Annotated in this window: 59 protein-coding genes (2 of these 59 cut by a window edge); 18 read left to right on the forward strand and 41 right to left on the reverse strand. The window is 65.1% G+C overall.

Annotated elements, in window-relative coordinates; translation table 11 throughout:
* From LZ016_RS12810 to gluQRS, 9 genes are all read right to left on the reverse strand, one after another.
* A protein-coding gene (locus tag LZ016_RS12810; protein WP_241447852.1) for a MarC family protein crosses the window boundary here: on the reverse strand, positions 1–245 show its beginning. 388 nt of this gene lie to the left of the window's left edge; only the first 245 of its 633 coding nucleotides appear in the window; its start codon is at positions 243–245; its stop codon lies off the left edge, out of view.
* Complete coding sequence (locus LZ016_RS12815; RefSeq protein WP_241447853.1) at positions 242–877, reverse strand: hypothetical protein; 636 nt, start codon at positions 875–877, stop codon at positions 242–244. The genes LZ016_RS12810 and LZ016_RS12815 overlap by 4 nt, the downstream gene beginning before the upstream one ends.
* Complete coding sequence (gene folD / locus LZ016_RS12820) at positions 878–1765, reverse strand: bifunctional methylenetetrahydrofolate dehydrogenase/methenyltetrahydrofolate cyclohydrolase FolD (RefSeq protein WP_241447854.1); 888 nt, start codon at positions 1763–1765, stop codon at positions 878–880.
* Entirely contained in the window at positions 1762–2079 is a 318-nt protein-coding gene (locus LZ016_RS12825; protein ID WP_241447855.1) for a YggT family protein, read from the reverse strand. Before LZ016_RS12825 ends, folD begins: the two co-directional genes overlap by 4 nt.
* Positions 2080–2114: 35 nt before the next feature.
* A complete protein-coding gene (gene egtD / locus LZ016_RS12830) occupies positions 2115–3074 on the reverse strand; it encodes an L-histidine N(alpha)-methyltransferase (protein ID WP_241447856.1) in 960 nt (319 codons plus the stop codon).
* Positions 3058–4305, reverse strand: a complete 1248-nt coding sequence (gene egtB / locus LZ016_RS12835; protein WP_241447857.1) for an ergothioneine biosynthesis protein EgtB — start codon at positions 4303–4305, stop codon at positions 3058–3060. The genes egtD and egtB overlap by 17 nt, the downstream gene beginning before the upstream one ends.
* 118 nt (positions 4306–4423) lie before the next feature.
* A complete protein-coding gene (locus LZ016_RS12840) occupies positions 4424–4984 on the reverse strand; it encodes a cob(I)yrinic acid a,c-diamide adenosyltransferase (RefSeq protein ID WP_241447858.1) in 561 nt (186 codons plus the stop codon).
* A 13-nt stretch (positions 4985–4997) separates the two neighbouring features.
* Positions 4998–5204 (reverse strand): HIG1 domain-containing protein, encoded by a 207-nt coding sequence (locus LZ016_RS12845; RefSeq protein WP_241447859.1) that lies wholly within the window; start codon positions 5202–5204, stop codon positions 4998–5000.
* A 9-nt stretch (positions 5205–5213) separates the two neighbouring features.
* Positions 5214–6062: a tRNA glutamyl-Q(34) synthetase GluQRS gene (gene gluQRS, locus LZ016_RS12850; protein WP_241447860.1), complete on the reverse strand. Its 849-nt coding sequence runs from the start codon at positions 6060–6062 to the stop codon at positions 5214–5216.
* Between the two features lie 186 nt (positions 6063–6248).
* Here gluQRS and LZ016_RS12855 point away from each other — a divergent pair, with 186 nt between their 5' ends.
* Together LZ016_RS12855 and LZ016_RS12860 are read left to right on the forward strand one after the other, a co-directional pair.
* Entirely contained in the window at positions 6249–6815 is a 567-nt protein-coding gene (locus LZ016_RS12855) for an HNH endonuclease (protein WP_241447861.1), read from the forward strand.
* A gap of 43 nt (positions 6816–6858) precedes the next feature.
* Entirely contained in the window at positions 6859–7425 is a 567-nt protein-coding gene (locus tag LZ016_RS12860) for a response regulator (RefSeq protein ID WP_241447862.1), read from the forward strand.
* On the opposite strand, the gene LZ016_RS12865 is transcribed toward LZ016_RS12860, so the two are convergent.
* Positions 7422–8285, reverse strand: coding sequence for a UTP--glucose-1-phosphate uridylyltransferase (locus LZ016_RS12865; protein WP_241447863.1), 864 nt, complete (start codon positions 8283–8285; stop codon positions 7422–7424). The two genes, LZ016_RS12860 and LZ016_RS12865, sit on opposite strands and share 4 nt — an antisense overlap.
* Entirely contained in the window at positions 8282–8593 is a 312-nt protein-coding gene (locus tag LZ016_RS12870) for a hypothetical protein (RefSeq protein ID WP_241447864.1), read from the reverse strand. Before LZ016_RS12870 ends, LZ016_RS12865 begins: the two co-directional genes overlap by 4 nt.
* 92 nt (positions 8594–8685) lie before the next feature.
* Here LZ016_RS12870 and LZ016_RS12875 point away from each other — a divergent pair, with 92 nt between their 5' ends.
* Positions 8686–9258, forward strand: coding sequence for a TlpA family protein disulfide reductase (locus LZ016_RS12875; protein WP_241447865.1), 573 nt, complete (start codon positions 8686–8688; stop codon positions 9256–9258).
* Here LZ016_RS12875 and LZ016_RS12880 read toward each other — a convergent pair.
* The 3 genes from LZ016_RS12880 to LZ016_RS12890 form a co-directional block, all read right to left on the reverse strand.
* Complete coding sequence (locus tag LZ016_RS12880; RefSeq protein ID WP_241447866.1) at positions 9218–10225, reverse strand: DMT family transporter; 1008 nt, start codon at positions 10223–10225, stop codon at positions 9218–9220. The genes LZ016_RS12875 and LZ016_RS12880 overlap by 41 nt on opposite strands.
* 70 nt (positions 10226–10295) lie before the next feature.
* Entirely contained in the window at positions 10296–11120 is an 825-nt protein-coding gene (gene dapD / locus LZ016_RS12885; protein ID WP_241447867.1) for a 2,3,4,5-tetrahydropyridine-2,6-dicarboxylate N-succinyltransferase, read from the reverse strand.
* Positions 11117–11800 carry a pyrimidine 5'-nucleotidase gene (locus tag LZ016_RS12890; RefSeq protein WP_241447868.1) on the reverse strand — a complete coding sequence of 228 codons (684 nt, stop codon included), beginning with the start codon at positions 11798–11800 and terminating at the stop codon, positions 11117–11119. Before LZ016_RS12890 ends, dapD begins: the two co-directional genes overlap by 4 nt.
* A gap of 110 nt (positions 11801–11910) precedes the next feature.
* Between LZ016_RS12890 and LZ016_RS12895 the strand changes: the two genes are divergently transcribed.
* Positions 11911–14223 (forward strand): S8 family peptidase, encoded by a 2313-nt coding sequence (locus tag LZ016_RS12895; protein WP_241447869.1) that lies wholly within the window; start codon positions 11911–11913, stop codon positions 14221–14223.
* On the opposite strand, the gene LZ016_RS12900 is transcribed toward LZ016_RS12895, so the two are convergent.
* The 10 genes from LZ016_RS12900 to LZ016_RS12945 all read right to left on the reverse strand — a co-directional run bounded on the left by LZ016_RS12900 (position 14224) and on the right by LZ016_RS12945 (position 20668).
* On the reverse strand, positions 14224–14520 hold the full coding sequence (locus LZ016_RS12900; protein WP_241447870.1) for a hypothetical protein: 297 nt from the start codon (positions 14518–14520) through the stop codon (positions 14224–14226).
* A 67-nt stretch (positions 14521–14587) separates the two neighbouring features.
* Positions 14588–14947, reverse strand: a complete 360-nt coding sequence (locus tag LZ016_RS12905; RefSeq protein WP_241447871.1) for a HesB/IscA family protein — start codon at positions 14945–14947, stop codon at positions 14588–14590.
* Entirely contained in the window at positions 14944–15399 is a 456-nt protein-coding gene (locus LZ016_RS12910; RefSeq protein ID WP_241447872.1) for an SUF system Fe-S cluster assembly protein, read from the reverse strand. Before LZ016_RS12910 ends, LZ016_RS12905 begins: the two co-directional genes overlap by 4 nt.
* Positions 15396–16592 (reverse strand): aminotransferase class V-fold PLP-dependent enzyme, encoded by a 1197-nt coding sequence (locus LZ016_RS12915; protein WP_241447873.1) that lies wholly within the window; start codon positions 16590–16592, stop codon positions 15396–15398. Before LZ016_RS12915 ends, LZ016_RS12910 begins: the two co-directional genes overlap by 4 nt.
* Positions 16589–17338, reverse strand: coding sequence for a SufD family Fe-S cluster assembly protein (locus LZ016_RS12920; RefSeq protein ID WP_241447874.1), 750 nt, complete (start codon positions 17336–17338; stop codon positions 16589–16591). Before LZ016_RS12920 ends, LZ016_RS12915 begins: the two co-directional genes overlap by 4 nt.
* Complete coding sequence (locus tag LZ016_RS12925; protein WP_241447875.1) at positions 17335–17631, reverse strand: hypothetical protein; 297 nt, start codon at positions 17629–17631, stop codon at positions 17335–17337. Before LZ016_RS12925 ends, LZ016_RS12920 begins: the two co-directional genes overlap by 4 nt.
* A complete protein-coding gene (gene sufC, locus LZ016_RS12930) occupies positions 17628–18371 on the reverse strand; it encodes a Fe-S cluster assembly ATPase SufC (protein WP_241447876.1) in 744 nt (247 codons plus the stop codon). Before sufC ends, LZ016_RS12925 begins: the two co-directional genes overlap by 4 nt.
* A 1-nt stretch (position 18372) precedes the next feature.
* Positions 18373–18762 carry a hypothetical protein gene (locus LZ016_RS12935; protein ID WP_241447877.1) on the reverse strand — a complete coding sequence of 130 codons (390 nt, stop codon included), beginning with the start codon at positions 18760–18762 and terminating at the stop codon, positions 18373–18375.
* Positions 18759–20240, reverse strand: a complete 1482-nt coding sequence (gene sufB, locus LZ016_RS12940; RefSeq protein ID WP_241447878.1) for a Fe-S cluster assembly protein SufB — start codon at positions 20238–20240, stop codon at positions 18759–18761. The genes LZ016_RS12935 and sufB overlap by 4 nt, the downstream gene beginning before the upstream one ends.
* Positions 20237–20668: an SUF system Fe-S cluster assembly regulator gene (locus LZ016_RS12945; RefSeq protein WP_241448375.1), complete on the reverse strand. Its 432-nt coding sequence runs from the start codon at positions 20666–20668 to the stop codon at positions 20237–20239. Before LZ016_RS12945 ends, sufB begins: the two co-directional genes overlap by 4 nt.
* 110 nt (positions 20669–20778) lie before the next feature.
* Between LZ016_RS12945 and LZ016_RS12950 the strand changes: the two genes are divergently transcribed.
* Positions 20779–21810, forward strand: a complete 1032-nt coding sequence (locus LZ016_RS12950; protein WP_241447879.1) for a quinone-dependent dihydroorotate dehydrogenase — start codon at positions 20779–20781, stop codon at positions 21808–21810.
* Here the strand turns inward: LZ016_RS12950 and ggt are convergent.
* The gene (ggt, locus tag LZ016_RS12955) at positions 21807–23528 is read right to left on the reverse strand and encodes a gamma-glutamyltransferase (RefSeq protein WP_241447880.1); all 1722 of its coding nucleotides are present in this window, start codon (positions 23526–23528) and stop codon (positions 21807–21809) included. The genes LZ016_RS12950 and ggt overlap by 4 nt on opposite strands.
* Positions 23529–23626: 98 nt before the next feature.
* Here ggt and LZ016_RS12960 point away from each other — a divergent pair, with 98 nt between their 5' ends.
* Positions 23627–25372, forward strand: a complete 1746-nt coding sequence (locus LZ016_RS12960) for an AMP-dependent synthetase/ligase (protein WP_241447881.1) — start codon at positions 23627–23629, stop codon at positions 25370–25372.
* Here the strand turns inward: LZ016_RS12960 and LZ016_RS12965 are convergent, their stop codons facing one another.
* Genes LZ016_RS12965 through LZ016_RS12980 form a run of 4 tightly spaced genes read right to left on the reverse strand, consistent with a single transcriptional unit; the run spans position 25373 to position 28014 of the window.
* Entirely contained in the window at positions 25373–25771 is a 399-nt protein-coding gene (locus LZ016_RS12965) for a DUF6491 family protein (protein WP_241447882.1), read from the reverse strand. It lies immediately after the preceding gene.
* A gap of 49 nt (positions 25772–25820) precedes the next feature.
* Entirely contained in the window at positions 25821–26543 is a 723-nt protein-coding gene (gloB, locus tag LZ016_RS12970; protein ID WP_241447883.1) for a hydroxyacylglutathione hydrolase, read from the reverse strand.
* Positions 26543–27631: an NAD(P)H-dependent flavin oxidoreductase gene (locus LZ016_RS12975; protein ID WP_241447884.1), complete on the reverse strand. Its 1089-nt coding sequence runs from the start codon at positions 27629–27631 to the stop codon at positions 26543–26545. Before LZ016_RS12975 ends, gloB begins: the two co-directional genes overlap by 1 nt.
* Positions 27598–28014 (reverse strand): VOC family protein, encoded by a 417-nt coding sequence (locus LZ016_RS12980; RefSeq protein ID WP_241447885.1) that lies wholly within the window; start codon positions 28012–28014, stop codon positions 27598–27600. The genes LZ016_RS12975 and LZ016_RS12980 overlap by 34 nt, the downstream gene beginning before the upstream one ends.
* 107 nt (positions 28015–28121) lie before the next feature.
* On the opposite strand from LZ016_RS12980, the gene LZ016_RS12985 reads away from it, so the two are divergent.
* Positions 28122–28850 (forward strand): SIMPL domain-containing protein, encoded by a 729-nt coding sequence (locus tag LZ016_RS12985; protein ID WP_241447886.1) that lies wholly within the window; start codon positions 28122–28124, stop codon positions 28848–28850.
* Here the strand turns inward: LZ016_RS12985 and LZ016_RS12990 are convergent.
* Genes LZ016_RS12990 through LZ016_RS13000 form a run of 3 tightly spaced genes read right to left on the reverse strand, consistent with a single transcriptional unit; the run spans position 28847 to position 31015 of the window.
* Complete coding sequence (locus LZ016_RS12990) at positions 28847–29545, reverse strand: tetratricopeptide repeat protein (RefSeq protein ID WP_241447887.1); 699 nt, start codon at positions 29543–29545, stop codon at positions 28847–28849. The two genes, LZ016_RS12985 and LZ016_RS12990, sit on opposite strands and share 4 nt — an antisense overlap.
* Positions 29542–30300, reverse strand: a complete 759-nt coding sequence (locus LZ016_RS12995) for an alpha/beta fold hydrolase (RefSeq protein ID WP_436286367.1) — start codon at positions 30298–30300, stop codon at positions 29542–29544. Before LZ016_RS12995 ends, LZ016_RS12990 begins: the two co-directional genes overlap by 4 nt.
* Positions 30301–30355: 55 nt before the next feature.
* Positions 30356–31015 carry a class I SAM-dependent methyltransferase gene (locus tag LZ016_RS13000; RefSeq protein ID WP_241447889.1) on the reverse strand — a complete coding sequence of 220 codons (660 nt, stop codon included), beginning with the start codon at positions 31013–31015 and terminating at the stop codon, positions 30356–30358.
* 201 nt (positions 31016–31216) lie between these two features.
* Here LZ016_RS13000 and LZ016_RS13005 point away from each other — a divergent pair, with 201 nt between their 5' ends.
* A complete protein-coding gene (locus LZ016_RS13005) occupies positions 31217–31702 on the forward strand; it encodes a hypothetical protein (protein ID WP_241447890.1) in 486 nt (161 codons plus the stop codon).
* Between the two features lie 10 nt (positions 31703–31712).
* On the opposite strand, the gene LZ016_RS13010 is transcribed toward LZ016_RS13005, so the two are convergent.
* Positions 31713–32426, reverse strand: a complete 714-nt coding sequence (locus LZ016_RS13010; RefSeq protein ID WP_241447891.1) for a Crp/Fnr family transcriptional regulator — start codon at positions 32424–32426, stop codon at positions 31713–31715.
* A gap of 193 nt (positions 32427–32619) precedes the next feature.
* On the opposite strand from LZ016_RS13010, the gene LZ016_RS13015 reads away from it, so the two are divergent.
* Positions 32620–33591, forward strand: coding sequence for an aldo/keto reductase family protein (locus LZ016_RS13015; RefSeq protein ID WP_241447892.1), 972 nt, complete (start codon positions 32620–32622; stop codon positions 33589–33591).
* On the opposite strand, the gene LZ016_RS13020 is transcribed toward LZ016_RS13015, so the two are convergent.
* The 3 genes from LZ016_RS13020 to LZ016_RS13030 form a co-directional block, all read right to left on the reverse strand.
* A complete protein-coding gene (locus LZ016_RS13020; protein ID WP_241447893.1) occupies positions 33588–33803 on the reverse strand; it encodes a helix-turn-helix transcriptional regulator in 216 nt (71 codons plus the stop codon). The two genes, LZ016_RS13015 and LZ016_RS13020, sit on opposite strands and share 4 nt — an antisense overlap.
* The gene (locus LZ016_RS13025) at positions 33800–34198 is read right to left on the reverse strand and encodes a hypothetical protein (RefSeq protein WP_241447894.1); all 399 of its coding nucleotides are present in this window, start codon (positions 34196–34198) and stop codon (positions 33800–33802) included. The genes LZ016_RS13020 and LZ016_RS13025 overlap by 4 nt, the downstream gene beginning before the upstream one ends.
* Before the next feature lie 104 nt (positions 34199–34302).
* Positions 34303–35391 carry a hypothetical protein gene (locus LZ016_RS13030; protein WP_241447895.1) on the reverse strand — a complete coding sequence of 363 codons (1089 nt, stop codon included), beginning with the start codon at positions 35389–35391 and terminating at the stop codon, positions 34303–34305.
* A 120-nt stretch (positions 35392–35511) separates the two neighbouring features.
* Between LZ016_RS13030 and thrS the strand changes: the two genes are divergently transcribed.
* The 4 genes from thrS to LZ016_RS13050 all read left to right on the forward strand — a co-directional run bounded on the left by thrS (position 35512) and on the right by LZ016_RS13050 (position 41778).
* Entirely contained in the window at positions 35512–37542 is a 2031-nt protein-coding gene (gene thrS / locus LZ016_RS13035; RefSeq protein ID WP_241447896.1) for a threonine--tRNA ligase, read from the forward strand.
* Positions 37543–37669: 127 nt separating this feature from the next.
* Entirely contained in the window at positions 37670–38215 is a 546-nt protein-coding gene (infC, locus tag LZ016_RS13040; RefSeq protein WP_241448376.1) for a translation initiation factor IF-3, read from the forward strand.
* Positions 38216–38259: 44 nt separating this feature from the next.
* Complete coding sequence (locus tag LZ016_RS13045) at positions 38260–38433, forward strand: hypothetical protein (RefSeq protein WP_241447897.1); 174 nt, start codon at positions 38260–38262, stop codon at positions 38431–38433.
* A gap of 189 nt (positions 38434–38622) precedes the next feature.
* Entirely contained in the window at positions 38623–41778 is a 3156-nt protein-coding gene (locus LZ016_RS13050) for a TonB-dependent receptor (RefSeq protein WP_241447898.1), read from the forward strand.
* 49 nt (positions 41779–41827) lie between these two features.
* Here LZ016_RS13050 and LZ016_RS13055 read toward each other — a convergent pair whose 3' ends face one another.
* Positions 41828–44569 carry a [protein-PII] uridylyltransferase gene (locus tag LZ016_RS13055; protein WP_241447899.1) on the reverse strand — a complete coding sequence of 914 codons (2742 nt, stop codon included), beginning with the start codon at positions 44567–44569 and terminating at the stop codon, positions 41828–41830.
* Between the two features lie 80 nt (positions 44570–44649).
* On the opposite strand from LZ016_RS13055, the gene LZ016_RS13060 reads away from it, so the two are divergent.
* On the forward strand, positions 44650–44931 hold the full coding sequence (locus LZ016_RS13060) for a hypothetical protein (protein WP_241447900.1): 282 nt from the start codon (positions 44650–44652) through the stop codon (positions 44929–44931).
* Here LZ016_RS13060 and mutS read toward each other — a convergent pair.
* Positions 44915–47512, reverse strand: coding sequence for a DNA mismatch repair protein MutS (gene mutS / locus LZ016_RS13065; RefSeq protein ID WP_241447901.1), 2598 nt, complete (start codon positions 47510–47512; stop codon positions 44915–44917). The two genes, LZ016_RS13060 and mutS, sit on opposite strands and share 17 nt — an antisense overlap.
* 67 nt (positions 47513–47579) lie before the next feature.
* Here mutS and LZ016_RS13070 point away from each other — a divergent pair, with 67 nt between their 5' ends.
* A complete protein-coding gene (locus LZ016_RS13070) occupies positions 47580–49865 on the forward strand; it encodes an NADP-dependent malic enzyme (RefSeq protein ID WP_241447902.1) in 2286 nt (761 codons plus the stop codon).
* Here the strand turns inward: LZ016_RS13070 and LZ016_RS13075 are convergent.
* Positions 49843–51933, reverse strand: coding sequence for a RelA/SpoT family protein (locus LZ016_RS13075; RefSeq protein ID WP_241447903.1), 2091 nt, complete (start codon positions 51931–51933; stop codon positions 49843–49845). The genes LZ016_RS13070 and LZ016_RS13075 overlap by 23 nt on opposite strands.
* Before the next feature lie 131 nt (positions 51934–52064).
* Between LZ016_RS13075 and LZ016_RS13080 the strand changes: the two genes are divergently transcribed.
* A complete protein-coding gene (locus LZ016_RS13080; RefSeq protein ID WP_241447904.1) occupies positions 52065–52553 on the forward strand; it encodes a winged helix-turn-helix transcriptional regulator in 489 nt (162 codons plus the stop codon).
* A gap of 57 nt (positions 52554–52610) precedes the next feature.
* Here LZ016_RS13080 and rpoZ read toward each other — a convergent pair whose 3' ends face one another.
* Positions 52611–52952 carry a DNA-directed RNA polymerase subunit omega gene (rpoZ, locus tag LZ016_RS13085; RefSeq protein ID WP_241447905.1) on the reverse strand — a complete coding sequence of 114 codons (342 nt, stop codon included), beginning with the start codon at positions 52950–52952 and terminating at the stop codon, positions 52611–52613.
* A gap of 138 nt (positions 52953–53090) precedes the next feature.
* Here rpoZ and LZ016_RS13090 point away from each other — a divergent pair, with 138 nt between their 5' ends.
* Positions 53091–54266: a phospholipase D-like domain-containing protein gene (locus LZ016_RS13090; RefSeq protein ID WP_241447906.1), complete on the forward strand. Its 1176-nt coding sequence runs from the start codon at positions 53091–53093 to the stop codon at positions 54264–54266.
* Positions 54267–54269: 3 nt separating this feature from the next.
* Here the strand turns inward: LZ016_RS13090 and LZ016_RS13095 are convergent, their stop codons facing one another.
* Complete coding sequence (locus LZ016_RS13095; protein WP_241447907.1) at positions 54270–54911, reverse strand: class I SAM-dependent methyltransferase; 642 nt, start codon at positions 54909–54911, stop codon at positions 54270–54272.
* Positions 54912–55043: 132 nt separating this feature from the next.
* On the opposite strand from LZ016_RS13095, the gene LZ016_RS13100 reads away from it, so the two are divergent.
* Positions 55044–55140, forward strand: partial view of a DUF1489 family protein gene (locus LZ016_RS13100; RefSeq protein ID WP_241447908.1) — the beginning only. 332 nt of this gene lie beyond the right edge of the window; 97 of the gene's 429 nt are visible here — the first part of the coding sequence; it begins with the start codon at positions 55044–55046; its stop codon lies off the right edge, out of view.

Here is a 55140-nt window from a genome sequence, read left to right on the forward strand (position 1 = left end):
AACAGCATGACGCCGCCCGCGATGCGGAAGCTCGCCAGGCTGATGCCGAGCGCATGAAGCATCGGCCGTCCGAGGAGGCCGAAGAACATCAGAATGGCCCAGGCGATCAGCGCGGCGCGGAAGGCCATCACGCGGCGGTGGTCCGGCGATGCCTCGCGGGTCAGTCCCGCGAAGATCGGGGCACATCCCGGCGGGTCGATGATGACGAGGAATGTGACCAGCGCTGAGCTGAAAAGCTCGATCATTCCTTCGGCGCGGCGATATGCTGATCGAGGATGGTGCGATAGTCGCGTCCGTTCCAGAGCTTGGCCTCGAACCGGCGCTCGCCCGATGCGGCGACCCTCCACTCGTAGATGAGCGTTCCGTCGGCGGACCGGCCCTGCCCGGCATCGGCGGGGGGCTTCCCGGCGATCTTGGCCGTGGGCTTCACTTCCTCGCGATACTCCTTCGGGATCTTGTCGAAACCCGAGCAGATGGCGCGCTGCACGCGGGGCTTTTTCTGAGCGGCCATCGGCGCCGCCAAAGCGTCGCCGCCGTCGTAGCTCCACTTCCAAGACTTGCCCTCGCGCATCCAGACGGTCGTGAAATAACCGTGTGACTTGCCGGAGGCCGAGGTCCACCAGCCGCGGTTGATCGCGGTTCGGCCATCGCACGAGACCCAGCTGTCCGACGGGCCCCAGCTGATCGCCTTGGGCGGATCCTTTTTCGCAGCGAGGAACTCCTGCGCCCAGACGGCTTGCGGCGTGAACATGACCGCCGTTTCGTCGGCATACTTGCGGAACGCGGTCCATTGGCCGAGCCGCTTGGCATCGGCGGCGAAGGCGCGCTCGGCATCGACGGCGGTCATCGATGCGGCGGCGATGAGCAGAGCAAGCATCTACAGTCCCTCCGGATCGGGCAGGCCCTCGCGGCGATGCGCGGCGACCGCGGTGTTCCTGAGCAGGCAGGCGATCGTCATCGGACCGACGCCGCCGGGAACCGGCGTGATCGAACCTGCAACTTCGGCGGCCTCGGCGTACGCGACGTCGCCCAGAAGCTTGCGAGTACCGTCGGGCTGCTCGACACGTTCCTGTCCGACGTCGATGACCGATGCTCCGGCCTTGATCCAGCTTCCGCGGACGAGCTCGGGACGGCCGACCGCCGCGACGACGATATCCGCGCGGCGCACGACCTCCGGCAGGTCGCGGGTGCGCGAGTGAGCGATGGTAACCGTGCAATTGGCTTCAAGCAGCAGTTGCGCCATCGGCTTTCCGACGATGTTGGACCTGCCGATAACAACGGCTTCCAGTCCGCTAAGGTCCCCGACGTATTTCTGGAGGAGCTTGAGGCAGCCGAGCGGCGTGCACGGCACCAGCGCTTCGAGCCCGATCGACAGCCGCCCCACGTTGACCGGGTGGAAGCCGTCGACGTCCTTGTCAGGGTCGACGCGGGTGAGCACCGCTTGCTCATCGACATGCTTCGGCAGCGGCAGCTGGACGAGGATTCCATCCACGGCCGGATCGGCGTTCAGGCGATCGACGAGTGCGAGGAGCTCTTCCGTCGTCGTCTCCGCCGGAATCTTGTGCTCGAAGCTTTGGAGGCCTGCTTCGAGCGTCGCCTTCACTTTGGAGCGGACGTAAGCGGCGCTCGGCGGATGCTCGCCGACGAGAACCACGGCTAGCCCAGGCGCACGGCCGGTCTTCTGCCGGAACTCTGCGCCGACGTCGGCGACCTTCTGGCGAAGCTCGGCGGCCGTCGCCTTTCCGTCGATGATCTCGGCGGTCATGCGACCGGGTAGGCGCTGGTGTAAATCTGCGCCGCGACGCCCGTCAGAAGTCGGTCGATCACCCAGATGGCAAGCAGGACGACCAGAGGCGAAAAGTCGATCCCGCCGAAGTCCGGCATGATCCGCCGAACCGGCCGGTAGAGCGGCTCCGTCAGCCGTTCGAGTGCCGTCCACACCGCGCGCACGAAGTTGCTGCTCGTGTTCACGACGTTGAAGGCGACCAGCCAGCTGAAGATCGCCTGCACGATGATGATCAGGCTGGCGACCCACAGGAGCATCTGAATGATGGCGATGAGGGCGAGTACGATTTGCATGAGGGCGGCTTAGCCGTGCGCCCTTTCGGTAGCAATCAGGGCGCGAAACGGTTGGGGAGCGCCTCCGAGAGAATGACGGCGAAGTCGCCCGCCGAGTCGTTCCACTCGGCGATCGGCGTCCACCCGCCCGCGAGAAGCAGGACTCGCGACCCTCGTGGTCCGTACTTGTGGCTGTTCTCGGTGTGGATCGACGATCCTGAGGCAAAGGAGAACCGCCGATCCGCGATGGTGAAGCTTACGTCGCGGGTGGCGACGAGATGCATTTCAATCCGCGAGAGGATATCGTTCCACCGCGCCTCGTGACGGAAGGCATCGAGCGGGATGTCTCCGTCAAGCTCGCGGTTGATCCGTTCTAGGAGGTTGAGGTTGAAGGCGGCCGTCACGCCCTCCGGCTCGTCATAGGCCGCGAGCAGGCGGTTGATCGGCTTCACCCGGTCCATGCCGATCAGTAGTTGCGACCCCACGCCGAGGAGGTCGCGGAAGCTGCGGAGCAGGTCGGTCGCCGTCCGCGGCACGAAATTGCCGATGGTGGAGCCTGGGAAGAAGCCCAGCTTGGGGAAAGCGGAGATGCTCTCCGGAAGCTCGAAAGGACGGGCGAAGTCGGCAACGACCGGCTCGACGCGGATCGAAGGGAAGAGACCGGCGATCTCGGCTGCGCTTTCGCGTAGATAATCGCCGGAAATGTCGACAGGCACATAGACTGCCGGGCGAACGGCTTCGAGCAGCAGCGGCGTCTTCGTCGCGGACCCCGCGCCGAACTCGACGACCGCGGTTCCCGACGGGACGCGAGACGCGACACCGGGCAGGATCTGCTTCAGCAGTGCCGTTTCGGTCTGCGTCGGATAGTAGGACGGCAGCCGAGTGATCTCGTCGAACAGCTCCGACCCACGACGGTCGTAGAGCCAGCGCGCCGGGACGGCGGGGATCGGTGCGGAAAGGCCCGCGAGAACGTCCTCACGGAATGCGGGGTCGACCCGCTCAGCTGTCTCGAGCAAGACGAAGTCCTGTGAATTGCCAGCGTGCGGCCGGCGGGAAGAAGTTGCGGTACGACGCCCGGCTGTGACCGCGGGGCGTCGCGCAGCTCGCGCCCTTCAGCACGTGCTGGCCGCTCATGAACTTGCCGTTGTACTCGCCGACCGCCCCTTCGGCGGGAGCGAAGCCGGGGTAAGCAAGATAGGCGCTCCCGGTCCATTCCCACGTGTCGCCGAAGATGCCACCGCCCGGCTTCGGCAAGACCGCCGTCGCCTGGTCGAGCTGGTTGCCGATGGAGGGGTCGGCACTCTCGGCAAAGCTCTCCCATTCGGCCTCGGTCGGCAGGCGGGCCCCGGCCCAGCGCGCGAACGCGTCGGCCTCGTAATAGCTGACGTGTGCGACCGGTGCGGCGTGGTCGATCTCGCGCCGGCCGGCGAGCGTAAATTCGGTGCCCTCGGCGCGCCAGTAAAGCGGTGCGGAGATGCTTTCGCGCTGGACCCAGTCCCACCCTTCGCTGAGCCAGAGTGCGGAGTTCGTGTAACCGCCGTCCGCAATGAACTCGGCCCATTCGCCGTTCGTCACGCGGCGGCTGCCGATCGCGTGGGGGTGCAGGAAGACGCGGTGCCGCGGCCGCTCGCAGTCGAATGCGAAGCCGTCGTCGCGGGCCCCGATCTCGACGATGCCCGTTCGGCCCGGGTGGAAGGTCAGCGGCTCTGTGGCGAAGCAGGCGGGGGTCGGCAGCTCAAAGTAGGCGGGCTCCAGCGGGTTCTCGGCCAAGGTCGCGAGGATGTCGGTGAGGAACAGCTCCTGGTGCTGCTGCTCATGGTTGATGCCGAGCTCGATCAACTCGACCGCCTCAGGCGAAAGCGCAGGAAAGGCCCGGTCCAGCGCTTCGTCGACGTGAGCCCGCCACGCCCGAACCTCGTCGAGCGAGGGCCTGCTGAGCATGCCGCGCTTGGGGCGGGCATGGCGCTCGCCCTCGGCCTCGTAATAGCTGTTGAAGAGAAAGGCGAAGCGGTCGTCGAAAGCGCTGTAGCCGGGCAGATGATCGCGAAGGACGAAGGTTTCGAAGAACCAGGTGGTGTGCGCGAGGTGCCACTTGGCCGGCGAGGCGTCGGGAAAGGGCTGGATCGTCGCGTCGGCATCCGACAACGGCGCGGCCAGATCGAGCGTCACCTTGCGGGTCTTGAACAGCCGGTCCGCGAGATCGGCCGGCGAGTGCGTTTCGCTGCGGAAGGCGGGTAGGCCGTTCATGTCCCCCATCCTCGAATTCGCCGCTCGAAGCAGCAACACTGGCTATGTTGCGCTTGCGGAACGTCCTTTCAACGCCGCGAAACAACAATTGTGCCGAATGGCCTTTATGGACTTTGGGTCAGGTCCGGGTCGCACCGGGCTGCCAAAGGACGTCTCCGCCTTCCTCCGAGGCGACCTTGCGGGCCGCGACGAAGAGGTGATCGGAGAGCCGATTGAGGTAGGCGAGCAGCTGTGGATTGAGCGGCTCGGCTTCGTGCAGCGCGACGGCAGCGCGCTCGGCACGCCGGGTGACGGCGCGCGCGAGGTGGAGCGCCGAGACTGCCGGCGATCCGCTCGGCAGGATGAAGCTGGTGAGCGGCGCGAGATCGGCGTTCATCGCGTCGATCTCCTGCTCCAGCCGCTCCACCTGCGAAGCAAGGATGCGCAGCGCGCCTTCAACCTCGCCCGGCGTCGCGACGTCCGCGCCGAGGTCGAACATATCGTTCTGGATGCGCAGGAGATGCGACCGGACTTCGCCGTCGCTGAGCTCGGCAAGCGCGACACCGATCGCGGCGTTTGCCTCGTCGACCTCGCCGATCGCGGTCATCCGCAGGCTCGACTTGCTGACCCGCGACCCGTCGACCAGACCGGCCGTGCCGCCGTCTCCGGTCCGCGTGTAGATCTTGTTGAGGCGAACCATCCTCAGCCGGCCATTAGTGGCGGGACGCTCCGGCCAGGACCAGGATCAGGATCACGATGATGATGGCGACCGCCTGGAACAGCACGCGCTTGCGCATGTAGCCCTGCTGCTGTTCGCCGCTGATGTCCTTGCCGGACGCCATCGCCATCACGCCGCGGACAAGAACGTAGGCCGTCGCGCCCATGGCGACGAGGAGGAGGATCATCAGTATGATGTTCATGTCGCGGCTCTACTCGTCGGCAAATGCGAAACCAAGCGGAAGCTTGCCCGCGAGCAGGTCAGCGGCAAGTTCGCGACCATCGACGCCGGCCTCGCGCATCGCGGCAAGGGTTGGGGCGAGATCGCGCTTGGCGAGGCGGCGGCCGTCCTCGTGAGTGATCAGCGGGTGGTGGAGGTAGATCGGCTCCGGCAATTCGAGGAGGCGCTGCAGGAGCCGCTGGATCGGAGTCGACGGGCGCAGGTCGGCCCCGCGCACGACCATCGTCACGCCGCTCTCGAAATCGTCGACCACGCATGCGAGGTGATAGGCGGCCGGCGCATCCTTCCGCGCAAGGATCGCATCGCCGATTTGCGATGGCTCGGCATCGAAGCACCTGCCGTCCACCTCGGTCCACGAGGGTAAGCCCGCAAGCTCGAGCGCCTTCGCGGAATCCAGCCGCCAGCTGTGCGGTGTGGTTGCTCGGCGTTCGGGATCGTCCCGCAAGGCGCGGCACGTGCCGGGGTAAGAGGTCGCGGAGTCGCCGTGAGGGGCTGTGAGCGACTGCGCGATGTCGGCGCGCGTGCAGAAGCAGGCGTAGACCTGCCCTTTCTCACGGAGGTGGTCAAGGGCCTCCGCATAGGCCTGCGTCCGCTCAGACTGCACCAGCACCGGCTCTGCCCACTCGATACCGAGCCAGCGCGAGTCCTCGAAAACGCCTTCGACGAACTCCGGTCGGCTGCGGCCCTGGTCGAGGTCTTCGATGCGAAGCAGAAACTTTCCGCCGCTTTCTCGTGCCCGGCTGTGGCCGAGGACGGCGCTGAAAGCGTGGCCCAAATGCAACCTTCCGGTCGGGGAAGGCGCGAAACGCGTCACAATCATGTGGATTCCGGCCGAAACGACTCTTGACGGGGAATCCGCAATCTTCGATTCTTGCTCCTGTCACATCGGGTTGGCATCCGATGCAACAAGGGAAGACGGGCCCGACGCGACCCTTCTCCTCCTTGAGTGCGACAGGGCCGGAGACTTGTTCGTTGCGGGCGGACAGGAAAGGCCATTGCCCGCGTCATGTATCACCCCGACCTCATTCGCCATCCTGAAAGCTGTCCGGCGCTCGTCCTGAACGCCGATTACACCCCGCTGAGCTATTATCCCTTGAGCCTCTGGCCCTGGCAGACGGCGATCAAGGCCATGTTCCTCGAGCGCGTCGACGTCGTCGCGCACTACGATCGCGAGGTGCACAGCCCGAGTACGGCGCTGAAGCTGCCGTCGGTCATTGCGCTTCGGCAGTTCGTGAGGCCCAGCGAGTATCCGGCCTTCACCCGATTCAACCTGTTCCTCCGCGACCGCTTCAGCTGCGTCTATTGCGGATCGCGCAAGGAACTGACGTTCGACCATGTCGTCCCGCGCGCCCAGGGCGGGCGTACGACCTGGGAGAATGTCGCGACGGCCTGCGCGCCGTGCAACCTGCGCAAGGGCGGCCGTACTCCGCGGCAGGCGGGCATGCACATCGAGCGCGAGCCGATCCGGCCGACCAGCTGGCAGCTGCAGGACCATGGGCGGAGCTTCCCGCCGAACTACCTGCACCAGAGCTGGCGCGACTATCTCTACTGGGACGTCGAACTCGTGGCCTGACCTCTTAGTGGCGCGTTAACCATAAGCGCATAGCAACGGTCCCATGGATGGGGGAATTTCGGAGGCCGGCAACGGCGTCTCAGCGCAAGACGTGCCGCGCGTGCTGATCGTTCAGCCGAACCGGACGTACCTGGGCGTGATCGCGCGCCGCATCGTCGAAGGCGGGTACAAGGTCGCCACTGCGGAAACGGTGCAGGGGGCGATAGCAGAGCTTCACCGGGTCAGCATTCAACTTGTCCTGTCGGAGCTCAGGATCCCCCAGGTGGGCGGCGTGGAGCTGTCCCGGATGCTTCGTGACGACCCGGTTCACCGCGAGGTGCCGATCTTCCTGATCACGGGCAAATCGGACGCCGAGGGCGCAATCGAGGGCTACAAGGCCGGCGCGGATGCGGTGATCGCCAAGCCTTTTCACTTCGAAGTCCTGATCGCGCGCATCGGACGCGAGATCGAGCGCTCGCAGTCGCTCGAAAAATTGCGGACCGACAATGCCGTGTTAGACGCACGGGTCGTCGGCCGGGCGATCGAGCTCGGGGAGATGCGCGAACGTTGGCTCGCCAGCGAGGCCGAGCGACGCCGTCTCGAACAGATGGTTGGGTCAATCGCCCTCTAGAGGCGATCCACGAACTCGCGGATCTTGGGTGCGATGTCCTCGCGTTCCAGCGCGAGCGCCAGATTCGCGATCACGTAGCCCGCCTTGTCGCCGCAGTCGTGGCGGACGGCATCGACCTTCACCGCGTGAAACGGCTGCTTGCCGATGAGCTGGGCCATCGCGTCGGTCAGCTGGATTTCGCCACCCGCACCGGTCTCGCCCTTGTCGAGGATACGCATCACGTCCGGCTGCAGGATGTAGCGGCCGATGACCGCAAGGTTCGACGGCGCGTTTTCGGGTTTCGGCTTTTCGACGAGGCCGAGCACTTCGGTGACCGCTCCGTCCTGCTTGCCCGGGGTAATCACGCCGTAGCTTGCGGTGCGGTCGTGCGGCACCTCCTCCGTGCACAGCATGTTGCCCCCGCCGACACGCTCCCACGCGTCGACCATCTGCTTCAGGGCGCCCGGCCGGCCCGACATGAGATCGTCGGGAAGGAGGACTGCGAAGGGCTCGTCGCCGACGACGTGGCGGGCGCACCAGACGGCATGGCCAAGGCCCAGCGGCTGCTGCTGCCGGACCGAAACCAGCTCGCCGAACCTCGCGCGCGACGGTTGCAGCGGCTCCAGGCTCTTGCCCTTCTCGCGCATGGTGGTTTCGAGCTCGAAGGCCGCGTCGAAATAATCGACCAGCGCGGATTTGCCGCGGCCGGTCACGAAGATCAGCTGCTCGATGCCGGCCTCGCGGGCCTCGTCGACGGCATACTGGATCAGTGGCCGGTCGACGACCGTCAGCAGCTCCTTCGGAATCGACTTGGTCGCGGGCAGCAGGCGGGTGCCGAGGCCCGCCACAGGGAAGACGGCCTTGCGAAGCTTCTGGGTCATTCGGGGTTCGAAGGTCCTGTTGTATTGGTTTCGTCACCGACGCGCACCGTCGAGGGCGCGGGGCCGCCATCGGCGGGCGGGAGGTCGAAGCGGTCGGAGGGCCGGGGCTGGTTCTTCTTGATCAGCTCGTCGACCCGGTCGGGATTGGCGTAGGTTGGCGGCGTTAGCAGATCGTTCGCCGTCGGCGTCGTGCGCGCCATCAACGGCTTGACCGGTAAATGCTGGCCCTCCGCGGGCCGCAGATCGGCCGAGCGGCCGCAGCCGCAGAGCAGCGTAATGCCGATCAGGACCGAAAGACGCCGAACCATGGATATCGCGTAGCCCCTCACGTGCCATCGCGCCAGCCGGGTCCCGGCTTGCCGTCGTGGCAGCGCTTACCTAACGCGCAGGAATGCGAAAGATGCACCGATCGTTCCTCGTCGCCTTCGCGCTGCTCGTGTCCGCTTGCGGGCAGGAGATGGACCAGCCCGCGGCGAACAATGAAGCGCAAGCCGAAGCCGAAGGGCCAGTGAAGGGCGTCGACCGCAGCCACAAGGGCGAGGCCGCACCCGACGCCAAGTTCACCAATCCGGACGGCGAAGAGACCAGCCTTGCCGAGTTCCGCGGCGTTCCCGTCGCGGTGAACCTGTGGGCGACCTGGTGCGCACCGTGCGTGAAGGAGCTGCCGACGCTCAATGCCTTGGCCCGCACGCATGATAAGGACGGTGCTCTCGGTGTCATCGCAGTCAGCCAGGATTCGGGTCCGCAAGGTTCGGTCGAGGCCTTCCTAAGCAAGCTCAAGGTGGACGACCTCGGCGCCTACCACGATCCGAAGATGGCGCTTTCCGGGGCATTGAACGCGCAGGTGCTGCCGACGACGATCCTCTACGACGCGCAAGGTCGCGAGGTGTGGCGCTACGTCGGCGATCTCGACTGGACGAGCGCCGAAGCGGCTAAGCTGCTGGCCGAGGCTGGGGCGCCGCAAAAAGGTTGAGCAGCCGCCCGTCGATCGCCGCCAGACCGAGCGCGATCAGGCCGAGCCCGAAGAAGTCCTGAACCGCCAGCTGCTCTGACAGGAAAAGCGCGCCAAGCAGGATCGCCACCGGCGGAACGAGCAGGGTCACCAGCAGGGCATTGGTCGCGCCGGCCCGATCGATCAGGCGGAAATAGAGGACATAGCCGAACGCCGTGCACAGCAGCGCGAGCGCGGTGATCGCCCCTATGGCGCTCAACGGCGGGAACGTCTGCATCCACGGCTTGTCGAAGATGAAGGCGACCGGAAGCATCATCAGCGCGCCCGCGCTCAGCTGACCCGTCGTGACCGACATCGGCGACAGGCCCATGCGGCGGAAGCGACGCGCCCAGACGGCGGCCAGCGCATAGCTTAGCGAGGCGGTGATGCAGGCGAGCTGCGCCAGAGCGTCCGTCCCGACGTTCGCAAGCAGCGTCGGTCCAATCATGGTCGCGACACCGCCGAAGCCGAGAAGCACACCGGCGATCTTGCGCGGAGTCATGCGCTCGTCGTGAGTGAAGATGTGCGCGACCACGACGCCCCAGATCGGGGTCGTGGCGTTGAGGATGGAGGCAAGGCCGCTCGCGATGTGCGTCTGGCCCCAGCCGAAAAGGGTGAAGGGCAGCGCATTGTTGAGCAGCGCGAGCAGGAGCATCGACCCCCAGACTTCGCGCGTCAATCCCAGCGGCTGCCGCTTGAACCTGAGGAAGACGAGCATTGCCACCGCCGCAATGCTCAGCCGCAGCCAGACATAGGTCAGCGGATGCACGTGCCGCACCGCGACGCCGATGAAGATAAAGGCGCCGCCCCAGATGGCTGCGAGCACCAGCAGGATAGCCCAGTCGGAGCGGTTCATGACGCTGCGGATCATGGGCGCGGTGTAAGCCTCCGCCGATTCAGCCGCTTCCCGCAGCTTGCTCTCAAAGCAATCCTGGCTGAGCTTGGTCATTGACGGGTTTTGACGGACAGGGCGGCGCGCCGCCAACAAAAGGGCGGTCCGAGGCTATAAGCCGACCTTATCAGTCGCGAAGGAGCTCGTTGATGCTGGTCTTCGACCGCGTGCGCTCATCCACCCGCTTCACGATGACCGCGCAGGCAAGCGAGGGGCCGCCGTCCTTGCCCGGCAGCGCGCCCGGAACGACGACTGAATAGGCCGGGACGCGGCCGTAGTGCACTTCGCCGGTCACGCGGTTGACGATCTTGGTCGAGGCGCCCAGGAACACGCCCATCGACAGGACTGCGCCCTGCTCGACGATGACGCCCTCCGCCACTTCCGAGCGGGCGCCGATGAAGCAATCGTCCTCGATGATGACGGGCCCGGCCTGGAGCGGTTCGAGGACGCCGCCGATGCCGGCACCGCCGGAGATGTGAACGTTGCGCCCGATCTGCGCGCAGCTGCCGACGGTCGCCCAAGTGTCGACCATCGTGCCTTCGCCGACGCGGGCCCCGATGTTGACGAAGCTCGGCATCAGCACCGCACCCGGCGCCACGAACGCCCCGCGGCGGACGATCGCTCCGGGAACCGCGCGGAAGGCGGCCGCCTGGAAGTCCTTGTCGCTCCAACCTGCGAACTTGGACGGAACCTTGTCCCACCAGTGCGCACCGCCGGGCCCGCCGGCGATCAGCTCCATCGGGTTGAGGCGGAAGGAGAGGAGCACGGCCTTCTTGAGCCACTGGTGCACGACCCACTCGTCGCCGCTCTTCTCGGCGATGCGCGCCTCGCCGCTATCGAGCGCGGCAATCGCTTTGTCGACCGCGAGCCGGACGTCTCCGCGCGTGTCCGCACCGATCGAGTCGCGCTCCTCCCACGCGGCGTCGATGGTCGCTTCAAGGCTGCCGGTCATGATTGCTCCTCAAAAATGGAATCGAGCCATTCGCCCACGTCGGTGATGCGATGGTCGATGAAGCTGTCGTCGGCCGCGTGATTGCCGCGCTCCGAACCGTTGTCCACCCACACGGTGGTCATTCCGAGCGCCTTCGCCGGCTTCAGGTTCTGGGCCATGTCATCGACCAGTAGTGCGTGCGTCGGATCGATGCCGAAGCGCTCGCACAGCAGCTCGTAGCCGTGCGGGTCGGGCTTGGGGCGGTAGCTGCTCGCATGAATGTCATGCAGGTCGTGGAAGCGGTCGTGGACGCCAATCGCCTCCAGCACCCGGCGCGCATAGGGCGCGTCGCCGTTGGTGAAGACGAAACGGCGCCCCGGAAGCCTTTCCAGCGCGGTGGCGAGGCGCTCGTCCGGCTGCACGCGATCGAGCGGAATGTCGTGCACGTCTTCCAGAAAATGGTGCGGGTCGACCTCATGCGTCCGCATGAGCCCCGCCAACGTCGTGCCGTGTGTGTGGAAATGATCCTTCTGCACGCGGCGGGCCTCAGCCGGATCGCAGTCGAGCAGTCGCTGGATGTAGGCGCCCATGCGCTCGTCGATCAGCGCGAACAGGCCTGTCGAGGCCGGATACAGGCAATTGTCGAGGTCGAAGACCCAGTCCCGGATGTGGCGATATTCGGGGGCAAGCTGCGCGGCCATGGCGAACAGGCGCGTAGACCGAATCGGCCTGTCAGCAAATTGAAAGCTTCGGAAGTTTAGGAGGCATCCGGGGAAGCCGTGGAATATCAGCGGCTTATGCGGAGTGGGTGATGCAAAATCGGTTTCTTGCAACCAGCGGTTGCGCGGTCGTGCTCGCGCTTGCGGTGAGCGCTTGTGGCGGTGGTGGTGGAGGCGGCGTCAGTCCAATGCCGGCGCCTCCGGCTGCGCCCGTGCCGACGCCGAGTCCGACGCCCACGCCGTCGCCCACGCCGACACCGGCTCCTACGCCGACCCCGACGCCTCCGCCGCCGGGGACGAACTACGACACGACCGAGTATCAGCGGTCGAACGGAGCGGTCACCGCGAACGCCATCTCGGCATACAATGCGGGGGCGACCGGCGCCGGCATCAAGATCGGAATCATCGATACGGGCATCAATTCGAGCCTTGCCGAGTTCTCCGGCCGCATCGACTCCGCGAGCCGTGATGTGACAGGTAGCGGGCGAGCGCTGTCGGACCAGGACGGCCACGGCACGGCCGTCGCCGGCGTCGCTGCTGCCGCCAAGAACGACATCAACACGCAGGGTCTGGCGTTCAACTCGACCATCGTTTCGCTCAAAGCAGACGATCCGGGAAGCTGCGCAGACACCGCCGGAGATGGGTGCCAGTTCTTCGACAATGCGATCGCCACCGGCGTGGATGCCGCGCGTCTGGCCGGCGCAAAGGTCATCAACATGTCGCTAGGCGGTTCGACGCCCAGCAACATGCTGATGCAGGCGATTCAGCGCGCGGTGAACGCGGGCATCGTCATCGTCATTTCGGCGGGTAACGACGGCGACAAGCCGGAAGGCATCAACCCTGACCCCTTTGCGTTGCTGCCCGCACAGACCTTCCCTGGTCAGGTCATCATCGCCGGCGCCCTGAGCTCGGGTGCGACCAGCATGGCCAGTTTCTCCAACAAGGCCGGATCGGGCGCAGCCTGGTACCTGGCGGCGCTCGGGTCGAGCGTGCGGACGATCGACAACAACGGAACGGCGACCTTGTGGTCCGGGACCAGCTTCTCTGCGCCTGTCATTTCCGGCGCGGTCGCCTTGATGGCGCAGGCCTTTCCGAATCTATCCGCGCGGCAGATCATCGACATCCTGTTCACGACGGCCGACGACCTCGGCGCTGCCGGGACGGACGCGACCTACGGCCACGGTCGGCTCAATCTCACGAAGGCATTCCAGCCGGTCGGCACGGCTTCGCTGGCGGGCACGGAAACGGCGGTCGCGGCTTCCGACCTGCCTGGCGCAGCTGGCGACGGCGGGCCGCAGAAGCCTAGCGGATTCGGTGCCGTCATCCTCGACGGTTACAGCCGGGCCTTCGCCATCGATTTCGCCAAGACCTTCCACGCGGCGGCTCAAGAAAAGGTCCTCACGCGCGCTCTGCAGGGCGGCGTGAAGTTTGCAGGCGCATCGGCTGGACCCGTCAGCGTCGCGATGACGGTGGCGGAGCGGCCGGACCGCAAGTTCGGCTATTCCGTCGAGCGAATGGGCATCGGCCCCGAAGATGCGCGCGTATCGCGCCTCGTAGCGGGTTCGGCGGTCGCCCAGCTCGACCGCAAGACCGCAGCCGCGTTCGGTTTCCATGAAAGCGCAAAGACGCTCGAGCGGAAGCTGAACGGCGCGGAAGCGGGCGCATTCCTCATCGCGAAGGACGTTTCCGGCAATCCCGGCTTCAGCGCCGATCGCGGCACCAGCATGTCTGTGCGCCACAGTATCGGGAAGTTCGGCTTCACGTTGTCCGGCGAAAGCGGCGACGTCTGGACGGAGGTCCGCAGCACCGCGAGCGGATCCCCGTACCGCTGGACGAGCGTGGCGGTCGACCGCCGCTTCGGACACAATTGGACATCCGTCAGCATGAACCGGCTCGAAGAGAAGGACAGCGTGCTTGGCGGGCGCATGAGCGCGGCACTCGGCGGTGGCGGATCCAGCAGCATGTTCCTCGACCTTGAAGCGCGGCGCGATCTGGGCAGCGGCGTCAGCGCCGGCCTGACCGCTCGCCGCGGCTGGACCGAATTCGCAGGAGGCAAGTTCGCGACGTCCGCTTACGGATTCGATCTCACCAAGCTCGGCGTGCTGAACGGCAGGGACCAGATCGGCTTCCGAGTGTCGCAGCCGCTGCGCGTGGAAAGCGGCGGGTTCAACCTGCTGCTGCCGACATCCTACGACTATTTCACGCAGACGGCGTCGAACAGCTGGACGCGCTACTCCCTGGCGCCGAGCGGGCGCGAGGTGGACACGGAGCTGAGCTATTCGACCGCGCTGTTGGGCGACAATGCGTGGATCGATGGCAACCTGTTCATGCGCAAGGACCCCGGGCACATCGCCGGTGCGGACGCCGACATCGGGGCCGCGCTGCGGTTCACGCTGGGCTTTTAGCTAGCGCTGCTGGCGGCCGTAGCCGTAGCCGACCAGGATCGGCGCATTGCAGCCGTCGACCTTGCGCAGCACGGCCTTGTAGCCGTCCGCCATCGCAAGCTCGCCCAGCTTGTGCGCGCCGACCTTGCCTCCTTTGGCCACTTCGTAGCGGCTGGTCGGCGGGCAAGCCTTCGAATCCTGCGCGATCGGGTTGATCACGGGCGTATTCTGGACGGGGAAGGAAGGCGCGGGCGGCTGGGCCATCGAAGCCGTTGGAATAAGCAGCGGCGCGAGCAATACAGGGAAGAGTAAGCGCATGACGTCTCTCCTCGGCTCGCGAAAATACTCCTCGCTGGAGCCGGGCTCAACCATTCATGTGGCCGTATTAGACGGTGAAGCTCTCGCCGCAGCCGCAGGCGCCCTTCGCATTCGGATTTTCGAACACGAAGCCGGCAGCAAAGTCGTCCTCCCGCCAGTCCATGACCGATCCGATCAGATAGAGCACCGACCCGCCGTCGACGTAGAACGTGCCGCCCGGAGTGTCGATCTTCTCGTCGAGCGGGTTCGCCTCGGTGACGTAGTCGACCGAGTAAGCGAGGCCGGAGCAGCCGCGGCGCGGTGTCGACAGCTTAACGCCGATCGCGCCTTCCGGCGCGCGGCTCATCAGCTCGGCGATGCGGTCGTGCGCAGCCGAGGTCAGGGTGATCGCGGCCGGACGCGCGCGGACTTTCACTTCCTTATTCATAGCATTCCCAACTCCAGCCGGGCCTCGTCGCTCATCTTCGACGGGTCCCACGGCGGATCCCAAACCAGCTTCACCTCGGCATCGCGGATGCCGGGCACCGAAAGGACGCGGAGCTCGACTTCGTTCGGAAGCGATTCCGCGACCGGGCAGTGCGGCGTCGTCAGCGTCATGGTGACAACGGCGTCTCCATCTTCGCTGATGTCGATGTCGTAGATGAGGCCGAGCTCATAGATGTCGACCGGGATTTCGGGGTCGTAGACAGACTTCAGTGCCTCGACGACGGACTCCTTCAGGTCTTCGTTCGATGCGGGCTCGTCGACCGGCTTGGTCGCGCCGGACAGAAAGCCGGTGAGATAGTCGCGCTTGCGCTCGAACGTCTCGGTGACGCGGGCGCGCGGCGGCGGGCTCACCGCCTCGACCTCTTCCGTCTCGATCTTCCGTTCCTCGTTCATCCGAAGATCCGCTTCACCTGTTCGATCCCGCGCACGAGTGCCTCGATGTCGGAGCTGTCGCTGTGCGCCGCGAAGCTCGCGCGGGCCGTCGCCGGAACGCCGAGAACGCCCATCAGCGGCTGAGCGCAGTGATGGCCGGCGCGGACGGCGACGCCCACGTCGTCCAATATGGTGGCCGTGTCGTGCGGATGCACCCCGTCGACGTTGAAGCTGACGATACCGGCGCTGTCTTCGGGGCCGTAGATGGTCACGCCGTCGATGCTCGACAAAGCTGCACGAGTCTCGGCCACGAGCGCGCATTCGTGCGCGTGGATGGCGTCGATGGTCAGGCCCTGGGCCCAGTCGATTGCGGCGTGGAGGCCTACCGTGCCGACGATGTGCGGCGTGCCCGCCTCGAAGCGCATCGGCGCATCGAGATAGGTCGTCTCCGCGAAGGTGACCCGGTCGATCATCGACCCGCCGCCCTGCCACGGCGGAAGCGAGTTCAGCAGATCGTAGCGGCCCCACAGGCAGCCGATGCCGGTCGGGCCGTACAGCTTGTGGCCGGAGAAGGCGTAGAAGTCGGCACCGATGGCCGCGACGTCGACGGGCAGGCGCGGGACCGCCTGGCAGCCGTCGAGCAGCAGCAGGGCGCCTTTGGAATGCGCAATCTCTGCCGCACGCTTCGCGTCGAGAATCGAACCGAGGACGTTCGAGACATGGGCGAAGGCGACGATGCGATGCTCTTCGGTCAGCATCTGCTCTGCGGCATCGAGGTCGATGCGGCCGTCGCTGGTCAGAGGAACGGCGTCGACCTGATATCCGGCGAGCTGCCACGGAACGATGTTGCTGTGATGCTCGAGCTGCGACAGCAGAACGCGGTTGCGGCCTTCCTTCGGCAGCGAGCGGGCAACCAGGTTGATCGCCTCGGTCGCGCCGCGCGTAAAGACGACCTCGTTTGACTGGCCGTCGATGAGGCCCGCAGCCGCCGCACGCGCCGCTTCGTAGCGGCCGGTCATCTCACTGGAGCGCTGATACACGCCGCGGTGCACGGTCGCGTAATCGCGCGCATAAGCGTTGGTGATCGCGTCGATCACCGCCTGCGGCTTCTGCGCGGTCGCCGCGCTGTCGAGATAATGCCAGTTCTCGATCGCCGGGAACTGCGCACGGACGTCCAGCGCGCTGTTGGGCGAGAGGCGAACGGGGGCGGTCACTTGGAAACCCTCCGAAGCGATTCACGGGCCGCGGTGCAGATGGCCTCGCGCTGGGCATCGTCGGTGACGTGATCCCACAGGCCCATGACAAAGCCTTCGAGCAGGAGCGCACGGGCACTCGCCGGGTCGAGCCCGCGGCTCATGGCGTAGAAAAGCTGGGTCTCGTCCAGTTCGCCGACGCTGGCGCCGTGCGCGCACTTCACGTCGTCGGCGTAGATTTCGAGCTCCGGCTTGCAGTTCGCCGTCGCGCCGCGATCTAGCAGCATGGCCTTCACCGACTGCTCGCCGTCCGTCTGCTGGGCGCCGCGCGCGACCTCGACCTTGCCGAGGTAGGAGCCGACTGCCTTGTCGCCGAGGACCGAACGAACGATCTGTCGCGAACGACCCCGTTCACCGATGTGGTTAACTTTTGTAACCAGCTCGTTAGTAGAACTACCTGAGCCGATGTTGGCAACGTAAAGCTCGAAGTCGGAATCGACCTCCAGGCTGACTTCCAGCTCCGTGCGGCCGTAGATGCCCGAATTGTTCAGGACGAAGAGACGTGCCTTCGCGCCATCGCCGAGCGCAATTGTCGCGCGCCGAACCTGCACGTCATCACGGCTCGGCAGCCACACCTCTTCCAGGCTCTCGCCAGCGCCGACCGTGAAGGTCAGCGGCTCGGCGAGCTGGTCCCAGACGGGCCTCAGCGCATCGAGGTCGGCGTAGCGCCAATCCTCCTGCTTGCGGCTGGGGAAGGGGGCGGTCATGCGCGCCTCTTCATCAGGCGGCGAAGCTGCTTGTCGCGCCGCTTCTGCCGCTCGGGAGCCATCAGGCCGTAGAGCGCATCGAGCGCGAACCCGGCCGCGAAGGCTACCACGACCCACTTTCCGATCTCACCCGTGTCCGTGAACCGGCTGACGACGATGTCGGCGACCGTGACGATGCCGACCAGCATGATCAGCAGTGCGGTGTCGGCGACCGCGCGGCCGGGAATGCCGCGGACCGACTCCACGACGAACATGAAGACGATGCAGGCAAGGATGATGACGAAAGCCGTCACGCGACCGCCTCCGCATAGCCTTCGCGCTCCAGCTCCAGCGCGAGCTCGGGCCCGCCGCTCCGCACGATGTCGCCGCGATAGAGGACGTGCACCCTGTCCGGCGTCACATAGTCGAGCAGCCGCTGATAGTGCGTGATCAAGAGCACACCCTTGTCCGGCGAGCGCATGATGCGGTTGATGCCGGCGCCGACCGCACGAAGGGCGTCGATGTCGAGCCCGCTGTCGGTCTCGTCCAACACCGCGAACTTGGGATTCATGATGCCCATCTGGACCATCTCGGCGCGCTTCTTCTCGCCGCCCGAGAAGCCGACGTTCACCGGCCGCTTCAGCATCTCGACGTCCATGCCGAGAAGTGAAGCCTGCTCGCGTGCGAGCTTGATGAATTCTCCGCCGGACAGCTCCGGCTCGCCACGCGAGCGGCGCTGCGAATTCAGGCTTTCGCGGAGGAACTGCAGCGACGAAACGCCGGGGATTTCTACCGGATACTGGAAGCCCAGAAACAGGCCCGCAGCAGCGCGCTCGAACGGCTCAAGCGCAAGCAGGTCCTGCCCGTCAAACGTCACGCTTCCGTCGGTGACCTCGTAGCCGGGACGGCCCGCGAGGACGTAGCCGAGCGTCGACTTGCCCGACCCGTTGGGCCCCATGATCGCATGCACTTCACCCGCCGGAACGCTGAGCGAAATGCCGTTCAGGATCGGTTTGTCGGCGACGTTCGCGCGAAGGTTCGAAATCTCGAGCATCTTACTTGTCGGTCTTCCCGGCAGGGCAGTTCAAAAGGAAATAGCGGCGCATCGAGTCCATCGCGTCCTGCCGGATGCCTTCGAGCATGCGCTGGTCGTTCAGCGCGCGCTGGCGGTCTTCGAGGGCGGCGTCCTCGAGGCCGAGCTTGGCTTCTTCGGCCGCATTCTTCTTGGCACCCGCTTCGCGCAGGTCCCGGCGGCGCTGCGAAATGTCGAGCCGAGCCATTACGATCGACTCCTGCTCCCGATAGGCGTCGAGCAGGAACTGGCTGCGACGTCCCGCTTCTGACGAGAAGGCCGGGTTCGCAAAGCCGCGATCGCAACGCGACACCGCATTGTCGAGCGCATCCAGATCGGCCGACACTGCAACTAGAAACACCAGAGGGATCATCCGACTGAGCCTTCCAAACTAATTCCGAGCAGCTTCTGAGCCTCGACCGCGAACTCCATCGGCAGCTGCTTCAGCACCTCGCGGGCGAAGCCGTTGACGATGAGAGCGACCGCCGCTTCCTGATCCAGACCGCGGCTCATCGCGTAGAAGAGCTGGTCCTCGCTGATCTTCGACGTGGTCGCTTCGTGCTCGATCGTCGCGGTCGGGTTCTTCACTTCAATGTACGGCACCGTGTGCGCGCCGCACTTGTCGCCGAGCAGCAGGCTGTCGCACTGGGTGAAGTTGCGCACGTTCTCGGCGTTCGGGAGCACGCGGACCAGCCCGCGATAGGTGTTGTTCGACTTGCCTGCGCTGATGCCCTTCGAAACGATGGTCGAGCGCGTGTTGGCGCCGATGTGCACCATCTTGGTGCCGGTGTCGGCCTGCTGGCGGTTGTTGGTCAGCGCGACCGAATAGAATTCGCCGACGCTGCCTTCGCCCTTCAGGATGCAGCTCGGATATTTCCAGGTGATCGCGGATCCCGTCTCGACCTGCGTCCAGCTGACCTTCGACCGCGCGCCGCTGCATAGCGCCCGCTTGGTGACGAAGTTGAAGATGCCGCCCTTGCCCTCGGCATCGCCCGGATACCAGTTCTGGACGGTTGAGTATTTCACCTCGGCGTCTTCGTGCGCGAAGATTTCGACCACGGCGGCGTGCAGCTGGTTTTCGTCGCGCATCGGCGCCGTGCAGCCTTCGAGGTAGGAAACGTAGCTGCCCTTGTCCGCGACGATCAAAGTGCGCTCGAACTGGCCCGTGTTCTCCGCATTGATGCGGAAATAGGTCGAAAGCTCCATCGGGCAGCGGACGCCTTCGGGAATGTAGACGAAGGTGCCGTCCGAAAAGACCGCGCTGTTGAGGCAGGCGAAGTAATTGTCGCGCTGCGGGACGACCGAACCGAGATATTTCTGGATCAGCTCCGGATATTCGCGGATGGCTTCGCTGATGCTGAGGAATATGACGCCCGCCTTCTTCAGCTCCTCGCGGAAGGTGGTGGCGACGGATACGCTGTCGAACACGGCATCGACCGCAACGCGGGGTGCACCCTCGACGCCGGCGAGCACCTTCTGTTCCTCCAGCGGAATGCCCAGCTTCTCGTAGGTGCGGCGGATTTCCGGATCGAGTTCGTCGAGCGAGGCCAGCTTCGGCTTCTGCTTCGGCGCCGCGTAATAATAAGCGTCCTGGTAATCGATTTCGGGGATGTCGAGCTTGGCCCAGCTGACCTCCTCCATCTCGAGCCAAGAGCGATAGGCCTTGAGCCGCCAGCCGAGCATCCATTCGGGCTCGTTCTTCTTGGCCGAGATGAAACGGACGGTTTCCTCGCTGAGACCCTTGGGCGCGAACTCCTGCTCGATGTCGCTGGTGAAGCCCCACTCGTAGGTGGCGAGCTTCTCGGCGGCTTCATGCGCCTCGCGGTTGCGGACGGTGGTCTGCTCGGTCATCGCGCGAGTTCCTCGCCGGCGGATGCTGGCGCGCAAAGAGCTTGCAGGCTGACCGCCCCGAGCGCGCCCCGGATCGCATTACCGACGACACCCATGTGCGGCTTGACGTGGCATATCGCGTCGAGTGCGCAGTCGTGGTTCTCCCCCGTGGCGCACATCGTCAACGAGATCGGTCCTTCTACTGCTTCGACGATATCGGCCAAGGTGATCGCCTCTGCGGGACGCGCGAGCGCGAAGCCGCCCGTGGCGCCGCGGACGCTGGTCAGCAGGCCCTCCGCGGCCAAGCGGCCCATAAGCTTTTGGGTGGTCGGCAAGCGTACTCCGGTCTCCTGCGCCAGCTCGCTCGCACTGAGGCGCGCACCGGCCTCGCGGCGGGCGGCGGCGGTCATGATCACGACCGCATAATCGGCGAGATGGGTCAGGCGCATTTTGCTCAATTCGGATTGTTTGTGTCCGATTTAGTGCGTTGCGTCGAAAAACTCAACCGGATTGCAGCGGCTGGATTGCTTCGCTGCCGTCACGATGACAGAGCGGCGGCGTGTCCCTCTACTCCCTCGTTCGTCCTCTGGCCTTCGCTCTCGACGCGGAGAGAGCGCACCGCCTGACGATCGCGGCGCTCAGGAGCGCCCCTAAGCAGAAGGCGCCGCGGTTTCTCCCGTCGCTGCGCTCGACCGTGGCAGGGATCGAATTTCCCTCACCAGTCGGCCTCGCTGCAGGCTTCGACAAGGACGCCGAGGTGCCGGAGCAGATGCTCGGGCTGGGCTTCGGCTTTGTCGAAGTCGGAACGCTGACGCCCAAGCCGCAGGCGGGCAATCCCAAGCCGCGTCTATTCCGTCTTGTGGAGGATCGCGCGGTCATCAACCGCATGGGCTTCAACAATGGCGGTCAAGCCGACGCGTTCAAGCGGCTAGAGAAGTGCACCCATGTCCACGGCGTCATCGGCGTGAACGTCGGCGCGAACAAGGATAGTCCGGACCGTATCGCCGACTATGCCGTCGGCGTGCGACGCATGTCGGCCGTGGCACGCTACGTCACGATCAACATCAGTTCGCCAAATACGCCTGGCCTTCGCGGGCTCCAGGATGAAGGCGCGTTGCGGGAACTCCTCGCGGCCGTCGAAGAGGTCCGAGCGGACAAGCCGATCTTCCTCAAGGTCGCGCCCGATCTCGAGGACGGGGATCCGCAGCGGATCGTGAAAGCCGCTCTCGATCATCACATCGATGCGCTCATTGTGGCCAACACGACCGTCTCTCGGCCGCAACTTCGGTCCCGCCACGCCGGCGAACAAGGCGGACTGTCCGGAGCGCCGCTGAAGTCCCTGGGCCTCGACGCTTTGCGCGCATTCCGCGCTGCGAGCGGTGGAGAAATCCCGCTGATTGGGGTGGGCGGCATTGAGACGGTCGACGATGCGTGGGAGCGGATTCGCGCGGGCGCCAGCCTCATCCAGCTGTACAGCGCGATGGTCTACGAAGGGCCCGGCCTCGCACTTCGCATCGCTGACGGCCTTGCGGAGCGGCTCGAGCGCGAGGGCATGAGCCACATTTCGGAGGCCGTGGGCTCGGCCGCTTAAGGCAGCGTCAGGACGACACCTTCGCGGCGTGGGTCGAATCCGCCGTCGACACGTCCGTTACGGATCAGCACGCTATGCACGCCGGAATCCTCGCCTTGCCCCGGCTTCAGGTCGATGCCGCGCTGGCGCAGGCCTTCGAGGACCTCCGGCGAGAACTTGGTCACCTCGCCCTGGAAGGCGCTTCCGCGAGCGACGAGGTTCGGCGCCGCGATGGCGTTCTGCATCGGCATGTTCCAGTCGACCGCGGCGACCAGCGACTTGGCGACATAGGCGAGAATGGCGTTTCCGCCCGCCGATCCGATCGCACCGGCGAACTTGCCATCCCGCGTCAGAAGAATCGCCGGAGTCATTGACGACCGCGGCCGCTTGCCGGGAGCCACGGCGTTCGCCGCCGGACGGCCCTGAGCATCCACCGGGCTGAAGGCGAAGTCGGTCATCTGGTTGTTGAGGAAGAAGCCGTCGACCATGCGGCCCGAGCCGAAGATGGACTCGACGGTCGTGGTCATCGAAACGACGTCGCCATCGGCATCTCGGACGATGAAGTGCGACGTGCCCGTCGGCTCGTAGGTGCTGTCATTAGCGGCGACCTTCGCGCCGGGCGGAACACCCGGAGTGGGCGGCGCTCCGGCGGTCGGGCCGATGAGCTTCGCGCGCTCGTCGATGTAGGCCGGATCGAGCAGGCCCTGAACCGGGACCGAGACGAAGCCGGGATCGCCGACATAGCGATCGCGGTCCGCGTACATGATCCGGCTCGCCTCGGCGAACAGGAACCAGGCTTGCGGGTCGTTCGGGCCGCGGGACGCAATGTCGGTGTGCTGCAGCAGTCCCATCAATTCGACCAAGCCCACGCCGCTCGCAGGCGGCGGCGGCGCGCACAGGAGGTAGACGCGGTATGGCCCGCAGACAGGTTCGCGCTTCACCGGCTTGTAGCTGGCCAGGTCCGCGAGCGTCATCGATCCGCCGAGGGGCCCGGACCGCGTCCGCTGAACAATGCGGGCGGCTGTGGATCCGGAATAGAGCGCTGTGGGCCCCTGCCTCGCCAAGCGGCCGAGGAATTCGGCGTAGGCCGGGTTCTTCAGCAGGTCGCCGACGTCGACGAAATTGCCGTCGGTCTTCCTGAAGTATGCAAGCACATCCGGCGCGCTGTTCTCGGCATAGTTTGCGCGAACCAGCTTCGCGAGACGGGGGCTGACGCGGAAGCCGTCGCGTGCCGTCCGCTCCGCGTCCGCGAAGAGCGTGCTCCACGCGAGTCGCCCATGCTCGTCATGCGCCAGAGCGAGCATCTTCACCGCGCCTGGAACGCCCGTCGCGCGGCCGGACAGCACGGCTTCGTCGAAGCTGAGCGGAGTGCCGTCGGCACGCAGGAACATGGTGGAGACCGCCTGCGCCGGAGCCACTTCGCGCCCGTCATAGACCGTCAGCTTTCCGGTGCGCGCGTCAAAGTAGTGCAGGAACGCCCCGCCGCCGATGCCGGAGCTTTGCGGTTCCACAAGCGACAGCATCGCCTGCACCGCAATCGCGGCGTCGACCGCGCTTCCGCCGCGCTTCAACACGTTGAGTCCAGCCTGCGCCGCGAGCGGGTTTGCGGCGATGACGAACAGCTCCGCGGCCGGAGTAACGACGGGCGGATTCGCCGCGGCCTGCGGCGTGCTCTGAACGGTGACCGCACAGGCCGACAGACTGGCGGTGGCCAGCACGGCGAAAAGCTTCTGGATCATGCGCATGGCCTCGGGACGTAGCGGGCGCGTGCGCGACCGTCCACGGAGAGTGGCGCTATCGGCCGTTTCGGCTAAACAGCAGCCGCTAGGGAGGGACCATGGCTCGGCAGCTCGAACATTTTCCGAACCTTGTGACGATGTTCCTGCAGCGCGCCCGCGAGAAGGGCGAGGCACCGTTCCTCTGGGCCAAACGCAGTGGCCAATGGCAAAGCATCAGCTGGCGCGAAGCCACGCGGCAGGTCGTCGCCTTCGCGGAGAGCCTCCGCCGGATCGGACTGCAGCCGGGCGACCGCGTCATGCTGGTCAGCGAGAACCGCCCCGAATGGCTGATCGCAGACCTGGGCATCATGGCGGCCGGCTGCGTGACCGTTCCGGCCTACATCACGAACACCATTCGCGACCACACGCACATCCTCGGCAATTCGGGCGCACGGGCGGTGATCGTCTCGAACCAGAAGTTGGCCAAGAACCTGATCCCGGCCGTCCTTTTCAGTTCGGAATGCCATCACGTCATCGACATCGAGGACATCCGCACCGGTCAGGCGATGGACGCTGCTCAATTCCACCGCTGGATCGATATGGTCGCCGGCGAGCCCGACATCGCCGCCGTCGAAAACCGCGTGCGCTCGGTCGGCCGCAACGATCTCGCCTGCATCATCTACACCAGCGGCACTGGCGGCGCCCCGCGCGGGGTCCGGCAGCATCACGGCTCTATCCTCGCCAATGTCGAGGGCGCGGCCGACGTCATTTCGACCGATTTCGGCTGGGACGATGAAATCTTCCTGTCCTTCCTGCCGGCCAGTCACGCCTACGAGCATACCGGCGGGCAGCACTTCCCGATCGGGCTCGGTGCGCAGATCTACTATGCCGAGAGCCTCGAGAAGCTGGCAGCCAACATCGAGGAAGTCCGGCCGACCATCATGGTCGTCGTCCCCCGTCTGTTCGAGATGCTGCGGGCTCGCATCCTCAAGACGATCGAGAGCAGCGGGAGCCTCTCGAACTATTTGCTCAGGCGCGCGCTTTCGATCGGTTCGAAGAGGTATGAGGGCCGTAGCAACCCGCTCGACCTGCCGATGGATGGCATCCTGTCCCTCACGCTGCGCAAGAAAGTGCGCGCTCGGTTTGGGGGACGGATGAAGGCGATGGTTTCGGGAGGCGCTCCGCTCAACCCGGAAGTTGGGCTGTTCTTCCAGTCGCTCGGCCTGACCTTCCTGCAGGGCTACGGCCAGACCGAGGCCGGTCCGGTGATCAGCTGCAACCGTCCCGCCGCGGGCATCCGCATGGACAGTGTCGGACCGCCGGTGAAGGGCTGCGAGGTCCGTATCGCGGATGACGGCGAGATCATGGTGCGCGGCGAGCTGGTCATGCACGGTTACTGGCACAACCCTGAAGAGACGGCGCGCGTCCTTCAGGACGGGTGGCTCGCGACCGGGGACGTCGGCCATCTCGACGAGAACGGCCGGATCATCATCACCGACCGCAAGAAGGACCTGATCGTCAACGACAAGGGCGACAACGTCTCGCCGCAACGCGTCGAAGGCATGCTGACGCTTCAGCCGGAGATCGCGCAGGCGATGGTTTACGGCGACCGCCGCCCCTACCTCGTCGCGCTGCTCGTCCCGGAAGCGGAATATGCGAACAAGCCGGACCTGCAGCAGATTCTGTCAAAAGCGGTCGATCGCGTGAACGCGGACCTGTCGGTGATCGAGCGCGTCCGGCGTTTCATCACCGCCGACGAACCGTTCACCACCGACAATGAGCAGCTGACGCCGTCGCTCAAGATCCGGCGGCACGTGATCCGCAAAATCTACGGCGACCGGCTCGACGCCCTGTACGGGCGCTGATCAGCTCCGCTTGTAAGGGACGAAGTCGCCCATCGCGCAGGCGCCGATGATCATGCCCGTCCGGACGTCGCGAACGTCGGCGATGTCGCCATGGCAAAGGCCGGAGCCCGTGCTGCGCGTCACCAGCGTGTAGAAGCCGCTGGTCAGACCCTGACATTCGCCGATCAGATGGTTCACGTAGACCGTCGCTCCGCTCTTGAAGGCGACCGTGCTGTTGTCGATCGTGACCATGTCGTCGGACTGATAATGCGGCAGGCAGCTTACCGGCGACCCGGCGGCGCGTCCCGCAAGCAATTGCTGGTACTTGGCTTCGGCCTGGGCGCTGCGGGTTGCCGGGGGCTGCTCCGCGCAACCGGCGAGCATAGTGGCAGCGATGAGCAAGATTGGTGCTGCGCGCATCGCGATACTCCTTTCGAAGTTCATGAACTCGGTAGAGCGCTTCTGCAGCTTAACGGAAGCTGTCTTTCTCCGCGCGGAGGCGAGCGAAATCCTGAGCATCGGAAGCGCGAACGAAGGGGTTGGTCGCCCGTTCCTCTGCAACCGTGGTGGGGAGCGTGATTTCTCCCGCATTGCGAAGAGCTTCTACATGCCGGAGGCGCTCTCGGACGGCTTCGTTTACCGGCTCGGCGTGGAGCGCGAACCGCGCGTTCGCCAGCGTATATTCGTGCCCGCAATAGATGCGCACGTCGTCGGGCAGCGAGGCGATCCGGAGCATGTTGGCGTACATCTGCTCGGCCGTCCCCTCGAACAGTCGCCCGCAACCCATGGCAAACATGGTGTCGCCGACGAAGATCATCCGCTCCTTCTCGAAATAATAGGCGACGTGGCCGGCAGTGTGCGCCGGGATGTCCCAGACCACCGCTTCGGCTCCGCAGACGCTGACGCGATCGCCCTCGGCGACGATGCGGTCGACCTTGCTGACGCGCTCGGCCTCGGCCGGAGCGATGATCGGACTGCCGGTCGCTGCCCGAATGGCTTCGTTCCCGCCCGTGTGGTCAGGGTGCCAGTGCGTGTTCAGCACTTGCGTCAGCCGCAAGCCATTCGCCGCCGCCGCGTCCAGGACCGGAGCCGCGACCGACGGATCAACCGCAGCCGTCTCCCCGCTTTCAGGATCGTGGGTCAGCCAGACGTAATTGTCCGTTAGGACCGGGACGGCGAGGACTTCCAGCATCAGGCCGCACTCCTTTGCACTGTCTCTAGCGCTTCCTGCGCGAGCAGTCGCACAAGCTCTTCGGCCGGCAATGCGCGGCCAAGCGGCGCGGCTTGGCCGGCCCACATCGGTCCGAAGCCGAACTCTCCGCGCTCCTCCGCAGCGGCGCGGATCGGCGCGAGGGCCGCGCTGGCCAGCGGGAACGGCGGAGCCTCGGCTCGCACGGCCCTCAGCTCATCCGTCAGCCTGCCGTGCAGGCCGCGCGCCAACCCGCCGGTCATCAGGTTCGTGAAGAAGGTGCGGCCGTTCTTCAGCCGCGCGTGATGCGCCTCGGAGACTGCCGCTTCAGGTGTGTGCATGAAGGCGGTGCCGAGCTGAACCGCGCTGGCCCCGAGCATCATCGCGGCGGCGATGCCCCTTCCATCCCCGATCCCGCCCGCTGCGATCACGGGGACGCGAACGGCATCCACGACCTGCGGCAGGAGTGCGAACAGTCCCAGCGCTTCGCCTGGATCACTGCCCAGGAACCTGCCGGTATGACCCCCGGCTTCGAATCCCTGCGCGATGACGGCGTCCGCGCCCCCCGATTCGAGCCAGCGGGCCTCCTCGACCGTCGTGGCATTGCCTACGACGGTCGTTCCGGCGACTTTTACTCGACCGAACAGGCGTTCGTCCGGCAGTCCAAAGTGGAAGCTGACGACCTCCGGCCGAGTCTCCTCAACCGCCGCACACATCGCCTCGTCGAACGGCTTGCGCAGCACGCCGCCGCTCGACGGCTCCACGCCGAACTCAGCATAGTAAGGCGCAAGAAGGGTGCGCCACGGACCGTCGTCCACTGCGTCGGGCATGCGATGGCAGAAGAAGTTCAGATTGATGGGGCCGGGCGACGCCGCACGAACTTGCGCGACCTGCACCACGACCTGTTCGGGCGATAGCATCGCGCAGGGGAGCGAGCCGAGTGCTCCACCTCGGATCGAGGCCGCTGCGAGTTCCACTCCTCCCGCTCCGGCCATCGGCGCTTGGACGATCGGATGCTCGATCCCGACGAGATCGAGGAAGCGCCTGTCGCGCCAGCCTACCATTCGCCCGTGTTCGGCATCGAGGTCCATGGCTCGGCCGGCGCCAGCCTGCCGCCCTCCTGCAGCAGCTCGACGGAGATGTTGTCGGGGCTGCGGACGAAGGCCATGTGGCCGTCGCGCGGGGGACGATTGATCGTCACGCCCGCGTCCATCAGCCGCTGGCAAGTCTCGTAGATATTGTCGACGCGGTAGGCGAGGTGGCCGAAGTTGCGGCCGCCGCCGTAGCCCTTCTCGTCCCAGTTGTAGGTGAGCTCGACCTCGCCGCCCTCGTCTCCGGGCACTCCGAGGAAGATGAGGGTGAAGCGCCCGGCTTCATTCTCCATCCGGCGGCGCTCCTCGAGGCCGAGCAGTTGGAAAAATGCAACAGTGGCGTCGGGATCCGACACGCGGATCATGGTGTGCAGGAATTTCATTTCGCCTCACTCAATTCAACGCTATAAATGCACGGTTCGTCGACGATACTGACCGGCGATGGTGACCGGTGATCGTCAGCAATACGACGAACGCAGGGTATCATTCCATGATCCAGAAGCTGCAGGACAGCCGCGCCGTTCTTTTGGGCGCGGTAGCGATCTTTGCCGTGGGTTTGACGACAAGTGGCTATGTGCTGGGCGACGGCTTGCGTCGGGCGAAGATGGCGGAGCGATCCGTCACCGTCCGGGGCGTTTCCGAACGCGACGTGACGGCCGACCTCGCAACCTGGACCGTGTCCTTCTCCGACGAAGGAACGACGCTAGCGCCGGTGCAGGCGTCCGTGGATCAGAAGAGCGGCGCCGTGCGAGCCTTCTTCCAGAAGGCCGGCTTCAAGCCAGACGAGATCAGCGACACGGCGATCAACGCCAGCTCCAGCTTCGACCGAGACCGCAAAGAGGAGCGCGTGACGGTCAGCCGTTCGATCCAGCTGCGGAGCCGCGACGTGATGAAGGTCCGCAACGCCTATGCGCGCCAGTCCGAGCTGATCCGCGACGGCGTTCCGATCAACGGATCGAACGTCAATTACGTCTTCACCGGCCTCAACAAGCTGAAGCCGGAGATGATCGCCGAGGCGAACAAGAACGCGCGCACGAGCGCTGAGGAGTTCGCCCGCGACAGCGGAGCCGAGGTCGGTCGCATCAAGACAGCGAGCCAGGGCTATTTCTCGGTCGGGGCTCGCGATGGCGAGGCGTGCGACGAGTGCGGATCGAGCGGCGGAACCTCGCCGTTTCAGAAGGTGCGCGTCGTGACGACGATCGATTACGATCTGGGCTAGCGGCCCGGCGGAGGCGTGGTCGGGACGGGAAGCATCTTGAGCGCTTCACGTGCCGCCTGCCCGGATTTCCCGTTCGGATCGACCGAGGAAGCGCGCGACCAGTAGGTCCGCGCGCCGGCATCGTCGCCGGCGAAATGGTAGACATGCCCGGCCTCGAACAGGAGTGTCGGGTCGTTCGGCGCCAGAGTCAGCGCCTTGCCGATCGCCTGCTTCGCCGTGACCGCGTCATTCTCTCGGATCGCGAGCGCAGCCGAGAAATACCAGAGGAACGGGTCCTCCGAGACGGTCTGCGCCGCCTCCGTCACCTTCGCGCGCGCCATCTTCAGGTCGTTCTGCGCTTCCGCAGCGCGGGCGCGATCGAGCAGGGCTTCGCCGCGTTGCTCGGCCTGGAGCGAATTGCCGCCCAACGCTTTGTCGAGCGCGATCGCGGCCTTGCCGGGCTCGTTGGCTGCAATCCACATGTTCCCTGCGGCCGCGAGGAGGCGCGCCTTCTCGCCTTCGTTGCTTTGAACCGCGGCCGCTTGCTCGAAGTCGTTCGCGGCCGTCGCGGAGTCGCCTGACTTCGCGGCCGACAAAGCGCGGCAGACCAATGCTTCGGGGGTCACCACGTCCGGGCACGCGGAAGTCGGAGCGGGTGCCGGTGCGGGCGGGGCGGGAGCCGCTGCTGCGATCGCTGCGGCAAGGAAAAGGATCATGAGGATTGCTCCACTAGGGCGGCGACGGTGCGCTCGATCGTCTCGATCTCGTGAGGCGCCGAAAGGCGATGGCCGCCGCCCTTGACCACGGTGACCTGCACGTCCGCTGAACGCAGGCGGTCCTTGAGGCGGAAGGCGATATCGACCGGAACGTCCTCGTCGCCGTCGCCGTGAATCAGCCGCACCGGACAGTCGATGGCGATCTCCGAGCCGAGAAGGCGCATGGCCTGGCCCGACGACCAGAAGGTCGCCGTGGTGATTTGTGCGCCGCCATCAGGAAGCTCGCGCCGGAGGGTTTCCCCAGCAGCGAGCCGCTCGCGCAGACGGTCCGGAAAGCCCCACTCTGTAAAGTCCGGAGCGGCGGCGATGCCGACCAGAGCTTTCACCCGCTCAGGCCGCCGCAGGGCCAGATGAAGCGCGATCCAACCGCCCATCGACGAGCCCACCAAGACGACCGGGCCAATTGTCTGCCCGTCGAGCATCAGGAGGGCCTCATCGATCCACCGTTCGAGCGCACCGTCTTGGAAGCGTCCCTCGGACGAGCCCGTACCCGAATAGTCGAAGCGGAGCATCGCCAGCCCGCGTCTTGCCGCGAAGGCATCAAGCGCGACCGCCTTGCTGCCCTCCATGTCGGACGCATAGCCCGGCAGGAACAGGATCGTCGGCCCCTCCCCTTCACGCTTGCGGTAGGCGAGGCGCGGGCCGTCAGCGGGGTCGAGAAACAACAGATTCACTTCAATCACGTGCGGAGCCATAGTGCAGCAAGACGAAGCTTGCATCTGCCCGTGGCCGCCGTTCTGCTGCCTTGAACTAGGCCACCTTCCGATAAACGGTTCGGCCGGGATCGTTCGAGGCGGTGAGGAAGATCTGCTCGAACCGCGCATCGGTCTTCATGATCAAGCGGTCGACGAGCATTACATGCGACGTTTCGATCTGGTCCTGCGTATATCGCTTGCGGATTTCCGGCTTTCGTTCTGGATTGGCGGAGCGGCTCTTCGCGAAGCTCCAATGGACATCGTCCAGGACCAGATACCCGCCGGGCCGGATGAGTTCTTTCAGCGCGATGCAGGCTGGGGCGTCATGGTGAAAAACGTGGCCGCCATCGAGATAGGCGAGATCGTAGATACCCGTCCCGCCGCGGCTCATCTCATCGAGCGCCAGCTTGGCCAGATGCCATGAGTAGCTGTCGTAGGTGAGGTGCGTATTCCCATGCGTAACCACTGTAATGCCGTCAACCAACCCTTCGGAACGAAGCATCTGCTCGACCTTTGCGACGGTCTCTTCGTAATCGAACAAGTGAAGCGCGCCCTTGCCTTTCATCATCTTCGCGATTTCACGCGAGGTCGCGCCAATTCCAGTGCCGATTTCGGCGACGGATATTTCGTCCTTCACATCCAAAAGGCGACGGAGGACAGCAAGTACGTCTGGCGAGTGGAACTGAATTCCGCTGGTCCCAATGTTGGTCGTCATAGACCGCGGCTAGCATGCCGCCAATGCCGGAACAACTTGCTCCGGTCGGAACGGCCGATCAGTTGGTTGGGTCGCTTCGGTCAGGCAGCTCGAAGGCAGAAGGCTTCCAATGGCGAACGGCAAATCCGGATCAGCCGCCGCACACTTTGGTTAGCACTACCGAAATGCTAAATAGATCATGCGCATCTCAGGGAGGCAGTAATGAGCAAGAAGCGCAAAGGGTTTCTGTTCAGATTTCCGCTGATCGCAAAAGAGAAAAACGGGACGATTACAATAACTCCTGACTCTCAGGGCTCCTGCTACAAGCACTGGGATTCGAGCACGAATACGCTCTCGTTCAGCAAAGACGACTTCCGTTTCATGAGCCCCGATGATCACCACTACGTGGAATTCACGTTAGAAGATCGGACGAGCAAGAAGCTGCGCTTTCCTGTCAACCCGAAACACGCGATGTGGGTCATCAACGGCCAGAATTGCCCGACAGCGACCGATACATGTGTGTACGACACAGTCGAACCGCTGGCCGTCTTCGATGGGGACACGTTGCTCGCCGTGAACCTCAATCGCGTCAAGGGCAAGCAACTCGGCTTTGCTTTGAACTTCGTGAAAGACGGTGACGACGACACCGACCCCGCCAACTACATTCCGTGGGACCCGATCATCAACAATCGGGACGGCGGTAGCTAGCTCCGCAGGGTCAATCCAGCTCCAGCCAGGCAGGATCGCGAACGAACTTGCGTGAGGGCAGGGCCGCGAGTTCGCGCAGCGCACGAACGTCCTTCAGGGTGATTTTCCGGTCCGAACGCTCAATCACCTCCAAGCGGTCAAGCTCCTGGAACGTGCGGTTGATGTGTACCGACGTCAGGCCGGTCGCCTGCGCCAGTTCCTCCTGGGTCAGCGGCAGTTCGAACGACTTGCCGTTGCGCGAATCCAGCAGCTTCAGCCGGTCGTGGATGTGCAGCAGAAGCGCCGCAATGCGCTGCGGCGCCAGCGTTCGGCCGATCGATGTGACGCGGTCCATCAGCAGAACCCGTTCCTGCTGCGAGCTGAGCAACATCGAGAAGGCGAATTGGGTCGATTCCCGGAAGAGGCGCGCAAACGCGGTCAGCGGGATCACGTCCACGGTCGCCTTGGTCAAGGCGACGAGGGAGGCCGCCGACCGTTCCAGGCAGATGCTCGGGACACCCAGCAGGTCCCCCGGCAGATGGATCTTCACGATCTGGCGGCGGCCGCTTTCGGTGTCGACGCAGCTCGCGACCCAGCCGCTGGCGAGGAAATAGATGGCGTCCATCTTCTCACCCTGACGGCGGATTACGGCCTTCTTCTCCAGTTCGAGGCGGTCGGTCTTGGCTTTTTCGAAGGCGTCCAGATCGGCGGTCGAAGGTTCAAGGAATTCGTGCAAACGGTGCAATGGCGGATCGAACATAAACGCGGATAACTTCCCCAAGTCGGTACCATTGGCAGTCATGCCGCATGCGAAGCTTGGGTTGCAAGTCAGGACTGGCGGGAACCTGCATTCGGCTTCACCGGTCCGCCGCAAAGGCGTAGGGACGCGCCGGAACCGGGCTCGACCGCGCTGGTTCACCCCCCGGCGAGGAGGACCCATGAAATACCGCAAGCTCGGCGAAAGCGATCTGGAAGTCTCGGAAATCTCCTTGGGGTCCTGGCTGACCTACGGCGTCGGGGTCGAAGCTGAAAAGGCGCGTGCCTGCCTCCACGCGGCGTTCGACGTCGGGATCAACTTTATCGATACGGCGAATGTCTACGGGCGCGGCGCGGCGGAGACTTTCCTCGGTGAGGCGCTGAAGGCGCGGCCCCGCGATAGCTACGTTCTCGCCACCAAGCTCTATTTCCCGATGAGCGACACGGACTTCGGCTTGTCGCGCGCGCAGGTCGAGAAGCAGCTCGACGCATCGTTGCAGCGCCTGCGCACCGATTACGTCGATCTCTACCAGTGCCACCGCTACGACACCGGCACCCCGCTCGAGGAAACGATGGAGACGCTCACTCGGGCGGTGGATAGCGGCAAGGTCCGCTATATCGGCTTCTCGGAGTGGCCGGCCGACAAGATCCGCGAAGCCCTCGACCTGTCCGCCTCGCGCGGCTTTGCGAAGTTCGTATCGAGCCAGCCGCAATATTCGCTGGTCTGGCGGGAACCGGAGGAAGAGGTGATTCCGCTTTGCGCCGACAACGGGATTTCACAGATCGTCTGGTCGCCGCTCGGCCAGGGCGTTCTCTCCGGCAAATATGACCCGGACAAGGCACCGCCCGCAGGCTCCCGGGCCACGAGCAGGGAGATGGGCGGCTTCATCGAGCGGCTGATGGATCCGGGCCTGCTCCGCGCGGTCCAGCAGCTGAAGCCCATCGCCGAGGAGGCAGGACTGACGATGCCGCAGTTCGCACTGGCCTGGGTGCTGCGCGAGCCGAACATCGCCTCGGCGATCATCGGCGCCTCTCGTCCGGAGCAGGTCCAGGAGAACGCCCATGCATCGGGCCTCATCGTCGATACGCAGCTGTTCCTGAGGGCCGAGGCCATCATCGACGAAGCAATGGCCGGAGCGGGCGAGCACGCCTAGATCGCCTTTGAGGTCCTCCGGCTGGGGGACTCGAAGACTTCCTCGATCGCCAGGTCGAACAGTTCGGCGATGCGGAAAGCTAGCGGAAGGGACGGGTCGTACTTGCCCGTCTCGATCGCGTTGACGCTCTGTCGCGATACGCCGAGGCGGTCGGCAAGGTCGCCCTGACTCCAGTTCCGTTCGGCGCGAAGCACTTTCAGGCGATTGTTCATCGCGCGCGCAGCCAGCTCACGAAGGCATGGGCGCCCTGCGCAGCGACCCAGACGACCGCAACCCAATAGGTGGCGATCGGCGGCGCGCCGCCAAGGTCCGTGAGGAAGCCCCACACGACCGCGCAGGTCATGGCGACCGTCGTCGCCGCGAGGATCTGCTTCACGACCAGCATGCGGATGTACTCGTCGTCCTCTTCGGACAGGTATCTCGCGTAGCTCGCGAAGAAACCGACGACGGGGATCGCCGGCAGCAGCGCAATGATCGTCGTCCACGGTTGGGCGACCAGGCCGTGACGGATAGCGTAGACCACGGGGATCAACGTTACCGCATAGATGATCGCCGTGATCACGACGCGCTGGTTGTGCCGCGCCTGTGCAGGAGTTCTTGCGCACATTGTGCTCAGGCCTATCATGTAAGTGTCCTTTACAATCTGACAAGCTGATTTTACAGGTTCGGGCGTCAACTGTCAAGGAAGCTTGATAGGCCGGTTGCGATGGGTCAGGCGTTTGCGGGAAGACCAGCTGAAGTTCGGCAGGCTTGCCATTGGGGGACGTCGATTCCGCCCCAGTCGCTCCATCCGGCCTTGCCCTCGTCTCCCGCGGGCAACGCCTCGAAGTAGCTGTTTGCGAGTTCGCCGTCTTCAATCTGGCAGGCCAGACGAGCCATGTGGCTGACGTTCCAGGCTGTCGGATATAATTCGACCAGGTCGTGCATCGCCCGCCGCAGAGCCTTCTTGTTGATGACAACAGTTGGAGGCATGCAGCCGCAACTCATGGCGTGCCAGTAGACGCGAGCGAAAGCGCTGGTTCGCTCCTTCGCCTGGGTCTGGTCGGCGGCAAATTGCGCGACGGCTTCCTCGTCCTTGTAGCTGCCGAACCATTGCGGCTCGTAGTAGCGGAAGGCCTCCTGATAGAGCGGGTAGTAGTAGGGCTCCTTTGCGACTGCTTCGTCCATCAGGTTCTGGAAGTCGCCCTCGGACCGACCCTGCGCAACGTAGATTGAGGCCATGACTGCGTAGTACTGCGGGTCCTGGCTCGCGACGTCCTTGTGCCTCGCAAGCATCTCGTGGGCGGCGTCGACATATTCCGAGAACGGCTTCCACGCCGAGATATTGACGTTTTTGGCGTAACCGGATCCGCGATAGCACCAGCCCTTGTCGAGCAGACGCTGTGCGGAGACGATGAAGGGTGCCGGCGAGCTGGGCGAGGCGATACGCCACTCCGCAAGGAACTCGGCGGCCGGATCGGTGCAGTCCGGCGTGTTCATGTTCCCGAGCCACCACATGGAATTGTAGAAGAGCTCCAGCTTCCACACGCCGTCGTCGGTCCGGTTTCCGCCTTGGCGCAGGCTGAATTCCCGCGCGCTGAGCCAGGAGAAGTCCCGGTCGACGATCGCGCGATGCACCTCCTCCATGAAGGCTTTGCGAGACTCCAGTTCGTTGGCGGAGCTTACGGCGGGGATCTGCATGATCTCGGCGCGCTCTTCAGGTGTCTCCTGCGGTGTGCCCACAACCATCGCATGCAGTTCGTCGGAGTGCCGCCATGCGAAACCCAGGAGGAAGCTGCCGAGCAGGATCAAGAAGCGCATACAAGACTCCTTGCGGAACCGAGCCCGCAGGGACTGCCATCAAGCAATTGCAAAGCGGTTAATCGCGGAAGCGCCGACGCGGTTGAGAGGGATGCTCTCCCTCGCTACATGCGCCCTGCAATGACCAAGATGTTCAAGATCGCGCTTCCCGATGGCTCCGTTCGCGAGATGCCTGAGGGCTCGACGCCCGCGGACGTGGCCGCCGCCATCGGCCCCGGCCTCGCCAAGGCCGCACTCGCCGCCAAGGTGGACGGCGAGGTGCGCGATATCATGCGCCCCTTCGAAGGGGACGCGAAGCTCGCGTTGATCACCTCGCGCGACGAGAAGGACGCACTCGAGCTCGTCCGCCACGACTTCGCGCACGTTCTCGCCGAAGCGGTGCAGAACATCTTTCCGGGAACGCAGATCACCTTCGGCCCGGCGACCGAGGACGGATTCTACTACGACTTCGCTCCGGCGCCTGGCCGCGGACCTTTTACCGACGAGGACCTGCCGGCGATCGAAGCGGAGATGCGGCGCGTCATCGCCGCCGACAAGCCGCTGGTCCGCGAAGTATGGGACCGCGATCGGGTCCGCCAGTTCTTCATCGACCATGGCGAGACCTTCAAGGCCGAGTGGGTGATGGAGCTGCCCGAGGGCGAGCCGATCACCATGTACAAGACCGGCCATGGTGAGGCCGACTGGATCGACCTGTGCCGCGGACCGCATCTGGCCTCGACCGGCAAGCTCGACCCGAACGCGTTCAAGCTGACCCGCGTGTCGGGTGCCTACTGGCGCGGGGACCCCAAGAACCCGATGCTGTCGCGCATCTACGGCACCGCCTGGCTCAACAAGAAGCAGCTCGACGAGCATCTCGTCCGGCTGGAGGAGGCGGCCAAGCGCGACCACCGCAAGATCGGGCAGGAGATGGACCTGTTCCACCTCCAGGCCGAGGCGCACGGAAGCGTCTTCTGGCATCCCAACGGCTACATCATCTGGCGACAGCTGGAGGCGTACGTGCGCCGACGGCTCGATGCGGCCGGCTATGAGGAGGTGAAGACCCCGCAGCTGATGGACGCTCGCCAGTGGGAGCGGTCGGGGCACTGGGGCAAGTATCGCGAGAACATGTTCATCGTGCCCGACGAGATACCGCATGGGTCCGACGAAGAGGGCGAGGACGAGCAGCCGATCCTGTCGGGCGACGCCGATTTGATGGCGCTGAAGCCGATGAACTGCCCCGCTCACATCCTGATCTTCAACCAGGGCATCAAGAGCTACCGCGACCTGCCGCTACGGCTGGCCGAGTTCGGCTGCTGCCACCGCAACGAGCCACACGGCGCGCTGCACGGCATCATGCGCGTGCGCCAGTTCACCCAGGACGATGCGCACATCTTCGTTCGCGAGGATCAGCTCGTCGATGAAGTGGTGGCCTTCTGCGATCTGCTCGACAGCGTCTACCGCGACCTCGGCTTCGACCGCTACGCGATCAAGCTGGCCCTGCGGCCGGACAAGCGTTTCGGCTCGGACGAGATGTGGGACTGGTCGGAACAGTCGCTGCGTGACGCCGTCGCCGCGGCCGGCCGCAACACCGAGGAGTTCGGCTGGGAAGAGCTTCCCGGCGAGGGCGCCTTCTACGCGCCGAAGCTGGAATTCCATCTGTCGGACGCGATTGGTCGCACCTGGCAAGTCGGCACGATCCAGACCGACACGGTCCTGCCCGAGCGCCTGGACGCCAGCTACATCGGCGAGGACGGCGCCAAGCACCGGCCGATCATGCTCCACCGCGCCATCATCGGCACGTTCGAGCGTTTCATCGGCATCCTCATCGAGCATCATGCCGGCAAGTTCCCGCTGTGGCTCGCGCCGGTGCAGGCGGTAGTCACCACTATCGTTTCCGATGCCGACGATTATGCGAGGGACGTGGCGGCGAAGCTCGCCCAGCGCGGCATTCGCGTCGAGACCGACCTGCGCAATGAGAAGATCAACTACAAGGTGCGCGAGCACTCACTGAAGAAGGTGCCGCTGCTTCTCGTAGTCGGCAAGCGTGAGGCGGAAGAGGGTACGGTCGCCCTGCGCCGCCTCGGCTCGGAAGAGCGTCAGCTGGTCATGAGCGTCGATGAAGCACTGTCGATGATCGCCGAGGAAGCGATTCCGCCGGATCTGAAGCGCTGAGCGCGCTGACGACTCTTCGCAACAGGTGGCGGCAAAAATGATGCGCTGCAGCACGCTCGCACTTTTCAAGCGCGCGGCGAATGCTTACTTCGCAACCGTCCACGGAAGCATATTCGGAGAATAGACTATACCACCGCCCTATCCGCGCAGAGCGCAGACGCCGCCGCAATTTACCGGCCCTCGTTACAACGAGTTCATCCAGTCCCAGAAGGTCCGGGTGATCGACGAAAACGGCGAGAATCTGGGCGTGATGTTTACGCGCGAAGCTTTCGAGCAGGCGCAGCAGGTCGGTCTCGACCTCGTCGAAATCTCTCCGAATTCCGATCCGCCCGTCGCCAAGTTCCTTGATATCGGCCGCTTCAAGTATGAGGCCCAGAAGAAGGCCAACGAACAGCGCAAGCGGCAAAAGACGCAGGAGATCAAAGAGATCAAGATGCGTCCGAACATCGACGACCACGACTATGACACGAAGATGAAGAAGGTCTTCGAGTTCCTCGAGGAAGGCGACAAGGTGAAGGTCACCATGCGCTTCCGCGGTCGCGAAATGGCGCATGGCGAGCTCGGCATGAACGTGCTCCGGCGAGTCCAGGAACAGACGGCCGAAATGGCCAAGGTCGAGGCGCATCCGCGCATGGAAGGCCGTCAGATGCTCATGGTGCTCGCGCCCAAGTAATGCCGACCAGCCGGTCCCTCACTTGCCCGCGTTGCCAGGGCACTATGGAGGCCGGCTACACCATCGATGTTGGCTACGGCACGAAAGCGGTCCCCAAGTGGGTCGCCGGAGAGCCGCAGAAGAGCATCTGGACGGGCCTGAAGCTCTCCGGAAAGGACCAGCTCGACGTCTCCACATACCGGTGCAGGCGCTGCGGCTATCTGGAAAGCTACGCGTAAGGTATTCGTTGCTTTTTGCGCTTGACGCTACGGAATGCTGAGAGGCGCGGATCGGCTGTTGCAATTGTGCAGCAACGTCGCGCGATTGTTACGCTCTTAGGGCAACGGTCGCTTTTCTTGACCAATTTGCTGGATTAGCTTCCCCCATTCGCGCCGCAGGGAGAGCGGCGTCATTTGGGGGAGATTCAAATGCGGAAGTCCGTGTGGCTGCTGTCGGCAGGCCTATTCGCTCTTGCGACGCCAGCGTTCGCGCAGGATGCGTCCAAGCCGGCTACCGACACCGACCAGCAGGGCGCGCAGCCCACTGATGGCGCTACTGCCGAGGGTGCTGCCGTCGCCAACCAGGCAAACGAAGAACAGTCCGTCGACACCAGCGACATCGTCATTACCGCCACCCGGCGTAACGAAGCGCTTTCCGACGTGCCGCTTGCCGTCAGCGCCGTGACCGCCGAGCGCCTCGCATATACGGGCGCCAGCGATATCCGGCAGCTCAACCAGGTTTCGCCGTCGCTTCTGGTTTCCTCGACTTCGTCGGAAGCGGGCGCGGGCGTCGCCCGTATCCGCGGTGTCGGCACCGTCGGCGACAACCCCGGCCTCGAAAGCTCGGTCGGCGTGTTCATCGACGGCGTCTATCGCAACCGCACGGGCATGGGCCTGACCGAACTCGGCCCGCTCGACCGCATTGAAGTGCTGCGCGGACCGCAGGGCACCCTATTCGGTCGCAACACTTCGGCAGGCCTGATCTCGATCATCACCGCCAAGCCGCAGTTCCAGACGATGTTCTCGGGCGAAGCGACGATCGGCAACTACGATCTCCGCCGCCTTGAAGCGACCGCTACCGGCCCGATCAGCGAGAGTCTCGCCGTTCGCCTCGACGGTGTCTGGATGCAGCGCGACGGCTTCCTTGAGGACGTCGTGTCCGGCCGCGACGTGAATGATCGCGACCGCTGGCTGCTCCGCGGGCAGATCCTCTACCAACCGAGCGAGAATCTCTCGGTTCGTATCGTTGGCGACGTCACGAAGCGGCGCGAGGAGTGCTGCGCGGCGACCTATCTGCCCGCGCACGACTCCTTCCGCTCACCGGGCGGCACCGTCGAGGAAGGTCCGTCGACCATCGCGGGCATCGAGCGTGCTCTTGGCGGGATCATCCTGGACGACACGTTCGACCGCAAGGTCTCCATCACTCCGGGTCGCAACTACACCAGCGACGTCAACGACTGGGGCCTGTCGGGCGAGGTCAATTACGACTTCGGCGGCGCAGAGCTGACGTCGATCACCGCGTACCGGTACAACAAGTACACGCGCGGCCAGGACGCCGACTTCAACAACCTCGACATCCTGTTCCGCGACGACGACGGCGGGTCGTTCAACCGCTTCAAGACGTTCACCCAGGAACTCCGCTTGCAGGGCAAGACGTTCGGAGGCCGCCTCGACTGGCTTGTCGGGGGCTATTACGCGAACGAGAAGCTCGGGGTCGACGACAATTTGACCTATGGCGCGGACTATTCACGCTACGCCAACTGCCTTGTCGGCGCGAACTTCGCGAGCGCGCCGGGCGTCCCGCCCAGCATCCTTGCTCCGGGCGTGTCACCGACCTGCTTCAACACGCCGGTCGCGACCGGGCTTCGGACGGCACTCGTCGGGTCCTACAATACGGCCCTGGCCGGCGCACTTGCCGCGCAGGCTGCCGGCAACGCTGCCCTCGCCGCCCAGCTGTTTACCGCTGCCTCGAACGTGGGCAGCCAGATTACGGCGCTCGGCGCATTCGCTGGCCTCGACAATACGGCGCTCGCGCCGGGATTGCCGTCGGTGAATTTCGGCGGTGCACCGTTTGGCAACAGCGGATTCACGAACCTGGCGATCGCTCTCGGCGGCCCGTCCTTGATTGGCTCGACACTGAACGGGGCCGGGCTGGACGACTCCTACCGCCAAAGCAGCAGCAACTGGGCGCTGTTCACGCACAACATCTTCACGATCTTCGACGGCCTCGATCTGACCGTGGGTGCGCGTTACACGCACGAGAAGAAGAAGCTCGACGTCGATCTTCTCGACAACAACACCCTGTGCACCGTGTTGTCGGGTACGTCCCTGCAGCAGCTGCCGTGCGTCATTCCCAGCGCTCCCGGCGGAAGCCTGAGCTTCGACGACTCGCGTACGGAGAACAAGCTGTCCGGGACCGTCGTCCTCAGCTACAAGATCACGCCGGAAATCCTGACCTACGCCAGCTACTCGCGCGGGTATAAGGGCGGCGGCTTCAACCTCGACCGCTCGGCGCTGTGGCGTGCTCAGCCGATCCCGACGACCGTTCCGGCAACCCCGGGCACGACGGTCCTCAGCAATCCGCCGCTGTCGGGCAGCGGCGCAATCTGCGTCAGCCCGCTGCAGACGGGTTGCCAGGGCATCGTCGCATCGGGCGCCGACCTGCAGTTCAAGGAAGAGACCAACGACGCGTTCGAACTCGGCCTTAAGTACAACGGCCGCGGCATCGACGTGAACGTGGCGCTGTTCCGTCAGCTCTTCGACAACTTCCAGCTGAACACGTTCAACGGCCTCAACTTCGTCGTCGAGAACATCAACAGCTGCGACGAAGACCTTGATGGCGCAGATACCGACAACAGCGGCATCACTGGCGCCTGCACCGGCAAGACCCGGGCTGGCGTGAAGAGCCTCGGCGCCGAGCTCGAAGTGTTCACCCGTCCGCTCAAGGACGTGAGCATGAACTTCGGCCTCGTCTATTCGGACACCCGCTACCGCCACAATCTGGTGGGTGCGGGCGGACGGCCGCTGACCAACGCCCTGTTCCAGCTTCCGGGACGGAACATCTCGAACGCGGCCGAATGGACGGCGACCTCGTCGGTAGCCTGGACCCCGCGGATCGGCAGCAGCGGCATTCGCGGCCTCATCTACGCCGACGTCCGCTACATGAGCGACTACAACACCGGTTCCGACCTCGACATCGAGAAGACCCAGGGCGGGTACACTCTCGTGAACGGCCGCATCGGTCTTCATGGTCCGGACGACATGTGGGGCATCGAACTCTGGGCGCAGAACCTGCTCGACAAGAACTACATCCAGGTCGGCTTCGACGCGCCGGTTCAGGGTTCGGGAACGGCTCGCGGTGTTGCGAGCGGCTTCTATCCCCGCTCGACCCAGCTCTACGGAGCGTTCCTGGGTGAACCGCGCACATACGGCCTGACGCTCAAGGGCAAGTTCGGTCCGAGGCATGCGGCGCCGGAGCCCTACGTCGCTCCGCCCGCCCCGCCGCCGCCTGCGCCGGCACCGGCACCCGTCGTGGAGCAGCCTGCTCCGCCGCCGCCACCTCCGCCCACGCCAGAGCGCGGCTAAGTCCAGTTACAAAGGGGGAAGGGCTCGCAGGAAACTGCGGGCCCTTTTTCTATGCCGCGCGGGCCTCGGCAGTCTCGCTCGCTGCAGCGAGCAGCGCCGAACGCACCCGTTCGATATCCTCGCCCTCCAGCTTCTGTCCGTCCGGACCGGTCAGGTAGAAGACGTCCACCGCGCGTTCGCCATAGGTGGCGATGTGCGCCGAATGGATAACGAGCCCGCAATCGTGGATCGCGCGCGCGAGACCGGCGAGCAGCGCCGTTCGGTCGCGGGCGTTCACCTCCACGACGGTTGTCCGCGTAGAAGCGTGCTCCGCAATCGCCACCGACGGAGCCACGCGGAAGCTCGCGGCCCGCGCCGTTAGGGTCGATGGCGGCAGGGGTGGCGGCTGGTCAGAAAGCAATGCACCCTCGACGGAATTGACGAGACGGGCCTTCAGACGCTTGTCGCTGTAAGCCCGACCCTGGCTGTCCAACACCAGCAAATTGTCGAGCGCCATCCCGTCGAGCGTCGTGTGAATGCGCGCGTCGATAATGCTCGCGCCGACGGCGGCCAGGCCGGCAGAGATGCGGTAGAACAAGCCTTCGCGGTCGGGCGTGAATACGCTGATGCGGGTCGATCCGCTTTCCGGATCATCCTCGGCAACGACATGCGGGCGAACCTCTCCGTCCCGCGCCTCGGCCACGGCCACCTGAAGTGCGTTGGCAACTTGCCAGGGGTGCGCTTCGGCCAGCCAATAACTGTCCGGCAGGCGCCGGGCATGAGCGTCGCCTTCCTCTTTCGACCAGCCAAGCGCCGTCGCGAGCTGCTCCTGCCGTTCCTCGATCAGCTCGGCGCGACCGCGCTGCTTGTGACCGAGGCGAAGGCGCTCTTCGGCGGCGTCGAACAGGGTGGTCAGGAGCGTGCGCTTCCATTCGTTCCACACGCTAGGACCAACCGCGCGAATGTCGACGACTGTCAGGATCAGCAGGAAGCGAAGCCGCTCTGGGCTTTGCACTTGGTGAGCGAAGTCCTCGACGGTCTGCGGGTCTGCTAGGTCCCGCTTGAAAGCCGTCGCCGACATCAGCAGGTGATGCTTCACCAACCAGGAGACCGTCTCTGTCTCGGCGGCGTCGAGGCCGAAGCGCGGCGCCAGCTTTAGCGCAATCTCCGCGCCCAGCTCGCTATGATCGCCCCCGCGCCCCTTGGCGATATCGTGCAGCAGGACGGCGACGTACAGCGTCCGGCGCGACCCGATTTGCTTGAACAGCGCGGTCGCCAGCGGATGGTCGGTCTTCAGCTCCCCGCGCTCGATCGCCGCCAGCAATCCGATCGCCCGGATCGAATGCTCGTCGACCGTATAGTGGTGGTACATGTCGAACTGCATCTGCGCGACGACGCGGCCGAAGTCCGGAACGAAGCGGCCGAAGACGCCCGCCTCGTTCATCCAGCGCAGCACCAGCTCTGGCGAGTGGACGCAGGTCAGGACTTCGAGGAACAAAGCATTGGCGCGCGGGTCGTTGCGGACCTTGTCGTCGATCAGCTTCGAATCGCTCGAGGCGCAGCGCATCGCGCTTGGATGGATCTCCAGCTTCTCGCGCGCGGCGAGGGCGAAAAGCTCGAGCAGCCGAACCGGATCGTCCTGGAAGAATGTGTCGCTTGGGATCGAGAGGCGCCCCCGGTCGAGGTCGAAACCCGACAGATGCTTCGGACGTCGCCGCCGGATCGTCGGAAGTGCGAAACGGAAGCCCTTGCGCGCCAGCTGCTCGTCGAGCTGCGCAAGGAAGATCCCGGTAAGGTCGCCAACCGTCTTCGCGTTCAGGAAATAGAATTGCATGAAACGCTCGACCGCCGATTTCCCCGGCCGGTCGGAGTAGCGCATCACCTCGGCGATGTGCCGCTGGTGATCGAAGGACAGGCGATCCTCGGGCCTGCCGGCGGCGATGTGCAGGTGACACCGTACCGCCCAAAAGAAGCGCTCGGCGCGCTCGAAACGCTTGAACTCGCTGGCGGTAAACAGGCCCGCTCGGACCAGGTCCGCTGGCCGCTCCACGCCGTGCACATACTTGCCGATCCAGTAGAGCGTGTGCAGGTCGCGAAGGCCGCCCTTGCCATCCTTCACATTGGGCTCGACGACGTAGCGGCTGTCGCCCATGCGCCGGTGTCGCTCGTCCCGCTCGGCGAGCTTGGCGGAGACGAACTCGGCTGCCGTCCCGGCGACGATCTTCGTCCGGAACCGCTTCATGGCTTCGTCGAAAATGGCCTGCTCGCCCCAGATCAGGCGCGCTTCCAGGACGGCGGTGCGAACCGTCATGTCCGACTTCGCCATCGCCATCATCTCGCTGATCGAGCGGATCGAATGGCCGACCTTGAGCTTTAGGTCCCAGAGCAGTTGCAGCACAGCCTGAACCGTCTGCTCCTGCTTGGCCGACGCCTTCGCCTTCGTCAGAAACATGAGGTCGACGTCGCTGAACGGCGCCATCTCGCCGCGGCCCGTTCCGCCCAGCCCGACGACGGCCATCGGCTCGGCCACCTGCTTGCCCGTCAGCGCATCGGTGACGAAGTCGTAGGCCATGCGCACGAGCTGGTCGTGCAGATAGGAGGTCGCTCGCGCTGCCGCCCGGCCGCGGTCCGGATCGGTCGAAAGCCTCCGCGCGACCTCCGCTCGTCCCAGTTCGAGGGCGCCGCGCAGGATCTTCAGCGCAAAGCCGTTCCGGTCGCTTCCCCCGGGAATCGCGGCGAGCGCATCGGCCACGCTCCGGCGATCGATGATCGCGCGCGGCTTCTCGACGGGTTCCAGCGGCGCTTGGCTCACCGGTCTCTGGCGCTCCACATGGCGATAATCTAAGGCGCGGCTCGTCTGGATGCCAGCCGGTCGATCACGGTGAAGGGCGGATGGAAGAGACTGAGAAAAAGACCATCGCCTTCTCGGCCCGCGCAGTCGGCGCAATCGCAGTCGGCTCGGCCGCGATCGGTGCACTGGCGGTGGGCGCGGTCGCGATTGGGGCGCTGGCAATCGGTCGCCTGTTGATCGGGAAGGCGCGAGTAAAGCGCCTCGAGATCGAGGAGCTCAGCGTCCAGCGCCTTCATGTTGCCGGTCAGGAAGTGGCAAAGCTCCCGCAGCACACTCCCGCGCTTCCGGATCCGTCTCCGGACGCGCTTACTCGCGGCCCATGATTTCCTTCAGCCGGTAGAGTGCTTCCAGCGCTTCTCGCGGGCTCATGGCATCTGCGTCCATCGCGCCGAGCGCATCGCGCAAATCGTCGGGACGTTGCTCCTCGGGATGCGCCGCGGCGCTGAACAGTGGCAGATCGTCCAGCCCCGCGGCAATCCCCCCGGTCGCATCGCGCCCGGCTTCCAGCTTGGCGAGCACCGACTTGGCACGAGCCACGACCTTCGGCGGCAGGCCGGCCAGCTTGGCGACCGCAATGCCGTAGCTGCGGTCGGCCGCACCGTCAGCGACTTCATGCAGCAGGACGAGATCGCCCTTCCACTCGCGCGCTCGCACGTGATGAAGCGACAGGCAGTCGAGCCGCCCCGCCAGCCGCGTGAGCTCGTGATAGTGCGTCGCGAAGAGGGTCCGGCACTTCACCTGGTCGTGCACTGCCTCAACTACCGCCCAGGCAATCGCGAGACCGTCGTAGGTCGAGGTGCCGCGCCCGATCTCGTCGAGGATGACGAGGCTCCTCGGCGTCGCTTGGCTCAGGATTGCCGCCGTCTCGACCATCTCGACCATGAAGGTCGAGCGGCCACGCGCGAGATTATCCGACGCGCCGACGCGGCTGAAAAGCTTGTCGACGATGCCGACGGTCGCGCGGCTTGCGGGAACAAAGCTGCCGGACTGCGCGAGCACCGCGACCAGCGCCGCCTGCCGCAGGAAGGTCGACTTGCCGCCCATGTTCGGGCCGGTGATCAGCCACAGCCGGTCGTCCGAGCCGAGCCTGAGGTCGTTGGCGACGAAGCGCTCGCCCGTGTCCGACAGCGCGGCTTCGACGACTGGGTGACGCCCCGCCTCGATCTCAAGGCACGCCTGGTCCTTCATGTGCGGCACAGTCCAGCCGCCTTCGGCGCCGCGTTGCGCGTGCGATGCAGCAACGTCGATGCGGGCGATCGCTTCAGCGCTGGCGACGATACGATTGGCTGACGCAACCGCGAGCGCCGCTAGCTCTTCCGCATGGGCCGCCTCAGCCGCGAGCGCATGCGCGCCGGCCTCGACAACCCGGCTCGCTTCCTCGTGAAGCTCTGGCGAATTGAAACGCACAGCACCCGCAAGCGTCTGCCGGTGCGTGAATCCGCTGTCGGGCGCCATCAGCTTGTCCGCATGCCGCGCCGCGACCTCGACATGATAGCCGAGCACCGCGTTGTGCCGGATCTTCAGAGAGGAAATCTGGGTCGCATCGCGGTAGCGGCTCTCCAGTGCCGCAATCGCTCGTCGCCCGTCCGAAGCGGCGGAACGCAAAGTGTCGAGGGATGGGTCATAGCCTTCCGCGATGTAGCCGCCCTTGCTCGCGTCGATGGGCGGGGATTCCACGAGCGCCCGGCGAAGCTGCTCGACTAGCGTCTCGTGTCCGCTGAGCCGCGGAAGCAGATTGTCGAGCATGGTCGGCCGCTGAGGCTCAGCTGCCAACTCCGCCCGCAATGCATCCGCCGACGAAAGGCCGTCGCGAAGGATGGACAGATCGCGCGGGCTCCCTCGTCCGGCGGTCAGGCGCGCGAGCGCTCGCGCGAAGTCGGGCATCGCTTTCAGCGCCGACCGAACGCGATCGCGGCGGAGCGCGTCCTCGTGGAGCCATTGGACCAGCGCCAGCCGCTGCTCGATCGATCCCTTGTCCGTCAGCGGGGCGGAGATGTCCGAAGCGAGCAGGCGTCGTCCCGCGGCGGTCTGGCAGCGGTCGATCTCGCCTAGCAGGCTCCCGGCAACGCTACCCGACACCGAACGGCAGAGTTCCAGGCTGTCGCGCGTGGCCGCGTCGATCGCCATGTGCGCGGTTCGCGAAACCCGCCGCGGCGCGTCGAGCAGGATGCCTGCACCCTTCTGCGTCGCGTCCAGATAGGCGAGGAGGCCGCCAGCCGCAGCAAGCTCGGCGCGCGTCGGGCTTCCGATTCCGTCGAGCGTCGCAAGACCGAAACGCGCTTTCAGCGCCCGCTCGCCGGCCATGCTGTCGAATCCGCCCTTGCCCGCCGTGATGCGAACGCCAGGCCCCGAGGCGTCGGCGATGGTCTCGGCTGGCGACAGCCGCGCCAGTTCTGACGAAAGCTCCCCCGGCCCGCAGGCGACCAGCTCGAACCGTCCGGTGGAAATGTCCGCCGCGGCGATCGCCCATTCGTCGCCCGCGCGTCCGATCGCCGCCAGCCAGTTGGCTGCCGAGGACTCGAGCAAAGTCTCTTCGGTCAGCGTCCCCGGCGTGACGAGCCGGATGATCGCTCGCTCTACGAGAGCCTTCGACCCGCGCGCCTTGCGCGCCTCGGCCGGGCTCTCCGTCTGTTCGGCAATCGCCACGCGGTTTCCCGCGCGGATCAGTCGGGCGAGGTAGGACTCCGCCGCATGCACCGGCACGCCGCACATCGGAATCGGCTCGCCTTCCGCCTCGCCGCGCTTGGTCAGCGCGATGTCCAGGCAGGCGGCCGCCACCTTCGCATCGTCGAAGAACAGCTCGAAGAAATCGCCCATCCGATAGAACAGCAGAGCGTCTCCAGCCTCGGCCTTGAGCCGCTGGTACTGCTGCATCATCGGAGTGGGTGCGTCGGCGCGCGCCATGACTCAACGGTAGCCGCCCTCGCGCTCCCGCGTGACTCTTTTTTCCGCTCTTCGTAAGGGCAGGGGCATGTCGGAAAGCAACGTCACTTTCTCCGAAGCCGAAGCTCTGGAATTCCACGCGCGCGGCCGTCCCGGAAAAATCGAGATCATCGCGTCGAAGCCGATGGCGACGCAGCGCGATCTCAGCCTCGCTTATTCGCCCGGCGTCGCCGTCCCGGTGCGCGCGATCGCCGAGGACCCGGGCTGTGCCTACGACTTCACCGCGAAGGGCAATCTCGTCGCCGTCATTTCCAACGGCACCGCGATCCTCGGCCTCGGCAACCTCGGGGCGCTTGCGTCGAAGCCGGTGATGGAAGGTAAGGCGGTGCTCTTCAAGCGCTTCGCCGACGTCGATTCCATCGACATCGAAGTTGCCACCGAAGACCCCCAGAAATTCATCGATGCCGTCGCCTTGCTCGAGCCGAGCTTCGGCGGAATCAACCTCGAAGACATTGCCGCGCCCGAATGCTTCATCATCGAGCAGACACTGCGCGAGCGGATGAACATCCCCGTCTTTCATGATGACCAGCACGGCACCGCGATCATCACCGCCGCCGGCCTCATCAACGCCTGCCACCTGACCGGTCGCAACCTCGCCGACATTCGCGTCGTCGTGAATGGCGCGGGCGCTGCGGCGATCGCCTGCACAGAGCTGATCAAGGCGATGGGCGTGAAGGGCGACCACGTCATCATGTGCGACCGCAAGGGCGTCATCAGCAAGGACCGCACCGACCTCGACCAGTGGAAGTCCGCGCATGCGGTCGAGACCGACAAGAAGAACCTCGCCGAGGCGCTGGAAGGCGCCGACGTCTTCCTCGGCCTATCCGCCGCGGGCGCGCTGAAGCCCGAGATGGTACAGACCATGGCGCGCGAGCCGATCATCTTCGCCATGGCCAATCCGGACCCGGAGATCTGGCCTCCGGATGCCCAAGCCGTTCGCCCGGACGCGATCATCGCCACCGGCCGGTCGGACTTCCCGAACCAGGTCAACAACGTCCTGGGTTTCCCCTTCATCTTCCGCGGAGCGCTCGATGTCCGCGCCACGCGCATCAACGATGAGATGAAGATCGCGGCCGCCGAAGCCATCGCCGAGCTCGCGCGCGAGCCGGTGCCCGAAGAGGTCGCCGCTGCTTACGGCGGTCGCGCCCAGAGCTTCGGCCGCGACTACATCATCCCGGCGCCGTTCGATCCGCGGCTGATGGAAATCGTGGCATCGGCCGTTGCGCAGGCGGCGGTCGCGACAGGCGTTGCGCGCAAGCCCATCGAGGACATGGACGCCTATCGCACCCGGCTGCGGGCGCGGCTCAACCCGACGGTCTCGGTGCTGAGCATTGCTTACGAAGCGGCGAAAGCGAATCCGAAGCGCGTGCTGTTCGCGGAAGGCGAAGAGCCGAACGTGCTGCGCGCCGCGATCGCATTCAAGGAAGCCGGTTACGGCACGCCCGTGCTGGTCGGCCGTGAAGAAACATACGAACTGCTGCGGGAAAACGGCGTCGAGGACCCGCAGGAATATGAGGTTCTCAACAGCCGCAACTCGCCGCTCGTCGGCCGCGCAGTCGACTATATCTACGAGAAGCACCAGCGGCACGGCATGCTCCGCCGCGAGATTGAGCGCCTGGTCAATCAGGACCGCAATTACTTCGCCGCGGCCATGCTCGCGCTGGGCGAGGCGGATGCGATGATCACCGGCACGACGCGGCCGTTCAGCCAGTCGCTGAAGCAGATCCGGATGGTCATCGACGACGAGCCCGGTGCAACGCCGCTCGGCGTTAGCGTCGTCGTCTCACGCCACCAGACCGTGCTCATCGCGGACACGGCAGTGACGGAGCGCCCCGACGCGGAGCAACTGGCGTCGATCGCGCTGCGCTCGGCTCAGTTCGCGCGCTGGATGGGCATCGAGCCGCGCGTGGCCTTCATCTCCTACACGACCTTCGGCAATCCGCCGGGCGTCCACATCGAGGAACTGCGCGGTGCGGTGAAGCTGCTCGACGGGATCAAGGTCGACTTCGAATATGAGGGCGAGATGGGCCCCGACGTCGCCCTGAACCACGAAATGCAGCAGCGCTTCTATCCCTTCAGCCGCCTGTCGGGTCCGGCCAACGTCCTCGTCATGCCCGGCCTGCAATCGGCGAGCTTGTCGTCGAAGCTGCTGAAGGAACTCGGCGGAGAGAGCATCCTCGGACCGTACATCTTGGGCCTCGAAAAGCCGGTGCAGATCGCGCCGATGACGGCAACTGCTTCCGACCTCGTGACCCTCGCGGTGCTTGCGGCTCGCGGCGTTCGCGGGAAACCTAAATCCGCTCGACGGAGCTGACCTGATCCGCCGCTCGCAGGGCGGCGATGATCGCATGCAGGTGCGCAAGATCGTGGACCTCCACGTCGAGATGGAACGTCTGGAAGCTTCCGTCGCGGTGGACCAGCGCCAGGTTCACGATGTTGGCGTGCTTCTGGCCGAGGATGCTCGCGACTGCACCGAGCGCACCCGGGACGTCGCGGACGATGACGACCAACCGCGCCGCGCCTCCGTCCGAACCCTCGCCCCAGGCGAGGTCGAGCCAATCGGCGTCGATGCCGCTCGCAAGCGTGTCGCAGCCGATGACGTGAACCTCGATCTCCTCGTCTTCCCGCCGAAGCCCGACGATCCGGTCGCCCGGGATCGGATGGCAACATTGCGCCAGATGGTAGGCGACGCCCGGCGTGAGACCCTTGATCGAGATGGCCGTGCGCTGCGCCAGCGGCCGCGCCGCCACATCGCCGCCGGCTGAGCCGGGCATCAGCGCTTCCATCAGAGCCTCGTCGCTGACCCGCTTGCGAGCGATCGCGATCATCAGCTCGTCCTCGCTCTCGATCTTGAGCCGCTTGAGCGCCTGCTTGATCGCGTCCGTATCCAGCACCGCCGGCAGGCGCTCGACGATCTCCTCGTAGATCTTCCGGCCCAGCTCGACGGTCTCGTCCCGCTCCTTGTGACGGACGAAGCGGCGGACGCCGGCGCGCGCTTTTCCCGTGACGACGAAACGCAGCCACGATGGCTGAGGGTGCTGGGCCTCTGAGACGAGAATCTCGACCTGGTCGCCATTCTCCAGGATCGTCCGCAGCGGCACCACCCGCCCGTTGACCTTCGCCCCGACGGTCCGGTCGCCGAGGTCGGTGTGCACGGCGTAGGCGAAGTCGACCGGCGTTGCGCCCTTGGGAAGCTGGATCAGCTCGCCTTTCGGCGTGAAGGCGAAGATGCGATCCTGGTACATCGCCATCCGCGTATGCTCGAGAAGCTCTTCGGGAGTCTCGGCATGGTCGAGGATCTCGACGAGGTCGTCGACCCAGGGAACGCTGATGGCCTCGGCGGGCTTACCCTCCTTGTACGCCCAGTGAGCGGCAAGGCCGCGCTCGGCCTGCTCGTGCATCTCGCGCGTGCGGATCTGGATTTCGATCCGGGTCTTCGAATCGTGGATGATCGTCGTGTGCAGCGAGCGGTAGCCGTTCCGCTTGGGCGTCGAGATGTAGTCCTTGAACCGGCCCGGAACCATCGGCCATCGCTGGTGGATGAACCCCAGCGCCTTGTAGCAATCCTCGACCCCGTCGACGATCACGCGGAAGGCCATCACGTCGGACAATTGCTCGAAGCTGATGTGGCGCTCCGCCATCTTGCGCCAGATGGAATAGGGATGCTTCTGCCGGCCCATGACCTCTGCGCTGAGGCCGTGGTCCGATAGATAGAGCTGCAGGCCGAGCCCAATGCGGCTGACGAGATCGCCGCCCTTTTCGCTGAGCTGCTGAAGGCGCCGCGTGACCGATGCGTAGGCGTCCGGCTCCAGCACCTGGAACGCGATCGTCTGCATCTCGGTCATCATTTCGTACATGCCTATCCGCTCGGCGAGCGGCGCGTAGATATCCATCGTCTCGCGAGCGATCCTGCGCCGCTTCTCTTCGCTCTTGATGTGATGGAGCGTCCGCATGTTGTGCAGGCGGTCGGCCAGCTTCACCAGAAGCACGCGGATGTCGTCGGACAGAGCGAGCAGGAACTTGCGGAGATTCTCCGCCGCGCGCTCGCTTTCCGATTGCGCCTCGATCTTGCTGAGCTTGGTCACCCCGTCGACCAGCCGGGCGACGTCCTTCCCGAAGAGCCTCTCGATCTCCTCCGGAGTCGCGACCGTATCCTCGATCGTGTCGTGGAGGATAGCGGTGGCGATGGTCTGGTCGTCGAGCTTAAGGTCGGTGAGGATGCCCGCGACCTCGATCGGATGGCTGAAATACGGGTCGCCGCTGGCGCGAGTCTGAGTCCCGTGCGCCTTCATCGAAAAGACGTAGGCGCGATTGATCAGGCCCTCATCGGCATCCGGGTCGTAGGACCGGACCTTCTCGATCAGCTCATACTGTCGCAGCACTCTCCTAAGATGGGCGACCCCACCCTCATTGTGCAAGCGCGAAAGGATTCAGTGGCGTGGCAGGACGGGTATTTGCAATTTCAATGCTTTGTGCTTTGCTTGCGTCGCCGAAAGAGGGGAGCAGGGGCTGATTGGCCAAGGGGAATGCCAAGTTCGTCGTTGACGCGTTCAAGGAAGCGGCGCTTGCGTGTCCGCTCCCGGCTGCCGTCGAGCTGATCGGTGAGAAATGGGCTTTTCTCATCTTGCGGGGCGCGATCAACGATTTGCACCATTTCGAGGAATTCCAGGCTGGCCTTGGAATTGCCCGCAACATCCTCTCCGACCGTTTGGCGAAGCTCACCGCCGGCGGAATCCTCGAGCGGACGCCGGATCCGTCCGACCGGCGCAAGGTCATTTATACCCTGACGCCCAAAGGCGAGGCGCTGATGCCCGTGGTCCTGGCGCTTCGGCAGTGGGGCGAGGAGTGGGGTGGCGGCCCTGCCGACGTCGTGCTTGTCGATCGCGAGAAGGGGCGCCCCGTTAGGAAGATCTGCGTCATGTCCGAGGATGGGCGCGTGCTGAGCTCGCCCGATGATCTCGTTTGGGCCCCACGGTCGGACGCCGAGGGTAGAGCCGCCTAAGCAAAAGAAAAGGGTCGGCGAACCGGCCCTTTTTGATTCGGAAATCGAAGCCGCAGCTTACTCGTAGTCGCCGCCGCTGGGCGACGGGCGCGGCGGAGCGGCAGCCGTCAGGCGAAGCGCCTCGGCGGCATCGCTGAGGGACGCCAGCTCTTCCGTCTCGTCCTCCTCGTCGATGCGAACACGCTGCAGGCCGTTGACGATCGCCTCTTCGAGGTCGTTCGGCTTCACGGTCTGCTCAGCGATCTCGCGCAGGGCGACGACCGGGTTCTTGTCGCGGTCGCGATCGATCGTCAGGTCGGCACCCGACGAGATCTGGCGCGCACGCTGGGCGGCAAAAAGGATGAGGTCGAACCGATTGGAGACCTTGTCGACGCAATCTTCGACCGTAACGCGAGCCATGTGGCGCTCCGAAATCCTGAAATGGAATGGAAGAGGCTGGCGATTAGGGGTGTGGACCCCGAGAAGTCAAGGATTGTGCGTTGTCCGGCCATGCCGTGACAGCTTGCGCCGCACCCTGCCGACCGGCAGAGCTAGAGCATGGCGGCCCAGCCCAATTCGACCAAAGCCTCGGACCAGCCGATCCGCGCGACCGTCGAGGGCAATCGGCTGGAGCTGATCGAGAGCGGGGCCGCCCGCCTCGAAGAGCTGATCAAGATTATCGGGGAGGCCGAGGAAAGCCTCCGCATCATCTTCTACATCTTCGCCAGCGACGAATCGGGGCATCGGGTACGCGATGCCTTGGTGGAAGCGGCGGGCCGCGGCGTCCGCGTACGGTTGCTTGTCGACGGCTTCGGCTGCTCGACGGCCGAGCCCGACTTTTTCCAGCCGCTCCGGGACGCAGGCGGCGACTTCTGTGTCTTCAATCCGCGCTACGGCGCGCGTTACCTGGTCCGCAATCACCAGAAGCTTGTCGTCGCGGACCGGCGCGTTGGGATCATCGGCGGCGCCAACGTCCAAGACTCCTATCTGTCCGACGAAGGGCCGAAGCACTGGCGCGACCTTTGGCTGCGGATCGAGGGTCCCGCGCTCGATGCACCCTGTCGCTATTTCGATTCGCTGTTCCGGTGGACGAAGGGCAAGGATTCGAAGCTTCGCGCGCTACGCCGCATCGTGAAGCGCCACAGCCAGATGGCGGGAGAGCTTCAGTGGAAGTTCGCCGGTCCGATCAGCCGCAAGCATAGCTGGCCGGCGGCCCTGGTCCGCGAGCTTTCCGAGGCCCGCAACGTCGACGTGATCTCCGCTTACTTCTCCCCGCCGGGATCGCTGCTGCGGCGGTTCGGCCGGATCGCGCGCAGGGGCCGAGTCCGCATCATCACCGCGTCCAAGTCCGACAACAATGCGACAATCGCGGCCGCTCGCCATACCTACAGCCGTCTGCTTCGCCGGCGGGTGCAGATGTACGAATACGAACCCGCGAAGCTCCACACCAAGCTCGCGATCGTCGACGACCTCGTGCACATCGGCTCGTCGAACCTCGACTTCAGGAGCCTCTACATCAACCTAGAGATCATGCTGCGGATCGAGGATGCGGGCTTTGCCGCCGACATGCGGCGTTATTTCCAGCATGAGCTAGCCGACAGCGAAGAGATCACGATCGCCCTGCACCGCCAGCGGGCAACCCTGTGGCGGCGGTTCAAATGGACGATTTCGCACTGGCTGGTGACGGCACTGGATTACACGGTCACGAAGAGGCTGAACTTCAAGGAAGCGTGAAGCTCAGGCTTCGCCGTTCTTCTTCCACGCCCAGAACAGGGTCGCGGGCGGGACGTTGATCCACTCGAAGCCGCGATCGAGGCGGTCGAAATGCGGCGCGATGAAGTCGCGGACCTTGGGGCTGAATTGGTAGACCAGGAACGCGCCGCCCGGACGGATCGCCTTGGCCGTGGCTTCGGCAATCGCGTCGCCGACGCCCGGCGGAAGGGTCGAGAAAGGCAGGCCCGAGACGACATAATCGGCCTTGTCGAAGCCACGGTCGGCCAGGATCTTTTCTACGTCCGCAGCCGATCCGGTCACGGCTACCAGCCGCGGATCGTCGATCGATTCTTTGAGGTAGCGAGTGAAATCGGCGTTGGTGTCGATGGTCAGCAGGGTCGCATCGGGGCCCAGCTTTTCCAGGATCGGGCGCGTGAACGTACCGACGCCCGGGCCATATTCCACGAACAGCTTCGTGTTTTCCCAATCGACGGGCCCCAGCATCTTCTCGATGAGCACCCGGCTTGACGGGATGATCGAGCCGACCATCACCGGATGTTTCAGGAAGCCGCGAAGGAACTGCCAGTGCGGGCTGGCGCCGCGTCGCGCTGAACGGCGGACTAGGCGGCGGGGGCCCTTGAGGGTCCGGGCAGTCGAAGTGGGCATCGGTGCTCCAAGAAAAAGCGGCTGGCTCCGTTCGCAAATGCGCCGCCGCTTGGCAAGGTTCCGCACCGCTGATGCGATGAGTGGCGAACTCGACGGAGCGCCGCGCTTCGTCGCTACGGTGCGCCGAAGTCGTTGAAGTCACGCCTCTTCCGGCACTACATCGAGGGCGTGCCGCAGCTCCATCTCACAAAGGTCGCGTTCGGATGCCGCGACCTCGACGCCCTCCGTT

It is taken from the genome of Sphingomonas telluris (assembly GCF_022568775.1).
GTDB lineage: Bacteria > Pseudomonadota > Alphaproteobacteria > Sphingomonadales > Sphingomonadaceae > Sphingomicrobium > Sphingomicrobium telluris.

Coding starts and splice junctions, on each gene's coding strand:
- LZ016_RS12815 (WP_241447853.1), bottom strand. CDS start 877: ATGCTTGCTCTGCTCATCGCCGCCGCATCGATGACCGCCGTCGATGCC.
- folD (WP_241447854.1), bottom strand. CDS start 1,765: ATGACCGCCGAGATCATCGACGGAAAGGCGACGGCCGCCGAGCTTCGC.
- LZ016_RS12825 (WP_241447855.1), bottom strand. CDS start 2,079: ATGCAAATCGTACTCGCCCTCATCGCCATCATTCAGATGCTCCTGTGG.
- egtB (WP_241447857.1), bottom strand. CDS start 4,305: ATGAACGGCCTACCCGCCTTCCGCAGCGAAACGCACTCGCCGGCCGAT.
- LZ016_RS12840 (WP_241447858.1), bottom strand. CDS start 4,984: ATGGTTCGCCTCAACAAGATCTACACGCGGACCGGAGACGGCGGCACG.
- LZ016_RS12845 (WP_241447859.1), bottom strand. CDS start 5,204: ATGAACATCATACTGATGATCCTCCTCCTCGTCGCCATGGGCGCGACG.
- gluQRS (WP_241447860.1), bottom strand. CDS start 6,062: ATGATTGTGACGCGTTTCGCGCCTTCCCCGACCGGAAGGTTGCATTTG.
- LZ016_RS12855 (WP_241447861.1), top strand. CDS start 6,249: ATGTATCACCCCGACCTCATTCGCCATCCTGAAAGCTGTCCGGCGCTC.
- LZ016_RS12860 (WP_241447862.1), top strand. CDS start 6,859: ATGGATGGGGGAATTTCGGAGGCCGGCAACGGCGTCTCAGCGCAAGAC.
- LZ016_RS12865 (WP_241447863.1), bottom strand. CDS start 8,285: ATGACCCAGAAGCTTCGCAAGGCCGTCTTCCCTGTGGCGGGCCTCGGC.
- LZ016_RS12870 (WP_241447864.1), bottom strand. CDS start 8,593: ATGGTTCGGCGTCTTTCGGTCCTGATCGGCATTACGCTGCTCTGCGGC.
- LZ016_RS12875 (WP_241447865.1), top strand. CDS start 8,686: ATGCACCGATCGTTCCTCGTCGCCTTCGCGCTGCTCGTGTCCGCTTGC.
- LZ016_RS12880 (WP_241447866.1), bottom strand. CDS start 10,225: ATGACCAAGCTCAGCCAGGATTGCTTTGAGAGCAAGCTGCGGGAAGCG.
- dapD (WP_241447867.1), bottom strand. CDS start 11,120: ATGACCGGCAGCCTTGAAGCGACCATCGACGCCGCGTGGGAGGAGCGC.
- LZ016_RS12890 (WP_241447868.1), bottom strand. CDS start 11,800: ATGGCCGCGCAGCTTGCCCCCGAATATCGCCACATCCGGGACTGGGTC.
- LZ016_RS12895 (WP_241447869.1), top strand. CDS start 11,911: ATGCAAAATCGGTTTCTTGCAACCAGCGGTTGCGCGGTCGTGCTCGCG.
- LZ016_RS12900 (WP_241447870.1), bottom strand. CDS start 14,520: ATGCGCTTACTCTTCCCTGTATTGCTCGCGCCGCTGCTTATTCCAACG.
- LZ016_RS12905 (WP_241447871.1), bottom strand. CDS start 14,947: ATGAATAAGGAAGTGAAAGTCCGCGCGCGTCCGGCCGCGATCACCCTG.
- LZ016_RS12910 (WP_241447872.1), bottom strand. CDS start 15,399: ATGAACGAGGAACGGAAGATCGAGACGGAAGAGGTCGAGGCGGTGAGC.
- LZ016_RS12920 (WP_241447874.1), bottom strand. CDS start 17,338: ATGACCGCCCCCTTCCCCAGCCGCAAGCAGGAGGATTGGCGCTACGCC.
- sufC (WP_241447876.1), bottom strand. CDS start 18,371: ATGCTCGAGATTTCGAACCTTCGCGCGAACGTCGCCGACAAACCGATC.
- LZ016_RS12935 (WP_241447877.1), bottom strand. CDS start 18,762: ATGATCCCTCTGGTGTTTCTAGTTGCAGTGTCGGCCGATCTGGATGCG.
- sufB (WP_241447878.1), bottom strand. CDS start 20,240: ATGACCGAGCAGACCACCGTCCGCAACCGCGAGGCGCATGAAGCCGCC.
- LZ016_RS12945 (WP_241448375.1), bottom strand. CDS start 20,668: ATGCGCCTGACCCATCTCGCCGATTATGCGGTCGTGATCATGACCGCC.
- ggt (WP_241447880.1), bottom strand. CDS start 23,528: ATGATCCAGAAGCTTTTCGCCGTGCTGGCCACCGCCAGTCTGTCGGCC.
- LZ016_RS12960 (WP_241447881.1), top strand. CDS start 23,627: ATGGCTCGGCAGCTCGAACATTTTCCGAACCTTGTGACGATGTTCCTG.
- LZ016_RS12965 (WP_241447882.1), bottom strand. CDS start 25,771: ATGCGCGCAGCACCAATCTTGCTCATCGCTGCCACTATGCTCGCCGGT.
- gloB (WP_241447883.1), bottom strand. CDS start 26,543: ATGCTGGAAGTCCTCGCCGTCCCGGTCCTAACGGACAATTACGTCTGG.
- LZ016_RS12975 (WP_241447884.1), bottom strand. CDS start 27,631: ATGGACCTCGATGCCGAACACGGGCGAATGGTAGGCTGGCGCGACAGG.
- LZ016_RS12980 (WP_241447885.1), bottom strand. CDS start 28,014: ATGAAATTCCTGCACACCATGATCCGCGTGTCGGATCCCGACGCCACT.
- LZ016_RS12985 (WP_241447886.1), top strand. CDS start 28,122: ATGATCCAGAAGCTGCAGGACAGCCGCGCCGTTCTTTTGGGCGCGGTA.
- LZ016_RS12990 (WP_241447887.1), bottom strand. CDS start 29,545: ATGATCCTTTTCCTTGCCGCAGCGATCGCAGCAGCGGCTCCCGCCCCG.
- LZ016_RS12995 (WP_436286367.1), bottom strand. CDS start 30,300: ATGGCTCCGCACGTGATTGAAGTGAATCTGTTGTTTCTCGACCCCGCT.
- LZ016_RS13000 (WP_241447889.1), bottom strand. CDS start 31,015: ATGACGACCAACATTGGGACCAGCGGAATTCAGTTCCACTCGCCAGAC.
- LZ016_RS13005 (WP_241447890.1), top strand. CDS start 31,217: ATGAGCAAGAAGCGCAAAGGGTTTCTGTTCAGATTTCCGCTGATCGCA.
- LZ016_RS13015 (WP_241447892.1), top strand. CDS start 32,620: ATGAAATACCGCAAGCTCGGCGAAAGCGATCTGGAAGTCTCGGAAATC.
- LZ016_RS13020 (WP_241447893.1), bottom strand. CDS start 33,803: ATGAACAATCGCCTGAAAGTGCTTCGCGCCGAACGGAACTGGAGTCAG.
- LZ016_RS13025 (WP_241447894.1), bottom strand. CDS start 34,198: ATGTGCGCAAGAACTCCTGCACAGGCGCGGCACAACCAGCGCGTCGTG.
- LZ016_RS13030 (WP_241447895.1), bottom strand. CDS start 35,391: ATGCGCTTCTTGATCCTGCTCGGCAGCTTCCTCCTGGGTTTCGCATGG.
- thrS (WP_241447896.1), top strand. CDS start 35,512: ATGACCAAGATGTTCAAGATCGCGCTTCCCGATGGCTCCGTTCGCGAG.
- LZ016_RS13045 (WP_241447897.1), top strand. CDS start 38,260: ATGGAGGCCGGCTACACCATCGATGTTGGCTACGGCACGAAAGCGGTC.
- LZ016_RS13050 (WP_241447898.1), top strand. CDS start 38,623: ATGCGGAAGTCCGTGTGGCTGCTGTCGGCAGGCCTATTCGCTCTTGCG.
- LZ016_RS13060 (WP_241447900.1), top strand. CDS start 44,650: ATGGAAGAGACTGAGAAAAAGACCATCGCCTTCTCGGCCCGCGCAGTC.
- mutS (WP_241447901.1), bottom strand. CDS start 47,512: ATGGCGCGCGCCGACGCACCCACTCCGATGATGCAGCAGTACCAGCGG.
- LZ016_RS13070 (WP_241447902.1), top strand. CDS start 47,580: ATGTCGGAAAGCAACGTCACTTTCTCCGAAGCCGAAGCTCTGGAATTC.
- rpoZ (WP_241447905.1), bottom strand. CDS start 52,952: ATGGCTCGCGTTACGGTCGAAGATTGCGTCGACAAGGTCTCCAATCGG.
- LZ016_RS13090 (WP_241447906.1), top strand. CDS start 53,091: ATGGCGGCCCAGCCCAATTCGACCAAAGCCTCGGACCAGCCGATCCGC.
- LZ016_RS13095 (WP_241447907.1), bottom strand. CDS start 54,911: ATGCCCACTTCGACTGCCCGGACCCTCAAGGGCCCCCGCCGCCTAGTC.